This is a genomic window from Streptomyces sp. NPDC006733, assembly GCF_040636125.1.
GTDB lineage: Bacteria > Actinomycetota > Actinomycetes > Streptomycetales > Streptomycetaceae > Actinacidiphila.
Map to the genome: position 1 here is coordinate 1 of NZ_JBEYJD010000036.1, position 55,891 is coordinate 55,891.

The window sequence follows — 55,891 nt, forward strand, 5'->3', positions numbered from 1 at the left end:
TTACATTCCGAACCCGGAAGCTAAGCCTTTCAGCGCCGATGGTACTGCAGGGGGGACCCTGTGGGAGAGTAGGACGCCGCCGAACAATCATTCAGAGGCCTGGCCTCGGATCTTCGGATCCGGGGCCAGGCCTTTTTGTCGTCTGGGGTAGGGTCGGGTGGAATCATCGGCACGTACATACAGGAGGGGCCCCCGGTGGAGGTCCAGGAGTCACGGGTGCAAACGGATCGGATCTTCACGATCCCCAACATCCTGAGTATGGCCCGCCTGGCGGGTGTGCCGGTGTTCCTGTGGCTGATCCTGTGGCCCGAGTTCGGGGGGCCGAAGGCCGACGGCTGGGCCCTGCTGGTGCTCGCCCTCAGCGGTATCAGCGACTATCTCGACGGCAAACTCGCACGCCGGTGGAACCAGGTCAGCAATCTCGGCCGGCTCCTGGACCCGGCCGCGGACCGGCTCTTCATCGTCTCCACCCTGGTCGGCCTCACGTGGAGGGACATCCTCCCCTTGTGGTTGCCGTTGCTGCTGTTGGCTCGGGAGGTGATGATGGGGGTAATGCTCCTGATCCTCCGGAGGCACGGATACGGGCCGCCGCAGGTGAACTTCGTGGGCAAGGCCGCCACCTTCAACCTGATGTACGCCTTCCCGCTGTTGTTGCTGAGTGACGGCAGCGGATGGCTCGCCACGCTGGCCGCGATTTGCGGATGGGCGTTCGCCGGATGGGGTACAACTCTGTACTGGTGGGCAGGGATCCTCTATGTAGTGCAGGTCCGCAGATTGGTGCGGATGGACGCCAAGGCTGATTGAGCCGCAAGGAGGACTTTTCCGACATGAAGGCCGTCGTGATGGCCGGCGGTGAAGGCACACGCCTTCGCCCTATGACCTCGAGTATGCCCAAGCCCCTGCTGCCGGTCGCGAACCGCCCGATCATGCAGCACGTGCTCACGCTGCTCAAGCGGCACGGTCTCACCGAGACCGTGGTGACCGTGCAGTTCCTCGCCTCCCTCGTCAAGAATTACTTCGGCGACGGCGAAGAGCTGGGCATGGAGCTCACCTATGCCAACGAGGAAAAGCCACTCGGGACAGCCGGGAGTGTGAAGAACGCCGAAGAGGCGCTCAAGGACGACTCCTTCCTTGTGATTTCGGGCGACGCCCTCACCGACTTCGACCTCACCGAGCTCATCGAATTCCACAAGGAGAAGGGCGCGCTCGTCACCGTATGCCTGACGCGGGTGCCCAATCCGCTGGAGTTCGGCATCACGATCGTGGACGACGAGGGCAAGGTCGAGCGCTTCCTCGAGAAGCCCACCTGGGGCCAGGTCTTCTCCGACACCGTCAATACGGGTATCTACGTCATGGAGCCCGAGGTCTTCGACTACGTGGCCGCGGACACGTCCGTCGACTGGTCGAGTGATGTCTTCCCGCAGCTGATGAAGGAAGGCAAGCCCGTCTACGGCTTCATCGCCGAGGGCTACTGGGAGGACGTCGGCACGCACGAGAGCTACATCAAGGCCCAGGCGGACGTCCTCGAGGGCAAGGTCGACGTCGACCTCGACGGGTTCGAGATCTCGCCGGGTGTCTGGGTGGCCGAGGGCGCCGAGGTCAGCCCCGACGCGGTACTGCGCGGCCCGCTGTACATCGGGGACTACGCGAAGGTCGAGGCCGGCGCGGAGATCCGCGAGCACACGGTCATCGGCTCCAACGTGGTCGTCAAGTCCGGCGCGTTCCTGCACAAGGCCGTGATCCACGACAACGTCTACGTCGGCCAGGGGACCAACCTGCGCGGCTGCGTCGTCGGCAAGAACACCGACATCATGCGGGCCGCCCGGATCGACGACGGTGCGGTGATCGGCGACGAGTGCCTGATCGGCGAGGAGTCGATCATCGCGGGCAACGTCCGCGTCTACCCGTTCAAGACCATCGAGGCCGGCGCGTTCGTCAACACCTCGGTCATCTGGGAGTCGCGGGGCCAGGCGCATCTGTTCGGCGCGCGCGGCGTCTCGGGGATCCTGAACGTGGAGATCACCCCGGAGCTCGTCGTGCGACTGGCGGGCGCCTACGCCACCACGCTGAAGAAGGGGTCCACGGTCACCACGGCCCGTGACCACTCGCGCGGTGCGCGAGCGCTGAAGCGCGCGGTGATCTCGGCCCTGCAGACCAGTGCCATCGACGTCCGGGACCTGGAGAACGTCCCGCTGCCGGTGGCCCGCCAGCAGACGGCGCGCGGCAGCGCCGGCGGCATCATGATCCGCACGACCCCCGGCACCCCGGACTCCGTCGACATCATGTTCTTCGACGAGCGCGGCGCCGACCTGTCGGCCGGCGGGCAGCGCAAGCTGGACAGGGTCTTCGCCCGCCAGGAGTACCGGCGTGCCTTCCCGGGCGAGATCGGCGACCTGCGCTTCCCGTCGAGCGTCTTCGACTCCTACACCGGCTCGCTGCTGCGGGAGATCGACACCTCCGGTGTCGCGGAGTCCGGCATCAAGGTCGTCGTGGACGCGGCGAACGGCAGCGCCGGCCTGGTGCTGCCGAGCCTGCTCGGACGGTTGGGCGTCGACGCCTTCACCATCAACCCGGGTCTGAACGAGGCCCGGCCGACGGAGACCGCGGAGGAGCGCCGGTCCGGGCTGGTACGGCTGGGCGAGATCGTCGCCTCGGCCCGTGCCGCCTTCGGTGTGCGGTTCGACCCGGTCGGTGAGCGGCTGTCGCTGGTGGACGAGCGCGGGAAGATCGTCGAGGACGACCGGGCGCTGCTGGTGATGCTGGACCTGGTCGCGGCCGAGCGGCGCAGCGGACGGGTGGGCCTGCCGGTCACCACGACCCGTATCGCCGAGCAGGTGGCGGCGTACCACGGCACGCAGGTGGCGTGGACGACGACGTCGCCCGACGACCTCACCCGGGTCGGCCGGGAGGAGAGCACGATCTTCGGCGGCGACGGCCGGGGCGGCTTCATCATCCCCGAGTTCAGCAGCGTCTTCGACGGGTCGGCGGCCTTCGTGCGGCTGATCGGGCTGGTGGCGCGCACGCAGCTCACCCTCAGCCAGATCGACGCGCGGATCCCGCACGCCCATGTGCTGCGGCGTGACGTGGCGACGCCGTGGGCGGTCAAGGGGCTCGTGATGCGCAGCGTGGTCGAGGCCGCGGGCGACCGTTCGGTGGACACCACCGACGGGGTCCGGGTCGTGGAGACCGACGGCCGCTGGGTGATGGTCCTGCCGGACCCGGCGGAAGCGGTCACCCACCTGTGGGCGGAAGGTCCGGACGACGCCTCCGCGCAGGCGCTGCTCGACGAGTGGTCGACGATCGTGGAGGGCGCGGGTCGCTGATTCCGGGTCCGAACGGCGCGCCGTGAGGGGGCCGTTCGAGTGGAGCGGCCCCGACGTGCAACGATGAGCGGCATGCCGCAGCAGCACCAGGATGGGAGCACCCCCGGCCCCAAGGCCCCGCCACGCCGCCCCGACGCCTCGATGTCGCTGCTGACCAACGTGATGGATCACAGCCTCGACGACGGCTACGCGGAGGCGGCGGAGCGTCGCGGCGTGGTGGGCAGCTCACGGCTGCCCACCACGCTGCGGGCCAAGCTGGGACTGGCCGTGGGGTTGGTGCTCGCCGCCCTGGTCGTCACGCTGGGGGCCGCGCAGGCGAACGTCGCGGCGCCCACGCTGGCGCTGGAGCGGCAGAAGCTGATCGAGCGCATCCAGAGCGGTACGGGTGACGCGGACGGTCTGCAGAAGACCGTGGACCGGCTGCGGGACGAGGTCGACGCGAAGCAGCGCGCCGCCCTGGGCGACCAGGGCGGCGGCAGCACCGCGCTGGTGGCGCTGGAGGCGGGCGCCACGCCCGTGAAGGGTCCCGGTATCAAGCTGGTCGTCGACGACGCCAAGGAGGCGTCGACGGGGAACGGCGGCGGGCCCCGCGAGAGCAATGGTTTCTCCGACACCGGGCGGGTGCGCGACCGCGACATGCAGCGGGTCGTCAACGGGCTGTGGGCGTCGGGGGCCGAGGCGATCTCCGTCAACGGCCAGCGCCTGACGGCGCTGTCGGCGATCCGTGCCGCCGGTGACGCCATACTGGTCGACAACAAGCCGCTGGCGCCCCCGTACACCGTGCTGGCCATCGGGGACGGGCAGCGGCTGAGCACGGCCTTCCAGGAGAGCGCGGACGGGCAGTACCTGCACGTCCTGCAGGAGAGCTACGGAATCCGCACGAGCATCGCCGCGGAGGACGAGGTGCGGTTGCCGGCCGCCCCCAGCCTGACCGTGCGCTACGCCAAGCCGGTGCCCGGCAACACGAAGGCGGACGCCTCCGGGAGCGCCGCCGAAACAGGGAAGGGTACGAAGTGATCGCCGTACTGGGCCTCGTCGTGGGAGTCGTGGTCGGACTCGTGGTCCGACCCGTCGTGCCGACAGTGGTCGAGCCCTATCTCCCGATCGCCGTGGTCGCCGCGCTGGACGCCGTCTTCGGCGGTCTGCGCGCGATGCTCGACGGGATCTTCGACGACAAGGTGTTCGTCGTCTCCTTCCTCTCCAACGTGGTGGTGGCCGCGCTGATCGTCTTCCTCGGCGACAAGCTGGGGGTCGGCGCGCAGCTGTCCACCGGGGTGGTCGTGGTCCTGGGCATCCGCATCTTCTCCAACGCGGCCGCCATCCGCCGCCATGTCTTCCGGGCGTGATCACCGGATGAGCGACGAAGAACTCCCCGAGCGCCCCGCGACGCCCGGACGCCCCGAGCCCGGACGCCCCGAGCCCGAGCGCCCCGCCGCGCCCGGGCCGGACGACGTGCCCGTGCCGCCCGGCAGGACCCTGCCGCCCGAGGTGCCCGCCGCCGACCCCGCACCGGAGCCGGGGCCCGCCCACCACGCGGCCGCCGGCGAGACGGGCCGGCAGCGGCTGCTGGCGGGGCTGTGGCCGCCGCGGCTGTCGCGGGCGCAGCTCATCGTCGCGCTGCTGCTGTTCGTGCTGGGGCTCGGCCTGGCCATCCAGGTGCGCTCCACGAGCGACAGCGGGGCCCTGCGCGGCGCCCGCCAGGAGGACCTGGTGCGCATCCTGACCGAGCTGGACAACCGCACGCAGCGGCTGCAGGACGAGAAGCGCCGCCTGGAGACCCAGCGCTCGGAGCTGGAGACCAGCTCCAACCAGGCCGAGGAGGCGCGCAAGCAGACCGAGCAGAAGGCCCAGCAGCTCGGTGTGCTGGCCGGTACGGTCGCCGCGCAGGGTCCGGGCATCAACCTGACGATCGCGGACCCCCAGGGCGGCCTGGAGGCGGACAAGCTGCTGGACACCCTGCAGGAGCTGCGGGCGGCCGGGGCCGAGGCGATCCAGATCAACGATGTCCGTGTTGTCGCCGACACGTACTTCACCCAGGGTGCCGACGGCATCGAGATCGACGGCCACAAGGTCGCCCAGCCCTACCGGTTCAAGGTCATCGGAAATCCACAGGACCTGGAGCCGGCGCTCAACATTCCCGGCGGAGTGGTGCAGACTTTGAAGAAGGAGCAGGCCACGGCGGAGGTCGTCCGTTCTGAGAAGATCGTTGTGGATGCCTTGCGGCCATCGAAGCAGCCTGACTACGCTCGGTCGTCATCGCAGTGACGCAGGGGGTCGGCGCATGCTCAGGGTGGTCCGTGGTGGAAACTGTGTGTAGCGAGGGTTCGTCCTGCCCCACGGGCGGGTCTGTTTCGGTCAAGGGGAAGCGCCCGTGAAGTTGTTTGGGAAGTTGTTCGGCAAGAGCGCGCGGCAGGCAAAGGCCGGGGATCCGGCCACCGCGCGTCATCGTGCCCCGCGCCACGGGCAGGAGGACGGCCCCGCCGGGGACCGTCCCTTGTTCCGCGATGAGCCTGTCGGGGGACGTGGCGACATTTCGGGCGGACAAGGTGTGGCGTCTGTTGACCCTGCCGCGTCCGGCCGCATAGGTTTCGGGGAACCATCAACCTCAAGTACGGGTGGAGGGTTTCCCTCCGGCGCGTACGCATCGAACGTCCCCGCGGGCGATCCGCGGCAGGAGGCTCAGTCCATGACGGCCTTGCCGGTATGCACCAGGTGCGGGCACACCAATGCGGAGGCGAGCCGCTTCTGCTCCAACTGCGGCGCGCCGCTGCGGGCCGGGGTGCCGTCGGAGCGGCCGTCGGAGACCACGTCCACCATCTCGATCTCCGGGCTCGAGGCCTACGAGGCCGAGGCGACGGGTCAGACCATGACGCCGTCGCTGTCCCCGGAGGCCCAGGCGGCCGTGGACGCGCTGCCGATCGGCTCCGCCCTGCTGGTGGTGCGCCGCGGCCCGAACTCGGGCAGCCGCTTCCTGCTGGACGGCGAACTGACCACGGCGGGCCGCCACCCGCAGAGCGACATCTTCCTCGACGACGTCACGGTCTCGCGCCGGCACGTGGAGTTCCGCCGTGCGGGCGACGGCGGGTTCACGGTCTCCGACGTGGGCAGCCTCAACGGTACGTACGTCAACAGGGAGCGGATCGACGCCGTGTCCCTGGCCAATGGTGACGAGGTCCAGATCGGCAAGTACCGGCTGGTCTTCTACGCGAGCCAGCGCGGCGTCTGACGCCTCGGTCCGGGGGGACCCCCACGACGTCGTCCGGGGGGACCCCCACGAACTCCGTCCGGGGGGACCCCCCACAGGGAAGGTCCATGCTCAGAACACCGTCAGGCGGGGCCGGCCACGGCACTGCCACCGCCGATGGCCGGCTGCTCAGCATCGGGGCCGTGCTCACCCACTTGCAGGACGAGTTCCCCGAGGTCACCATCTCCAAGATCCGTTTCCTGGAGGCGGAGGGCCTGGTGGAGCCCCAGCGCACTCCTTCGGGCTACCGGAAGTTCGCGATGCGCGACGTGGAGCGCCTCGGCCACGTCCTGCGGATGCAGCGGGACCACTACCTGCCGCTGCGCGTGATCCGGGAGCACCTGGACGCGCTCGACCGCGGCGAGCAGATCCCGCTGCCGGGGCCGGGCGAGTCCCGCGAGCTCGCGGAGGACCCGGCCGCCGCCGAGGGCTCCGGAGAGCTGCGGATCGGCCGTGAGGCGCTGCTGGCGGCCACCGGGGCGGAACCGGGCGACCTGGAGCAGTGGGAGTCCTACGGCCTGGTGGAGGCCGGCCGTGACGGCGGCTACGACGCCGAAGCGGTGAACATCGGGAAGCTGATCGTCGACATGGGCCGCTTCGGGCTCGAGCCGCGCCACCTGCGCGCGGTGAAGGCCGCCGCCGAGCGGGAGGTGGGCCTGGTGGAGCAGGTGGTCGCCCCGCTGCGGCGGCACCGCAACCCGCAGACCCGGACGCACGCCGAGACGACCGCCCGGGAACTGGCGGCGCTCTCGGTCCGTCTGCACGCCGCCATGGTCCAGTCCGCCCTTCGCCTGCGACTCTTCTGAGCAGCTGCGCGATACCTGTCAAGTCCGCCGTGCGGGATGCCCGACTACCCAAACCGGCCGGGCACGTCCTAGGGTTGCTGTGTGAACGAGCTCGACGTCGTGGGTGTCCGGGTCGAAATGCCCTCCAATCAACCGATCGTGCTCCTGCGCGAAGTAGGAGGCGACCGGTATCTGCCCATCTGGATCGGGCCTGGAGAGGCAACGGCCATCGCTTTCGCGCAGCAGGGCATGACGCCTGCGCGCCCGCTGACCCATGATCTGTTCAAGGATGTGCTCGAAGCGGTGGGCCAGACGCTCACCGAGGTGCGCATCACGGATCTCCGCGAGGGTGTCTTCTACGCCGAGCTGGTCTTCGCCAGCGGCGTCGAGGTCAGTGCCCGCCCCTCCGACGCCATAGCGCTGGCCCTGCGCACCGGGACGCCGATCTACGGCAGCGACGGGGTGCTGGACGACGCCGGGATCGCCATCCCGGACGAGCAGGAGGACGAGGTCGAGAAGTTCCGGGAGTTCCTGGACCAGATCTCGCCGGAGGACTTCGGCACGAGCAACCAGTAACGGGCGTTTTTGGCCCATCCGGCTAGCCGTTCCCCGTTCCGGGGCACGCGAAACCACTCTTGGGGTTGATATCACTCGGCGTGCCGAGTGTGGCGATCGTTGACGCACCCCGGGTGACTGCCTACCTTCGAGGAGGGAAAGTTCCGCTGGCACGTGCACGTGCACATCGGGACGCGAAGGGACGGAGGGCGGCGTGAGAAGCACCGGCGACGGTATGGCCACGGGCGGCCCGTATCCCACCCGCGGGGCCCTGGCCCGACAGCCCGAACCGGCCGGCGACGCGGCGGCCGGCGCGCCCGAGCCCGAGGCCGAGACGGTCGGGTACCGGGGACCGACGGCGTGCGCGGCGACCGGCATCACGTACCGCCAGTTGGACTACTGGGCGCGCACCGGCCTGGTCGAGCCGAGCGTGCGGGCGTCGTACGGTTCCGGCGCGCAGCGCCTGTACGGCTTCCGGGACGTGGTGGTCCTCAAGATCGTCAAGCGGCTGCTGGACACCGGGGTCTCCCTGCAGAACATCCGCACCGCGGTACGCCACCTGCGCACCACCGCACCCGCCGAGCTCACCCGGATGACCCTGATGAGCGACGGCGCCACCGTGTACGAGTGCACCTCGCCCGACGAGGTGGTCGACCTGCTCCAGGGCGGCCAGGGCGTCTTCGGGATCGCCGTGGGCGTGGTCTGGCGGGACGTGGAGAGCTCCCTGTCGCAGCTGCACGGCGAGCGGGTGGACACCGGCGAGACGCTGGCCGGCCACAACCCCTCGGACGAGCTGGCACGGCGCCGGAACCGGGCTGGATGATCCGCTCGCCGTACGCCCGTACGGTGGATGTCAGTGCCGTGCGGGAGCATCGGTGACGTGAGAACCGCTCCGACCATCCTGCATCTGGACATGGACGCGTTCTACGCCGCGGTGGAACAGGCCTCCAAGCCGAGCCTGCGGGGCAAGCCGGTCGTGGTCGGCGGTCTCGGGCCGCGCGGCGTCGTCGCGACCGCGTCCTACGAGGCACGCGTGCACGGCGTCCACTCCGCGATGGCGATGGCGCACGCACGGCGCCTCGCGCCCAACGCCGCCTACCTGATCCCCCGCTTCGAGCTGTACCGGCGGGTCAGCGAGAGGGTGATGGGGATCCTGGGGGAGCTGTCGCCGCTGGTCGAGCCGCTCAGCCTGGATGAGGCCTTCGTGGACCTGGAGGCGGGCACGGCGCCCGGGGCGCCCCGCGAGGTGGCGGAGCGGGTGCGGGCCCGGATCAGGGCGGAGACGGGGCTGACGGCCTCGGTGGGCCTGGCGGGCTCCAAGCTGCTCGCCAAGATCGCCTCCGAGCAGGGCAAGCCCGACGGGCTGATGGTGGTCGAGCCCGGCACCGAGCGGCAGCTGCTGGACCCGATGCCGGTCCGGGTGCTGCCGGGCGTCGGGCCCGCGACGGGCGAGCACCTGCGCCGCGCCGGGATCGGCACGGTCGGGGAGGTGGCACTGGCCGGCGAGTCGGAGCTGGTGCAGCTGCTGGGCAAGGCGCACGGCGCGTCGATCTACGCCATGGCGCTGGGCCTGGACAGCCGCCCCGTGGTCGCGGACCGCGACGCGAAGTCCGTCTCGGTGGAGGACACCTTCGACGTGGACCTCACCGACCGCTTCCGGGTGCGCTCGGAGCTGGACCGGCTGGCGGACCGCTGCGTGCGGCGGCTGCGGGAGGCCGGACGGTCCGGCCGGACGGTGGTGATCAAGGTGCGCAGCTACGACTTCAGCACCCTGACCCGGTCCGAGACGCTGCGGGCGCCCACCGACGACCCCGGAGTGGTGCGGGAGACCGCACGGCGGCTGCTGGAGGCAGTGGACACGGCGAACGGCGTCCGGCTGCTGGGCGTGGGCGTCACCGGCCTCGCCGACTTCACCCAGGAGGACCTGTTCGCGCAGGCCGCCGAGCTGGAGGCGGAGCAGGTGGCGGAGGCCGCCGCGGTGCGCGCCGCGGAGGAGCTCGCGGAGCGGGAGGCGGCGGATCCGGCCGCCCCGCCGGCCCCGGCGGCGGAGCCGGCGCGGACCGTGCGGTGGATGCCGGGGCAGGACGTGCACCACGCGGAACTGGGCGCCGGGTGGGTGCAGGGCAGCGGCGTCGGGCGGGTGACCGTGCGCTTCGAGCGGCCGACGGACGCCGTGCCGGGCCGGGTGCGGACGTTCGCGGTGGAGGACCCGGCCCTGGAAGCGGCCGACCCGCTTCCGCTGGTGCCCTGACCTGACTCAGTCGTCGCCGGCCAGCCGCCCGAAGTCGCGGTCGCCGCCGTGCGGCGCCTCGGACTGCGCGGTCGGCACGTCCATGCCGTAGTGGTGGTAGAGCTGGATCTCCTGCTCGGGGGAGAGGTGGCGGCCGACCCCGAAATCGGGGGCGTCCTTGATGAGGGCCTTGGGGAAGGGCACCCGCAGCTGCCCGTCCACCACCTCGCTCGGCTCCAGCGGCACGAACGCGTCGCGGCTGAAGAGCCCGGTGCGCACCGCCGCCCACTCGGGCTCGCCGGTGGCGTCGTCGAGGTACACCTCGTCGACGGTGCCGATCTTCGCTCCGTCGCTGTCCAGGGCCCGGCGGCCGATGAGGCTGCGCGGATCGATGTCGGTCTGCAACGGTCCCTCCAACAGATCGGTGCTGATCGCCTGCTCCCACCAAAAGCCACATCGGGGGCGGTGTCGACTCGAGGGATCCGCGAGGAATCCACCCCTGACCCCGCTGGTAGGCTGAATGGCGGCTGCAGACCCCATGCGGGAGAGTCCTCCGAGATCGTGTCGGAGGCGCCGAAGGAGCAAATCCTCCCCGGAATCTCTCAGGCAACCGGTACCGCATGGATGAGGTCACTCTGGAAAGCAGAGTGGGCGCCGGGCATGACCCATGCCCGGGGCGCGCTCTCACCGACGGTGAAAGTCGTGCTTTAGCGGGCACGGCGAAGCTCTCAGGTTGTGATGACAGAGGGGGAGGCCGTTCGGGTGCCCGCGCCGCGGCACCCCTCGCAGGTCGTGTCAGACCAGGAGGCCTCCGTAGATGACTGCCCACCGCATCCCACTCACCGAGCTCGAGAGCGGCATCCCGTTCGAACAGCGCCACATCGGCCCCGACGCCGGTGCCCAGGCCAAGATGCTGGCTCACGTCGGTTACGGCTCCCTGGACGAACTCACCGCCGCCGCCGTGCCGGACACCATCAAGAGCGTCGAGTCGCTGCGGCTGCCCGCGGGACGCACCGAGGCCGCGGTACTGGCCGAACTGCGGGACCTCGCCGACCGCAACCAGGTGCTGGCCCCGATGATCGGCCTGGGCTACTACGGGACGTTCACCCCGCCCGTGATCCTGCGCAACGTGATGGAGAACCCGTCCTGGTACACGGCGTACACGCCGTACCAGCCGGAGATCTCGCAGGGCCGCCTCGAGGCGCTGCTGAACTTCCAGACGGTCGTCGCCGACCTCACCGGGCTGCCGACCTCCGGCGCCTCGCTGCTGGACGAGGGCACCGCCGCCGCCGAGGCGATGTCGCTGGCCCGCCGGGTCGGCAAGGTCAAGCAGGGCGTCTTCCTGGTCGACGCCGACTGCTTCCCGCAGACCGTCGCGGTCATCGAGACCCGCGCGGAGCCGACCGGCGTCGAGGTCGTGGTCGCCGACCTGACCGACGGCATCCCGGACGAGATCGCCGAGCGCGGCGTCTTCGGTGTGCTCCTGCAGTACCCCGGCGCCTCCGGCGCGGTCCGCGACCTGCGGCCGGTCATCGAGCGGGCGCACGCGCTGGGCGCGATCGTGACGGTCTCCGCCGACCTGCTCGCCCTGACGCTGCTCACCTCGCCCGGCGAGCTCGGCGCGGACATCGCGGTGGGCACCACCCAGCGCTTCGGCGTCCCGATGGCCTTCGGCGGCCCGCACGCCGGCTACATGGCCGTCCGGGAGAAGTTCGCCCGCAGCCTGCCGGGACGCCTGGTGGGCGTCTCCGTGGACGCGGACGGCAACAAGGCGTACCGGCTGGCCCTGCAGACCCGCGAGCAGCACATCCGCCGTGAGAAGGCCACCAGCAACATCTGCACCGCCCAGGTGCTGCTCGCCGTCATGGCGGGCATGTACGCGGTCTACCACGGCCCGGACGGCCTGGCCCAGATCGCCCGGCGCACCCACCGCTACGCCGCCATCCTCGCCGAGGGCCTGCGGGCCGGCGGCGTCGAGGTCGTGCACGGCGGGTACTTCGACACCGTGACCGCCCGGGTGCCCGGCCGCGCCGCCGAGGTCGCCGCCGCGGCCCGCGCCGCGGGCGTCAACCTGTGGGAGCGCGACGCCGACCTGCTCGGGATCTCCTGCGACGAGACCACCGGGCGCGAGCAGCTCGCCGCCGTCTGGGGCGCCTTCGGGGTGACCGGTGACGTCGAGGCGCTCGACGCCGCCGTCCCGGACGCCCTGCCCGCCGGCCTGCTGCGCGAGGACACGTACCTGGCGCACCCGGTGTTCCACCAGCACCGCTCCGAGACCGCGATGCTGCGCTACCTGCGCCGGCTCTCGGACCGCGACTACGCGCTCGACCGCGGCATGATCCCGCTGGGCTCGTGCACGATGAAGCTCAACGCCACCACCGAGATGGAACCGGTCACCTGGCCCGAGTTCGCCGAGCTGCACCCGTTCGCGCCGGTGGAGCAGGCCGCGGGCTACCTGACGCTGATCCACCAGTTGGAGGAGCAGCTCGCCGAGGTCACCGGCTACGACAAGGTCTCCATCCAGCCCAACGCCGGCTCCCAGGGCGAGTTGGCCGGGCTGCTCGCGGTGCGCGCCTACCACCGCTCCAACGGCGACACGCAGCGCACGGTCTGCCTCATCCCGTCCTCCGCGCACGGCACCAACGCCGCGAGCGCGGTGATGGCCGGTATGAAGGTCGTCGTGGTCAAGACCCGTGACGACGGCGACGTGGACGTCGAGGACCTGCACGCCAAGATCGACCTGCACCGGGCCGAGCTGGCCGTGCTGATGGTCACCTACCCGTCCACGCACGGGGTGTTCGAGGACAACATCACCGACATCTGCGCGACGGTGCACGAGGCCGGCGGCCAGGTGTACGTCGACGGCGCCAACCTCAACGCGCTGGTGGGCCTGGCCCGGCCCGGCAAGTTCGGTGCGGACGTCTCCCACCTGAACCTGCACAAGACCTTCTGCATCCCGCACGGCGGCGGCGGTCCCGGCGTCGGCCCGGTCGCGGTCCGCGCGCACCTGGCCCCGTTCCTGCCCAACCACCCGCTGCAGCCGACCGCGGGGCCCGCCACGGGCGTCGGCCCGATCTCGGCGGCGCCGTGGGGCTCGGCCGGCATCCTGCCGATCTCCTGGGCGTATGTGCGCCTGATGGGCGGCGAGGGGCTGCGGCGCGCCACCCAGGTCGCGGTGCTCGGTGCGAACTACGTGGCCAAGCGGCTGGAGCCGCACTACCCGGTGCTCTACACGGGTCCCAACGGCCTGGTCGCGCACGAGTGCATCGTCGACCTGCGGCCGCTGACCAAGGAGACGGGCGTCTCGGTGGACGACATCGCCAAGCGCCTGATCGACTACGGCTTCCACGCGCCGACGATGTCGTTCCCGGTCGCCGGCACGCTGATGATCGAGCCGACGGAGAGCGAGGACCTGGCGGAGCTGGACCGGTTCTGCGACGCGATGATCGCGATCCGCCGCGAGGTCGACAAGGTCGGTGCCGGCGAGTGGCCGGTGGAGGACAACCCGCTGCGCAACGCGCCGCACACCGCGGCTTCGCTGGGCGGGGAGTGGAACCGCCCGTACACCCGCGACGAGGCGGTGTTCCCGGCCGGCGTCTCGGCCGCGGACAAGTACTGGCCGCCGGTGCGGCGCATCGACGGCGCCTTCGGCGACCGGAACCTGGTGTGCTCGTGCCCGCCGCTCGACGAGTACGACGCGTAGCCCCCGCGTCCAGGCTGTCCCCCGGCCTCCGGCCGGGGGTGCCCCCGAACAGCCGGTGATCCTGTCCGGGCCCCGTCGATGTCGGCGGGGTCCGGTGGTTTCAGGCTGCCGTGGCGATCTGCTCGGTACCCAGCGGCCGGTGCGGAGCGATGATCTGCCCGTCGGGCAGCAGCTCGCCGGTGTCCTCGAAGAGCAGGACGCCGTTGCACAGCAGGCTCCAGCCCTGCTCCGGGTGGTGGGCCACGATGAGCGCGGCCTCCCGGTCGGAACACTCGGCGGTGGGGCACTGCGGCTGGTGCTGGCACATGGAAGGTGTCTTTCGCTGCGGTAGAGGAGTCGTACGGCTCGTTCGGCTGGATACCGGTGATGCCTGGTTCATAACCGCCCCCGTTCTTCGGTCGATCCCAGTGTTGCTCCACGACGCGGAATCCGCAGGGATTTCGCTCGAGCTGTCCTTGATAGGTCAGGACGCGTCACCCGACCGGGCGGTTGCCCTCACAGCCCGTGTCTTTTCGGGTGGTCGGCATGACCTGTTCGGGTCAGGCCGTCACGGTGTGTACAGGACGACGCCCCCGTGGCCCAGGGGGCACGGGGGCGTCGAGGGCCGTCGGACGACGCGTCAGACGGCAGACCTCAGCAGGGGTTCGGGGGCCAGGCGGGGAGTGAGGACCGGCACCAGGTCGGTCAGCCGGTGCAGCCGGTGGGCGGCGATGCCGGGCGGCGCCGGCGCGAGCGGCACCAGCAGGTCGGCCGTGGCGGGCTGGGCGGAGCCCGCCTCCGCCGAGATGTCGCTGTGCAGCCACAGCGCCAGCATGTACAGCCCCGGCACGGACAGCAGATGCGGCTGGTAGGCGGTCGACAGGGCTTCCGCCTGGCGCAGGGCGCGTTCGGTGGAGGCCAGGTAGGGGCCCTCGGAGAAGTGCGAGAACGCCCAGCCGTCGGGGGTGCGCACGGTCTCGCCCGCCGCCGCCACCCGGTCGCCGGCGCGGACGTGGAAACGCCAGCCCGTCAGCCGGGCCTGCGGCAGGCCGCGGCCCGCGGCCGGCTCGAAGACGTGGACGGGCAGGGGGTGCTCGGGGATGAGGGGTCCCTCGGCCGAGCGCAGCGCCGGCGTACGCGCCTCAAGAACGGCGGTGGGCGAACTGAGGGCGGCGAGGACACTCCGAAGTGCGGGCGCGGGTACGGGGGGTACGTGCAGCGGCATGATGGGTTGCCTCTCAGTCGGAGACACGGTGATGCGAGCGGGGTCCGGACGTCACTGTCGGCGGAGCGGTGAGGGGGTTCCTGCGCAGGCACGTCCGGTGGATCGCGGAGTCTCTGCCTTGTGGGCGAAGTTTATACGACCCGTGTTCACGGGATGTTTCGGCTAGCTGTCGCCGGCATTGCGGGCAAGAAGGTAATAGGCCTTCCTCGCCAGATATTTCCTCCGCATTTGCGCCGGAGCGCGCTCCCGCGAACTGCACATTCCCTGCCGCTGCGGACGGCTGGATCTCGTCGGTGTTTGTCACGAGGGGTACCCCCGTCACAGGTTAGTTCGACCATGCCGGGGGAATGTGCCCGAGTGTCTATCCGGCAGCTTAGCTTCCGCGCGGCCCCGCCGGACCGTTATCGATCTTATGGGGTGGGCATCATCGTCACACGGCCCACTCGAGGAGGGACGCTCCGATGGGGGAGAAAGTTGTAGCCACCGGGGTCGACCTGTTCGACCGGCAGCGTTACCGGATGAAGCTGCGCCAGTGTCTCATGGGTCTGGAGAGGCTCCTGGACGAGAAGAAGTTCGACCGTCCGCGGAATCTCATGGGGCTCGAGCTGGAGTTGAATCTCGCGGATTCTGCTGGTCTGCCGGTGATGATGAATGAAGAGGTGCTCGAGCGCATCGCCAGCACTGATTTCCAGACCGAGCTGGCGCAGTTCAATATCGAAGTGAACATCGCCCCGCACCATCTTTCCGGGCGGGTGCTCGACCGGCTCGCGGAAGAGCTGCGCATCGGGTTGGGATACGCGGACCGCAAGGCCCGCGAAGTCGGCGCGCACATCGTCATGGTGGGTATTCTGCCGACGCTCAGCGCCCAGGACCTGGTGGGGGCGAACCTGTCCCGCGCGGACCGGTACACGCTGCTCAACGACCGGATCCTGGCCGCCCGCGGCGAGGACATCACCCTGGACATCTCGGGGGTGGAGCACCTGCTCTACACCTCGGGTTCCATCGCCCCCGAGGCGGCCTGCACGTCGATGCAGATGCACCTGCAGGTGACGCCCGGGCGGTTCGCGGCGGTCTGGAACGCGGCGCAGGCGCTGAGCGGGCCGCAGGTCGCGGTGGGCGCCAACTCGCCGTTCCTGTTCGGCCGGGAGCTGTGGCGCGAGACCAGGCCCCCGCTGTTCCAGCAGGCCACCGACACCCGCTCGCAGGAGCTGCGCGCCCAGGGCGTACGCCCGCTCACATGGTTCGGGGAGCGCTGGATCGACTCGGTGTACGACCTGTTCGAGGAGAACCTGCGCTACTTCCCCCCGCTGCTGCCGATCTGCGACGACGAGGACCCGCTGGCGGCCCTCGACGCGGGGACCGTTCCGCAGCTGAAGGAACTCACCCTGCAGAACGGCACCGTGTACCGCTGGAACCGCCCGGTGTACGGAGTGGTGGACGGTGTCCCGCACCTGCGGGTGGAGAACCGGGTGCTGCCCGCGGGGCCCACCGTCGTCGACGTCATCGCCAACACGGCGTTCTACTACGGGCTGGTGCGGGCGCTCGCGGAGGCGCCCCGCCAGGTCTGGCAGCGGCTGCCGTTCGGCGCCGCCGCGGCGAACTTCGACGCCGCCTGCCGGCACGGGATCGGCGCCGTCATGCACTGGCCGCGGCCGGGCCGGGGCGGCGGGCTGATGGAGCTGCCCGCCACCGAACTGGTGCTGGAGGAGCTGCTGCCGCTGGCGTCGGCCGGGCTCGACGCCTGGGGCATCGAGCCCGCCGACCGCGACCACTACCTCGGCATCATCGAGGCCCGCTGCCGGCTGCGCACCAACGGCGCCGAGTGGCAGTCCACGGTGTTCCACCGGGCGATGGAGCGCGGCCTGGACCGGCGGGCCGCGCTCGTCGCGATGACGCTGCGCTACAGCGAGCTGATGCACTCCGGCGAGCCGGTGCACACCTGGCCGGTGAGCTGACCGGGGCCGGCGCGCCCCTGGCGGCGGAGGGCGTCGCCGTCCTCCGCCGCGTCAGCTCGCCGCCTCAGCTCGTGGCGGCCGCCGCGCTCGCCGCGGCCGCCACCACCGCCTTGAACAGCACCGCCTGGATCTGCGCCGGGTCGGTCACCCGGTACGCCGCCCCGCCGGTGGCCCGGGCGAGCCGGTCGCACGCCGCCTTGTCGGCGTCCGGGCCCACGGCGATGACGATGAGCGGGACGGGACGGGCGGGGTTGCCGAGCGCCTTGAGCCTGGTGGTCACGGCGTCGAGCGAGATGCTTCCCGGGTCCTCGTTCGCGCCGTCGGTGAGGACGACGACCGTGTTGAACTTGCCCGCCGCGAACGTCCTGCGGGCGTCCTCGTACACCGCCAGCGCGGTGTCGTAGAGGCCGGTCGCGCCGCCCTCGACCGGCTGCAGCGCGCCGAACGCGGCGGTCAGCCGGTCCCGCTGGGTGCCGCCCTGGGCGGTGCGCACGCCCAGCCGCGCCGTCTCGACGACCTTCTGGTAGTCGCGGGAGCCGTCGAGCCGGGTGGAGAACCGCCACAGCCCCACCTCGTCCTCGGGCGTGAACTGCGTCAGCGCCTGCAGCAGCGACCCCTTGGTGACGTCCAGCCGGGTCCTGCCCTCGGCGCCGGGGACCGGCGCGGCCATCGACCCGGAGACGTCGACGACCGTGGTGATCCGCGCGCTCTGCACGGTGATCTGCCACATGACGCGCAGCTGCTGCAGGTCCTGCCCGGTGGGAGCGGGGACCGGCTCCGCGCCGACCGGCTGCGGCGCCTCGCCGCCGGCGCCGCGCACCAGCGCCGGGTCGGCGGGTCCGGTCGGCGGCCGGAAGCCGCGGCCGGACAGCAGCCGCAGGCTCTCGTCGCTGCCCAGCAGTGACATGAAGCGCGACACCGCCCGGGACTGGTCGGTGGAGAGCGTGTCGTTGTCCAGCGCCGCGAAGGGGTAGTCCAGGTCGACGGAGCCGTCCTTGGGATAGAACAGCTTCAGCCCGGGGCCACCGTCGCCCGCGGTGTTGCGGACGAACGCGGCCTGCTCCGAGATCACCAGCGCCTGGTTGCGCTGCGGGTTGGCCAGTTCGGCGGTGCTGCTGTCCTTGGGCAGCGTGGCCACGATCTGCGCGTCGCCCGGGGCGGTGTACTGCGCGAGCATCTTCGCCGCGGCGGCCGACTCGGTGTCCACGTCTCCGCCCCTGCGGCCGATCGACTGCGTGATCATCGTGAACCCCAGCAGCCCGGTCGCGCTGCGCGCGGGATCCGCGGTGCCGAGCCGGAAGTTGCTCTTCTCCCCGGCGGCCGTGGTCAAATCGGCCCAGGTGTACGCCTTGGAGGGCCAGCCCAGGCCCTTGGCCTGGGTCTCGAGCGTGCCGACGACGACGGGGGAGCGGGCGATGCTGGTCATCGAGGTGAGCGGGGTGCCGCGGCCGCCCAGGGTCACCTGGTCGAGCCACACGCTGGAGTCCGGGATCCAGACCTGGAAGCCCGGATCGGCCGGGGCCTTGCCGAGGGCGTCCGCCACGTCGGCCGAGGCGCGGGCGGTCACGGCGACGTCGAGGCAGCGCCCGTCGGTCCGTACGCCGGTGGTCCTGGCCTGCCGGGCGATGGTGGTGAGCGCGGGAGCGATGTCGGGCGAGGCGGCGACGCCGATCTTGACCACACCCTGCCCGCAGTTGCCGCTCAGCGGACCGCTGCGCAGCACGACGAAGGTACCGGCGCCCAGCGCCAGTACGAAGGTGGTGGCGACCGCTATCGTGCGGCGGCGTACCCGTGGGCGCGGCGCTCCGCCGGCCTCCCGGGGATCATCTGGAATGCGGTGACGTCCCATGGCTGCTGCGTCTCTCCTGAGGGGGGCTCCGGCCTGTCGCGCGCGATCTTCGTATCTTTTTTCGAGACCCTAGCCAAGCGGGAACGGCACCGAGGCGGGATGACGTAAATGGAGGTTGGGGTGCACACAGAGTCATACGGGGCGCAGGACGAGGCCGGGCTCGCCCGGCGGACCCTGCGCAGCGAGGCGCTGCTCGTCCTGGCCCTGTCCCTCGGAGCCAGCGGCGTCGGCGCGCTCATCAGCTTCGTCGGGTCGCTGACCCGGCCCGGTGCGCTGAAAGACCAGGCGGCCACCCTCGTGGGGTCGCAGGCGCCCGGCCGGCCCTGGCTCGACCTGGCCTGGCAGCTGTTCGGCATCGCCACCGCGCTGGTTCCCGTCGCCCTGGTCGCGCACCTGCTGGCGCGGGAGCGGGTGGGCATACGCTCCATCGGCTTCGACCTGACCGAACCCCGCCGCGACCTGGGGCGCGGCACGCTGATCGCGGCGGCCGTCGGCGGCACGGGGCTGCTGTTCTACCTCGGCGTGCGCGCGGCCGGCTTCAACCTCACGGTGGTGCCGGAGTCGCTGCCCGACGTGTGGTGGAAGATCCCGGTCCTGATCGCCTCCGCCGTGCAGAACGCGGTGCTGGAGGAGGTGATCGTCGTCGGCTACCTGCTGCGCAGGCTGGGCCAGTTGGGCTGGTCCCCGGCCGCCGCGCTGGCGGCGAGCGCGGTGCTGCGCGGCTCGTACCACCTGTACCAGGGCGTCGGCGGCATGGTCGGCAACATGGTGATGGGCGTGCTGTTCGTCCTGCTCTACCGCCGCTGGGGCCGGGTCGGCCCGCTCGTCGCCGCGCACGCCCTGATCGACACGGTGGCCTTCGTCGGCTACGCGCTGCTGGCCGGCAGGGTCGGCTGGCTGCCGACGGGCTGAGCAGGCGCGGCTCGCGGCTGCGAGCACGGCCGAGCCCGCCGTCGAGCCCGCCGTCGAGCCCGCCGTCGAGCCCGCGGTGGGGAGTGCGCCGCGGTGCGGACGGTCGCGGTCACGGCGCCGCGTGCAGCTCGCCGTCGAGGACGGTCACCGCCGTGCCGGTGAGCCGGACCCGGTCGCCGCGCAGCTCGGTGCGGACGAGGCCGGTGCGGGCGGAGGCCTGCAGGCCGGTCAGCTCCGTGCGGCCGAGCCGGGCGGACCAGAACGGGGCCAGGGCGGTGTGGGCGCTGCCGGTGACCGGGTCCTCGTCGATGCCGACGGCCGGGAAGAACCCGCGCGAGACGAAGTCGTAGCCGCGGGACGGGTCCTCGGCCGCGGCGGTGGCGATGATCCCGCGCGGTCCGAGCGCCGCGAGGGCGGCGAAGTCCGGGGTGAGGGCGCGCACGGTCGCCTCGTCCGCCAGCTCGACCAGCAGGTCGCCTACGTCCGGGCCGGTGTCGTACCCGGTCAGCGGCACGGCGCCCAGCGCGCGCGCCACGGCGGCCGGCGGGGTGGTGGCGGTGAGCGGGGCGGTCGGGAAGTCCATGGTGAGCGCGCCGCCCGCGGCCGGCCGCACGCCCAGGACGCCGCTGCGGGTGGCGAAGCGCACCTGCGACGTGGCGGCTCCCGTGGAGAACAGCACGTGCGCGGTGGCGAGCGTGGCGTGCCCGCACATCGCGACCTCGGTCGCCGGGGTGAACCAGCGCAGCGCCCAGTCGGCGTCCGCCCCGCCCATCTCGTCCGCCCCGTCCGCACGGTCCGCCGTGCCGCCTTCGAGGCGGTGCGCGAAGGCGGTCTCGGAGAGGTTGACCTCGGAGGCGACCTGCTGCATCCAGCCCGCGTCGGGGAACGCGGCGCCGTCCAGGAGCAGCACCCCGGCCGGATTGCCGGCGAAGGGCCGGTCGGTGAACGCGTCGACGATTCGGATCCGCATGGGGCGACGGTAGGCGGCGGGCAGACGTGCGGGCCAGAGCCAATCGAGGGGAGGTGGCCCGGGGAGGGTTGCTGAACGAACGCTTCCGATATATCGTTGAAGCATCGCGACCGATCAACGATGGAAGGAGCGTAACCATGCGTTCCCAAGGACATGACCACGAGCACCACCGCGGACCCGGCCACCATGGCTGGGGAGAGCGGGGAGAACAGCGACGAGGGGCCTTCGGGCCGTTCGGGCCGCCCTTCGGGGGTGGCCCCTTCGGCGGCGGCCCCGGCGGGCGCGGGCGAGGCGGGCCACGCGGCCGGGCGAGGCGCGGCGACGTCCGCGCGTCGATCCTGGCGCTGCTCAAGGACCGGCCGATGCACGGCTACGAGATGATCCAGGAGATCGCCGAGCGCAGCGGCGGCGCGTGGAAGCCGAGCCCCGGCTCGGTGTACCCGACGCTGCAGTTGCTGGAGGACGAAGGCCTGATCACCAGCGCGAGCGAGGGCGGCAAGAAGCTGTTCACGCTCACCGACGCGGGCCGGACCGAATCCGAGGCGGGGCCCGAGGCCCCGTGGGAAGAGGCCGGCCGGGGCGTCGACTGGGATGCCATGAACGAGATCCGGAAGGCCGGCGGCGGGCTCGTCGAGGCCTTCAAGCAGGTCTGGTCCACCGGCACGCCCGACCAGCGCGAGAAGGCGCTGGTCGTGGTCAACGACGCCCGTAAGAAGCTCTACCTCATCCTCGCCGAGGAGGACTGAGAGCGGAGCCGTGAAGAAGAGCGGTGACGAGCCGGCCCGGGGCGCTACGCCCCGGGCCGGCTCGACGCGCGGACGACGAGGCGGGTCGGCACGATCCACGGCTCGGCCGGCTCCGACGGGTCCGCGTCGAGCAGGCCGCGCAGCGCCTTGACGGCCGCCGAGCCCAGCGCGTGCCGGTCCTGGGCGACGGTCGTCAGGGCGGGGCGGACCAGCGTGGCGGCGTCGATGTCGTCGAAGCCGACGATCGCGAGGTCGTCGGGGACCGACAGCCCGGCGGCGGCCGCCGCGTGCAGGGCGCCGATCGCCATCTGGTCGCCGGCCGCGAAGACCGCGGTGGGCGGCCGCTGTGCGGCGAGCAGGGTGCGGACCGCCTCCTCGCCGCTGTTGAGGAAGAAGTCCCCGGTGACCACGTACTCCGGCGGGACGTCCAGCCCGAGCCGGGCGCACGTCTGGCGGAAGCCCGCCAGCCGCTGGGCGGCCGGCGGCAGGTGCAGCGGGCCGGTGACGGTGGCTATCCGGCGGTGCCCCTGCGCGAACAGGTGCTCCACCGCCGTGGCCGCGCCGGCGGCGTTGTCCGAGGTGACCCGGACCGTGCGGGGGCCGCTGAGCGCGACGTCGATCCCGGAGCACGGGACGTCGGAGGCGGCCAGCGCCCGCAGGGCGCGGTTGTCGGCGGGGGTGCCGAGCACGACCACGCCCTCGAGGTTGTGGCGCCGCACCGCCTGCAGGTAGGTGGTGTCGGCGTCGTCGGGACCCGAGGTCGTCAGCAGCATCAGGTGGTAGTCGGCCTCGGAGAGCGCGTTGCGCACCGAACTCAGCAGCCCCTGCAGGAAGGGGTGCTGGAAGCCGAGGGTCTCGTAGCCGGTGTCCCAGACCAGGCCGATGGTGTCGGAGCGGCGCCGCACCAGGGTGCGGGCGGGTTCGTTCGGGGCGTACCCGAGTTCGCTGGCCAGCCGCCGGATGCGGTCGCGCGTCGCCTCGCTCACCTCGGCGCGGTCGTTGAGCGCGCGGGAGACCGTAGCGGTCGACACGCCGCTGCGGAGGGCCAGTTCGCGGATGTTCACGGCGATTGCACCTGTTCCTGGAGTGGTGAGGGTGTGTGCTGCACACAGTCTTGACGATGTGTCATGGCGGGGACAGACTTCCGGCGCACCGGAAACGTTTACGTGATGCGGCTCCGTGTACGGGGCCCGACAGGAACGGGATGCTGCGATGCCACGCGCGATGACGATGAAGTCACCCAGATCACGCTTCAGAGCCCTGGTCACCCTGGCCACCGCCGCGGCCTGCGTCGCCGCGGTCGGCGCGGTGCCGGCCCCCGCCAAGAGCCCGGTGGGCTACACCGACGCCCGGGCGCCGATCGATCTGCGCGTCAAGGACCTCCTGAAGCGGATGACGCTGGCGGAGAAGATCGGGCAGATGGACCAGATCGCGGTCGCCCGGGTCCAGGGCGACTGCGAGTGGAGCGGCGGCGCCCTCAACGAGACGTGCCTGAAGTCGGTGCTGGGCGACTACGCGGCCGGCTCGATCCTCTCCGGCGGCGGCATGGGGCCCGCGGTCAACACGCCCGCCGAGTGGGCGAAGATGGTCAACGCCGTGCAGAAGTACGCCGTCGACAACACGCGGCTGCACATCCCGGTGCTCTACGGGGTGGACGCCGTGCACGGCCACAACAACGTGCTCGGCGCCACCGTCTTCCCGCACCAGATCGGCCTGGGCGCCACCTGGGACCCGGCCACCGTGCGGGCGGCGGGCGCCTCCACGGCGCGCTCGGTCGCCGCCACCGGCATCGACTGGAACTTCGCGCCCGTCGCGGACCTCGCCCGCGACCAGCGCTGGGGCCGCTACTACGAGACCTTCGCCGAGGACCCGCTGCTGGCCGGCACGCTGGCCGCCGCGAGCGTCACCGGCATCGAGTCGGCGAACGGCGCCAAGCACGTCGTCGCCAGCGTCAAGCACTTCGGCGGCTACTCCGAGCCGGCCAACGGCCACGACCGGGTGCCCGCCGACGTCTCCATGCGCTACCTCCAGGACACCCTGCTGCCGTCGTACAAGCAGGCCCTGCAGGCCGGCGCGAAGACGGTGATGATCAACTCGGGTGCCATCAACGGCGTCCCCGCGACCTCCTCGAAGTACCTGCTGACCAAGGTGCTGCGCCAGCAGTGGGGCTTCAAGGGCGTCACCGTCAGCGACTGGGAGGACGTCCGGGCGCTGCAGACGAAGTACAAGCTCGCCGCCGACTACCCCGAGGCGATCGCGCTCGCGGTCAACGCCGGCCTGGACATGGCCATGGAGCCGTACTTCGCCAAGGAGTGGAGCACCGGCCTGAAGACCGCGGTCGACCGCGGCCTGGTGTCGGTCAAGCGCATCGACGAGTCGGCGGGCCGGATCCTGCGGATGAAGTTCGAGCTGGGCCTGTTCGAGCACCCCTACGTCGACGCCTCCAAGGCCGACGCCGCGGTGCTGGGCGTGGACAAGGACCTGGCGCGCAAGGCGGCCGCCGAGTCGCAGGTGCTGCTGCGCAACGAGGGCGGGGTGCTGCCGATCCCGCCGTCGGCGAAGAAGATCGTCGTCGCGGGTTCCTACGCCGACGACATCAACGACCAGGTGGGCGGCTGGACCATCGGCTGGCAGGGCGTCCCCGAGGGCGTGCGGCTACCGGGCACGACCGTGCTGGCGGGCATCAAGGAGGCGGCGCCCGCGGGCACCGAGGTGGTGCGGGCCACGACCGCCGACGACGCGGTGGCGCAGGCGAAGGACGCCGATCTGACCGTCGTGGTCATCGGTGAGAAGGCCGCGGCCGAGGGAGCGGCGGACAGCCCGCGGCCGGAGATCTCGGCGGACCAGCAGGCGCTGGTGAAGGCGCTGAAGGCGGCGGGCAAGCCGGTCGTCACCGTCGTCGTCGCGGGCCGGCCGCTCGTGCTCGGCGACGCGGACGGCACCCAGGGGCTGCTGATGTCCTGGCTGCCGGGCAGCGAGGGCGGGCACGGCGTGGCCGACGTGCTGTTCGGCGCGGTCAACCCCAGCGGCCGGCTGCCGGTCTCGTGGCCGAAGCACCTGGGCAACGAGCCGCTGTACTACCAGCAGCTGCCGGGCACCAACGGCGGCCCGGAGTCCTCGTACGACGCGGCCTACCCGTTCGGCGCCGGGCTCTCGTACACCTCGTACGCCTTCGGCGCGATCACGGCCGACAAGGCGGCGGTACGGGCCGGCGACGCGGTCGGGCTCCAGGTGACCGTCTCCAACACCGGCGGCAAGGCGGGCGACCTGGTGGTGCCGGTGTACGTGTCACGGCCCACCAGCGACGTGCTGACGCCGGCGACCCGGCTGGTCGCCTTCACCAAGGTGCACCTGGCGGCGGGGGAGACCCGTACGGTGCGGCTGCGGGTGCTGCCGGGGACCCTGGCGGTGACGCCGGGCGACCTGGACGGCGCGGGCGCGCAGCGGGTCGAGCGCGGCGCGTACACCTTCTCGGCGGGTGACAAGAGCGCGGCGGTGACCGTGCGCTGAACCGGCCGGGGCGGGGCGGCGGACCGGGGCGACAGTCCCGGCCGCCGCCCCGCACTCGTGCCCGGACCCGTTCCAGGGGGAGCGTGCGGCTATTCGACGAGGCCGGCCAGCTTGCGCAGCGACTCGTTGAGGGCGGCGGTCGCCGAGTCCTTGAGCTTGCCCGCCATCATGGCGACGGCGGCGCCGGCGAAGCTGCTGTCGATCCGCACCTCGGTGGCGTCGCCGTCGGGGACCAGGGCGTAGCGCATGCTGAGGTTGACGCCCATCGGGCCCTTGCCCGCGATGGCCAGCACCCGCTCGGGCTCCAGGGCCTCGATGGTCCAGTTGACCTCGGCCGGGAAGCCCATCATCTTCATGTTCTCCTGGTAGGTGGCACCGGCCGCCAGCGGCGACGGGCCTCCGTTCGGGAAGCTGGTGTGGGTGGCGCTCCACTGGCCGTAGGACGCGAAGTCGGTCAGCTGCCTCCAGACCTTCTCGGCCGGGGCCGCGATGCGCGCCTGTGCGGAGACTTCGGCCATGCGATCACTCCTTGTGCGAAGCGCTGCGGCTCGCGCGCAGCGGCGGTGTCGCGGAACGTAGCCGCAGCCGCCCCAACATTCAATACTGATGAGGCATCAGAACTGACGGACCGTCAGGATGTTGTGCGCGCTGAATGCCGCCGCGGGCGCCCCCGAGGGACGAAGATCGGAGCCACGGGGGTCGCGCGAGCCATCAGGAGGAGACATGGACGAGGAACTGCCGGACCGGTTGCGCGCCGTGCCGGTGCTGGCCGGGCCCCTGCCGCCGTTCGACCCGGACGGCGCGGACCCCGCCCCCGGGCGCCAGTTCGCCCGCTGGCTGGACGAGGCGGTGGACGACGGAGTGCCCGAGCCCCACGTCATGACGCTCAGCACCGCCGACCGCGAGGGGCGCCCCTCCGCACGGGTCCTGATGCTGCGCGGCCTCGGCGCCGACGCGTGCACGTTCGTCTTCGCGTCCGCCGCGGGCAGCCACAAGGGGCACGACCTCGCCGCGAACCCGCACGCCGCGCTGAGCTGGTACTGGCCGCTCCAGGGCCGGCAGATCCGCGCCGCCGGCGCCGTCGAGGTGCTGGACGCCGACGTGGCGCGCGAGGACTTCCTCAGGCGCCGCGAGGCCTCCCGGATCGCGGGGTTCACCGGCCGGATGAGCGCCCCGCTGACCGACGCCGAGACGTACGACGCGGAGCGGCGGCGGGCCGCGGACGTGGTGGCGGCCGACCCCCGGGCCGTTCCCGCCGGCCACACCGTCTACCGGTTGCGGGCCGACGAGATGGAGTTCTTCCAGGGCGGCGAAGGCGCCTTCCATGTGCGGCTGCACTACGTTCGGCAGGGCGGGGAGTGGCGGCGCGGACTGCTCTGGCCGTGAGCGGGATGACGGATGTCAGCCGCTAACTGGACGAGAGCCCTGTCGCGAGCTGACATCATGGCCCGATGCATGCGTCTGTGGGGAGGAACGCGGGGCTGGGGCTCGCCCTGGCGTCGGCGTTCGCGTTCGGTGGTTCGGGGGTGGCGGCGAAGCCGTTGATCGAGGCGGGTCTCGACCCCCTCGACGTGGTCTGGCTGCGGGTGATGGGAGCGGCGCTCATCATGCTGCCGGTCGCGCTGCGCCACCGCGCCCTGCTGCGGCAGCGCCCCGGGCTGCTGGCCGGCTTCGGCCTGCTGGCCATCGCGGGCGTGCAGACGTTCTACTTCGCCGCGATATCCCGGATCCCGGTGGGCGTCGCGATCCTCGTCGAGTTCCTCGGGCCCGCCCTGCTGCTGGGCTGGGTGCGCTTCGTGCAGCGCCGCCCGGTGAGCCGCGCGGCGGCGATCGGGGTGGTGCTGGCGGTCGGCGGCATGGCCGCGGTGGTCGAGGTGTGGGCGGGGCTGGCCTTCGACGCCTTCGGCCTGCTGCTCGCCTTCGGCGCGGCCTGCTGCCAGGTCAGCTACTTCGTCCTGGCCGACCACGGCTCGGAGGGCGAGGACGCCCCCGACCCGATCGGCGTCATCGCCTTCGGCCTGCTGATCGGCGCCGCGGTGATGACGGTGGTCGCGCGGCCGTGGGGGATGGCCTGGGAGGTGCTGGGCCGGCAGGCCGCGCTCGGCGACAAGCAGGTGCCCGCGGTGCTGCTCGTCGGCTGGATCGTCCTGGTGGCGACGGTGGTCGCCTACCTGACCGGGGTGCTGGCCGTACGCAAGCTGACCCCGCAGGTCGCCGGGGTGGTCGCGTGCCTGGAGGCGGTCGTGGGGACCGTGTTCGCCTGGATCCTGCTCGGCGAGCACCTGGGCGTGCCGCAGATCATCGGCGGGACGCTGGTGCTGGCGGGCGCGTTCGTCGCCCAGACCACCACCCGCAGCGGCGGCAGCGCCCCGGTGGTCGAGCCGCTGCCGCAACCCGACCTGGTCTGACGTGGTCCGACCTGATCCGGCGTGGTCCGACCCGCTGTGACGTGGTGTGACCCGTGGTCCGGCCCGGTCCGGCGTCCGGCCTGGTCCGGCGTCCGGCCCGGTCCGAGGACGCGCCGGCCGTCCGCGGAGCGCGCGACGCCCGGATCCCGCCCCTCGGAACCGGCTTGTCGCACCGCGCCCGCGCCTCGTAGGCTGCGGATCATGCACCTCACCGTTCTGCCGCCGCCCGCCGCCTAAGCGGGCTGCCACCCCTCGGACGACCTCGGCTCGGGCCCGTACCCGAGCAGGTCGCGGCTGCCCGCACACGGGACCACGCGACCACCTCAAGTCCTCCGCGGGAGAACACTCGTGCCGTCTGTCCATGGCCACACCCCTGCCCCGTCCGTCGGACGGGGCCTGCTCTACGTCACCTTCGCCGCCACCGCCTGGGGGACCGCGGGCGGCGCCGCCGCCCTGCTCTTCGCGAGCAGCGGCCTCGGCCCCCTCGCCCTGACCTTCTGGCGCGCCGCCGGCGGGTTCGCGCTGCTGCTGATCGTCCGGCTGGTCCGCCACCGGCGCGGCGCCGACCGTCCCGCTGTCCGCAAGGAGCCCCGGCGGCGCGCGGTGCCGCGGGTCCTGGCCACCGGGATCGGCCTGACGGTCTTCCAGGCCGCCTACTTCGGCGCCGTCCACCTGACGGGACTGGCCGTCGCCACCGTCGTCACCCTGGGCGCGGGGCCGGTCATCATCGCCGTCGTCGCCCGGCTGACCATGGGCGAACGGCTCGGCCGCGGCGGCGCGGTGGCGGTCTGCGGCGCGCTGGCCGGGCTCGCGGTGCTCGTCCTGGGCAACGGCGGCGCTTCCGCCGCCCCGGCCGGGGTCGCCCTCGCGCTGCTGTCCGCGACCGGTTACGCCGCCATCACCCTGCTGACCCGCTGGATGGGCCGCGACGGCGACGGCGGCGACCCGTTCACGACCTCCCTGTGGTCCTTCGCGGTGTGCGCAGCGGTCCTGCTCCCGCTCGCCCTGGCGGAAGGGCTGTGGCCGAGCGGCGCGGAGCCGGTCCGCACCGCGTGGCTGCTGGTCTACCTGGCGTCCGTGCCGACGGCGCTCGCCTACGGGCTGTACTTCGCGGGCGCCGCGGTGGTCCGGTCGGCGACGGTCTCCGTCGTCGCGCTGATCGAACCGGTCTCCGCGGCGGTGCTGGCCGTCGCCGTCCTCGGCGAGCAGCTGACCGGGGCGACCGTCCTGGGCACCGTCATCCTGCTCGGCGCCGTGACGGGGCTGGGCCTGGAGGAGGCCCGGCTGGCCTCGGCCGGCCGCCGGGCGGCGGCGGCCGGCACGAGTTAGACCCCGCCGGTGGCGCCGGCCGCTCCGGCCGCGTCCGCCGCGCCGATCCCACCGGCCGCGCCGATCCCACCAGCCGCGTCGGCCGCCAGCCGGCGCAGCTGGTGGGCGCGGGCCGCCGCGTCGTGCGGGGCGGCCCGCTCCGCGAGGCGCTCGGCGTCCCGCTGCTGCATCTGCCGGGGCTTGTTGCCGCCGTACTTGAACTTCGCGCGGACCTCGGCCACCTCCAGCCGGATGCCGCGGATCCCGGGCAGCATCCGGCCGAACGGGGCCTGGCCGGGCGCGACGCGCGCGTAGTCGCCGGCCGGCTGGAAGTGCGCGAGCTGGCGGTGCAGCACGGCGGCCTTCTGCTCCTCGTCGTCGATGACGTGCGCCGTGCACAGCAGTTGGACGGCGGCGTAGAAGCTCGTCGGGGTGCCGTGCTCGGCGGGCGCGCCCTCGGGCGCGTGCCAGGGGCCGGGGATGAACGTGTAGTCGTCGACGACGCTCAGCGTCACCCGCGGGTTCGCCTCCAGGGCGGACCACAGCGGGTTGGGGCGGGCGAGGTGGGTGAACACCTCGTTGCGCCCGGCGTCGTAGGCGAAGTGCAGCGGCTGCACATGCGGCGGCTCGCCCGGCAGGCCGTTGACGGCCAGCTGGCCGAAGTCGTGCGCGGCCAGCCAGGTCTGCCACTCGGCGTCGTCCCGCGCCGCGTCCCAGGGGTGGATCAGCATGCCGGGCCCCTCAGGCGAGGTAGGCGGGCAGGGTGACGGCCGGGTCGAGGTCGTCGGCCGGAACGGGCGTGCCGTACGTCTTCGACACCGGCACGATCCCGGTCCAGTACGGCAGGCCGGCGTCCTCCGGCTCGTCGTTCGGGCCGCCGGTGCGCACCTTCGCCGATACCTCCAGCAGGTCGAGCCGGATCACGGTGGTCGCGGCCAGCTCCTTGGCGTTGGCCCGGCGCGAGTCGTCCGCGCGGCCGGCCACCACCTGCTCGACCAGTGCGTCCAGCGCCTCGGCGCGCTCGGCCGGGTCCGTGACCTGGTACGCGGTCCCGTGCACGACCACCGAGCGGTAGTTCATCGAGTGGTGGAACGCGGACCGCGCCAGCACGAGGGCGTCGAGGTGCGTGACGGTCAGGCAGACGGCCAGCCCCGGGTCCTTCGCGCCGCGCAGCGGCCGCGATCCGGTCGAACCGTGGACGTAGAGCCGCTCGCCGACCCGGCCGTAGAGGGTGGGCAGGACGACCGGGGCGCCGTCGCGGATGAACCCCAGGTGGCAGAGGTAGCCCTCGTCGAGGATCGCGTGCACGGTCTGACGGTCGTAGGCGGCGCGCTCCCGTATCCGGGTGGGGACGGTGCGCTCCGTCGCCTCGTACGAAGCGGCGGGGGCGGCGGCGGTGTCGGCCATGGCGGAATCCTTTGAACTAGTGCATAATCGGCTTTGTGCTAGGAGAGTATCGAATCATGGGCCGGGGCGCATCGGGTATCGCGGCCGACATCGAGCGGGCGGTGGGCGAGGGCGCGCTCAAGCCCGGCGCGGCGCTGCCGCCGCTGCGCGAGCTGGCTCAGGACCTGGACGTGAACCCGAACACGGTGGCCGCCGCCTACCGGCTGCTGCGCGACCGCGGGGTGATCGAGACGGCCGGGCGCCGCGGCAGCCGGGTGCGCCCGCGGCCCGCCACCACCTCGCGCGACCAGATCCGCATCGAGGTGCCGCCGGGCACGCGGGACATCTCCGACGGCAATCCGGACGTGACGCTGCTGCCGCCGCTCGGGCCCGCGTTCGCGGCGGCGGTCGCCCACAACGCCCAACGCCCGGCCCTCTACGGCGGACCGGCCGTCGACGCGCGGCTGGCCGCGCTCGCCCGCGCGGCCTTCGACCGCGACGGCGTGCCGGACGGCCCCGTCGGACTCACCTCCGGCTCGCTCGACGCCATCGAGCGCGTGCTCTCGGCCCATCTGCGGCCGGGTGACGCCGTGGCGGTCGAGGACCCGGGCTGGGGGAGCGTGCTGGACCTGGTGCCCGCGCTCGGGCTGCGCGCGGTCCCGGTCGGGGTCGACGACCAGGGCCCGGTCGTCGCGGACGTCGCACGGGCGCTGCTGGCCGGGGCGCGCGCCCTGGTGGTCACCGACCGCGGCCAGAACCCGACCGGGGCGGTGATCTCGGCGGACCGGGCCCGGGAGCTGCGCGAGGTGCTGGCGCGCCACCCGGAGGTGCTGGTGGTGGACGACGACCACGTGCACGGGCTGGTCGACCTGCCGCTGCACTGCCTGTCGGGCGTCACCACGCACTGGGCGCTGGTGCGCTCCACGGCCAAGGCGTACGGCCCGGACCTGCGGCTGGCGGTCTTCACCGGCGACAAGGTCACCGTCGACCGCGTACAGGGCCGCTACCGGCTGGGCGCCGGATGGGTCAGCCACCTGCTGCAGCGTGCCGTGGTGCACCTGTGGGAGTCGGGGGCGGTCGACCCGCGGGCGGTGGGGCGCTCCTACGGCCGGCGGCGCGACGCCCTGGTGCGGGCCCTCGCGGAACGCGGCATCGCCGCCCACGGGCGCAGCGGCATGAACGTCTGGGTGCCGGTCCCCGACGAGACCGGCGCCGTGGCCGGGCTGCTGCAGGCGGGCTGGGCCGCCGCGCCCGGCGCCCGCTTCCGCCTCGCGTCCGCGCCGGGTGTGCGGCTCACCGTCTCCGCCCTCGCCGACGCCGACATCGTGCCGCTCGCCGACGCGGTCGCACGGGTGGTGGGCGCGTCGGGCGGCGGGCGCTACGGCTGAGGCGCCCCGGAGGGGCGGCCGGTCCGCGGGCGGCGGGGGCGCAGCTGGGTGAGGGCGGCGCCCGCGAGGACGACGACCGCGCCGACCGGCTCGTTCCAGCCCAGCCGCTCGTGTAGCAGCAGGACCCCGGCGGCGGTCGCGACGACCGGGATCAGATAGGTCACCATCACGGCGATCGTCGGCCCCTTCTCGGCGACCAGGGCGTACTGGAGCAGGAACGCGATCCCGGTGCCGAGGGCGCCGAGCGCGACGACGGACAGCACGGGCAGGATCGGGAACGACTCCGGCACGGAGGTGAAGAACGGGGTGATCAGCGCGAGCTGGGCCGAGCCGAGCAGCAGCTGGCTGCTGGAGAGCGCCAGGTTGGAGGTGCCGGTCGCCGCCAGGGTGCGGCGCACGTACGCCCAGCCGACCGCGTAACTGGCCGCGGCGATCAGGGCCATGGCGGTGCCCGCCGGGTCCTGGCCGGAGAAGCCCTGCCAGGCGCCGAGGACGGTCAGCACGCCGAGGAAGCCGAGGCCGACACCGGCGAACCGCTGCCGCGTCGGCTTGTCCTCGGAGAGCGCGACGACCGAGACCACCATGCTCCACAGCGGGGTGGTGGCGTTGCAGATCCCCGCGAGCGTGGAGGGGATGGTCAGCTCGGCGTAGGCGAAGAGCGAGAACGGCAGGGCGTTGAGCAGCAGGGCGGCGACCGTCAGATGCAGCCAGGTGCGCCTGCCGCGCGGCAGCCGGTCGCGCTTGACGAGCAGGGTGGCCACCAGCACGGCCGTGCCGAAGACCATCCGGCCCAGGGTGACCTGCAGCGGCGCGAACGCCTCGGTGCCGACCTTGATGAACAGGAAGCTGAAGCCCCAGATGAGGCCCAGCAGGGCGAAGCGGATCCGCCAGTCCACCACGCGGCGGAGGGCCGGTGCCGGTGCCGGCTCCGGTATCGGGTCGGCGGCGGGGGAGGCAGGCCGGAGACCGGCGGGAACGCTCATGGGCCCACGATGCCCGATGTGACTCCGTAGAACAAGCGAGATTACGTACGCTGGAACGCGTAGAATCTCTTACATGTTGAACCTGGAGCGCCTGCGGATCCTGCAGGCCATCGCCACATACGGCTCGGTCAGCGCCGCCGCCGACGTCCTGCACGTGACGACGTCGGCCGTCTCCCAGCAGATGGCCAAGCTGGAGCGCGAGACCGGGCAGCAGATGCTGGCCAAGAACGGCCGCGGGGTCCGGCTCACCGACGCCGGACGGCTGCTCGCCGGGCACGCGGAGCGCATCCTGTCACTGGTCGAGCTGGCCCACTCGGACCTGGAGGCGCACCGGGGCGCGGCCGTCGGCGAGATCGTCCTGGGCGCGTTCCCGACCGCCGCCCGGGGGCTGCTGCCGGCGGCCCTCGCGACGCTGCGCCGGGACCACCCGCAACTGCGTCCCCGCATGCAGGAGATGGAGCCGGCCGACTCCGTGGCCCGGGTGGTGCGCGGTGACATGGACCTGGCCGTCGTCCTGGACTGGTACAACCGGCCGCTGTCGCTGCCGCCCGGCCTCGCCAAGGCGCCGCTGCTGGACGACATCGCCGACGTCGCGATGCCGGCGGACCACCCGCTCGCCGGCCGGGAGCAGATCGAGCTGGAGGACTTCGCGGACGACGACTGGGTCTCCTGGCCGGACGGCGAGTTCTGCCACGACTGGCTCATGTTCACCCTGCGCGGCAAGGGCATCGAGCCGCGCCTGTCGCACTCGGCCGAGGAACACCACACCCAGCTCGCCCTGGTCGCGGCCGGCCTCGGTGTCGCGGTCGCCCCCCGGCTGGGCCGCGGCCCGGTGCCCGGCGGCGTGAGCGTCGTCCCCGTCCGCCACACCATGCACCGCCACGTCTACGCGGTCTGGCGCGAGGACGCCGACCGCCGCCCGGCCATCCGTGCAGCGGTGGAAGCCCTGCAGTCCGCCGCCACATCGGCCCTCACCCCGAAGACGGCCTGACGCCCGCGCGGCGGTACGGCTCCGGCGCGGGCTGGTGGCGCGGCATGGATGACCCCGGTCAGGCCGGTGTGCGGGTGCACGTCTGCCGGACGGTCGGAACCGTGCGGGGAAGCACCGGGGTCAATCGTTGAGCGCACAACCAAGTGTGCGCACTGAGACGTCAGGTGCGCACGGGAATCGCCGTACTGGGTCCGTCCTGACGGGTGTCGACCGGTTTCGCCGCCCGGATTGCCCGCAGTTGCGAGGATTGTCAGCGCGGTGCGGCGAGCTGGGCGAGGCCCTCGGTGGCGATGCGCTCGAAGAGCTTGTGGTCGGCGGCGAAGTCCGAGTTCTCGATCGGCCAGTGGAGGACGATCTCGTCGATGCCCGCCTCCGCGTGCCGGCCGGCGAAGTCGGTGAAGGCGTCGAAGGAGTCCAGCGGGCGGTCCGGGGTGAACCCGGTGAGCATGATCCTGTCCAGTTCGGCGGGATCCCGGTGGATCGCCTCGCAGGCCGCGCCGAGCTTGGCGATCTGGCCGCGGACGGCCTCCAGCGACTGCTCGGGAGTGCCCGTCTCGAAGAGCTTGGGATCGCCGGTGGTGACCCAGGCCTGCCCGTGGCGCGCGGCCAGCTTCAGCCCGCGCGGCCCGGTCGCGGCCACCGCGAACGGCAGCCGGGGGCGCTGCACGCACCCGGGGATGTTGCGGACCTCGTGCGCGGAGTAGAACTCGCCCTCGTACGACACCACGTCGTTGCTGAGCAGCCGGTCGAGCAGCGGCACGAACTCCCCGAAGCGGTCCGCCCGCTCGCGCGGCGTCCAGGCGTCCTGGCCCAGCGCGGTGGCGTCGAACCCCGACCCGCCCGCGCCGATGCCCAGCGTGACGCGCCCGCCGCTGACGTCGTCGAGGGTGATGAGGTCCTTCGCCAGCGTCACCGGGTGCCGGAAGTTGGGTGACGTGACGAGCGTCCCGAGGCGCATGCGCTCGGTGGCCGCCGCGGCCGCGGTGAGGGTGGGGATCGCGCCGAACCAGGGGCCGTCCCGGAAGGTCCGCCAGGAGAGGTGGTCGTAGGTGTAGGCGGTGTGGAAGCCGAGCTCCTCGGCCCGCCGCCATACGTCCCGGCCCTCGGACCAGCGGTACACGGGAAGGATCACTGTACTCAGTCGCATGATCCCGAGCCTACGGTGCCGCGGGCGCCGCGCTGCTCGCCGCGGGGCCGGCGAGCAGGGCGGTCATCGTTTCCGCGGCTCGGACGGCCGCGTCCGCGCAGCAGTTGTTGAACAGGACGTGGACCTCCTCGGCCCGGTCCGCCAGGGCGCGGATGTCCGGGAGCCAGAACGTCAGCTCCTCGGTCGTGTAGCGGTGGCGGAAGCGGTCCTCCTTCGAGCCGGTGCCCCAGGCGCGGTTGCGGCCGTGGAAGCGCACCACCGCGAGGCGGCCGGTGGTGGCCGGGGTGACCGGGGGGATGGAGGTGGGGAGCGACTGTGCCATGTCCACGGCAACGGCAGCGGTGTCCAATTCGGCCAGCAGGCCGAAGGTGGCGTCGGCGTGCTCGTCGCGCCACCAGTCGGGGTGCCGGAACTCCACGGCCACGGGCCATCCCGCGGTGCGCTCGCGGCACTGGCGCAGGAACGACGCCGCCTGCTCGCCCGGGGCCAGCCACGGAGGGAACTGGAAGAGCAGGGTGCCCAGGCGGCCCGCCTGGCGCAGGGGTTCGAGGGCGCCGCTGAACCGGGTCCACACCTCGTCGAGCAGCCCGGGGTCCGGCTCCGGTCGGCTGCTCCTGCGGGGCAGGGCCGGCCGCAGGTCGGCGGGGAGCGACTCCGGCCGGGTGGGGTGCCCGGTGAGCAGCGAGAAGGCCTTCACATCGAACCGGAAAGCCTCCGGCGTCCGTTCGACCCACAGGAGGCTGTTGCGGGTGCTGGGCAGCGCGTAGTAGGTGGCGTCCACCTCCACCAGGGGGAAGCGGGAGGTGTAGTACCGCAGCCGGGCCTCCGCCGTGCGGTGGCCCGGTGGGTACCAGCCGCTGGACAGGAGTTGCTTGTCCGTCCAGGAACACGCTCCGACGCGAATCTCACCCATGGCCCCCGCCTGCCCCGGCCCGGTGCGCCGATTCCCTCGCGGACGATCGCCCTACGGGTGGCCGGGGGCGTTCGCGAGGCGGTCGAGCCATTCGGTCAGCAGGACCGTCTCGGCGACGCTGAGCGTGCGGTCGGGCGAACGGCGCAGCAAGGCGCTGAGCCGGCTCGCGGTCGATTGCAGCTGTGTGTCGTCCGGGCCGCTCGCGGAGGTGTCCGGGGCGGGGCGGGGGGTGAGCGCGTCCGGGGTGAGGACGGAGGCGTGGACGGCGTCCCGGACGCGGTGCGAGGTGCTGCGGTCGGTGAAGGTCGAGGGCCGGGCGACGAGCATCAGGGCGACGCCGACGTTGGCCGACATGACGATCTGCGCGGCCAGTTCCGGGGCGAGGCGCAGCTTGCCCAGTGCCGCCGCCCGCTCCAGGTCCCGGGTGAGGATCTGGTGGGACTCCAGCGCCGCGGCCGGGGTGGTGCGCATGGCGGGGGAGTTCATCAGCCGGTACAGGTTCGGGTTCCGCAGGGCGAACTCGACGTGGCTGTCCCAGCCGTCGCGCAGGTCCTGGACGGGGTCGTCGCCGGCGGCGTGCTGCCGCTTCGCCGCCAGGTACCGGTCGAAGCCGTGGTCGACGACGGCCGACAGCAGGCCCTCCTTGTCCCCGAAGTACCGGTAGAGGGCCGGGGCCCCCACCTGCGCGGCCTCGCACACCGCCCGCGTGGACACGTCCCCGTCCGGGGACTCGGCGACCAGGTCGGCCGCCACCTGGAGGATGCGCGCTCGGGTGTTCACGACCGGGACGCTATCAAGGATGGCGTAGCGCCGCTACGTAGGGCGGAGCGCGGTCCGGTCGGGGCCATGGGTCCTCCGGTCGCCGGGGCGGGCGGGTGCTCCGGTCAGACGATGCCGCCGTTGGCCCGCAGGACCTGGCCCGGTCGCGTCCTCGTGACCCGGCAACAGCAACGCCAACAGCCTGACCGTATCGACGCTACCCCGCACCGTAGCGACGTTACGCCGTGTCCCGCGTAAGCCGTGGCCAAGGCCGTCCGCCGCCCACCTGCTGTGATACCCGCCGACAGTCGGGTAGGCATCCCCGTATGCCCGAAGAGGAAAGCAACAGCACCCGCCGCTGCCTGGTCACCGGAGCCACCGGATACATCGGCGGCCGGCTCGTGCCCGAGCTGCTCGACGCCGGATACACCGTCCGCTGCCTGGCCCGCACGCCCGAGAAGCTCCGCGACTACCCGTGGGTCGACCGCGTCGAGACGGTGCGCGGCGACGTCACCGACGCGGACTCGCTGCGCCCCGCCCTGGAGGGCGTGCACACCGCGTACTACCTGGTGCACGCGCTGGGCACCGGGCGCGGCTTCGAGGAGACCGACCGCCGTGCCGCCCGGCTCTTCGCCGAGCAGGCGCGCGCCGCCGGGGTGCGGCGCATCGTCTACCTGGGCGGTCTGACGCCGAGCGGGGTCCCGGAGTCGGAGCTCTCCCCGCACCTGCGGTCCCGCGCCGAGGTGGGGCACATCCTGCTCGACTCGGGGGTGCCCACCGCGGTCCTGCGGGCCGCGGTGATCATCGGATCCGGTTCGGCCTCGTTCGAGATGCTGCGCTACCTCACCGAGCGGCTGCCGCTGATGATCACCCCGAGCTGGGTCAGGACCCGCATCCAGCCGATCGCCGTGCGTGACGTGCTGCGCTGCCTCGTCGGCGCCGCCGACCTGCCGCCCGACGTGAGCCGGGCCTTCGACATCGGGGGCCCGGACGTCCTCACCTACCGCGGGATGATGCGCCATTACGCGGCCGTCGCCGGGCTCCCGCGGCGGGTGATCCTCCCCGTGCCCGTCCTGACGCCGACCCTGTCGAGCCACTGGATCGGGCTGGTCACCCCGGTGCCGCGCTCCATCGCCCGCCCGCTCACCGAGTCGCTGCGGCACGAGGTGGTCTGCGCGGAGAACGACCTGGTGCGCTACGTGCCCGACCCGCCCACCGGCCGGATCGGGTTCGACGAGTCGGTGCGCCTGGCGCTCAAGCGGCTGCGGGACGCCGACGTCCCGACCCGCTGGTCGTCCGCCGCGGTGCCCGGCGCCCCCAGCGACCCGCTGCCCACGGACCCCGACTGGGCCGGCGGCAGCCTGTACACCGACCGGCGCGAACGCACGGTGGACGCCCCGCCGGCGGCCCTGTGGCGGGTGATCGAGGGCATCGGCGGCGCCAACGGCTGGTACTCCTTCCCGCTCGCCTGGGCCGTGCGGGGCTGGCTGGACCGGCTGGTCGGCGGCGTCGGACTGCGCCGGGGCCGCCGGGACGCCGCGAGGCTGCGGGTGGGGGACTCGCTGGACTTCTGGCGGGTCGAGGTGATCGAACCGGGCAGCCTGCTGCGGCTGCGCGCCGAGATGCGGCTGCCCGGCCTCGCCTGGCTGGAGCTGTCGGTGGACCGCGACGACGCGGGCGCCACCCTCTTCCGCCAGCGCGCGCTGTTCCATCCGCAGGGGCTGGGCGGCCAGCTCTACTGGTGGAGCGTGGCGCCGTTCCACTCGGTGGTCTTCGGCGGTATGGCCCGCAACATCGCGCGGGCGGCGGAACGGGAGCCCGCCACGCCACCCGCCGCCCGGTGACGGCCCCCGCCCACCGGTGGGGCCGCCGGCGACCCGCTGATGCCGCCCCCGGGGCGGCGCGGTCAGATCTTGCTGAAGTCCCAGGAGGCCATCCGCTCCGGCGTCAGCCGCAGCCAGGCGTGGCGGCCGTCGTGCGGCATGGTGTCGAGCCCGAAGTTCTTGGCCGGGAAGAGCCGCTCGGGGGTCTCCAGTTCCGGGACGGGCTCGCCGGTGCGCGGCGCCTCGCCGACGAACTCGACGGTGCCGGAGAGCTCGACGCCGCGCAGCTCCCCGTACTCGACGCCGTCGTCGACCACGACGGAGACACGCGGATCGCGCAGCAGGTCGGTCCAGCGCTGGCTGCGGACGATGGAGTAGAGCCACAGCGACGTGCCGTCCCAGACGAACCACAGGGCGCCGACGTGCGGCCGGCCGTCCTTGGAGACGGTCGCCACGCGGCAGGTGCGCTGCTCCGCGAGAAAGGCGTCGACCTCGTGCGGGGTCATCATGATCCTGCGGCCCCGCCGCTGAGTGGCGGCCATGAGTCGAGCACCTCCTTGAATCTGACTATGTGTCAGAAATAATGGGGGACGGCGGCGCGGCCGTCCAGTGGTGCACGAGTGTGCCGCATGCGCCGCGCCCTCTTCCCGGCGGTGCCCCCTTCCTGGCTGACGGTTCGTCAGCTACGGTCGCTGCGTGGTCATCCGAAGCGGTCCGTCGTACGAGGGGGCAGTCATGGCGCCGAGCGACCGGCTGAGGGAGCTGCTGGACCCGGCGGTCACCGCCGTGCTGACCGTCGAGTGCCAGCGCGGCGTCGTCGGGCCCGACAGCGCGCTGCCGGAGCTCGCCGCCGAGGCGCGGGACTCCGGGGCGCTGGGCAACGTGGCCCGGCTGGTCGGCGGCGCCCACGAGGTGGGCGCCGCCGTCCTGCACGCCATCGCCGAGCGCCGCCCGGACGGGCGCGGTGCCAACCGCAACGCGCGGCTCTTCCGCGCCGCCGGGCGGCTGCCCGTGCAGCAGTTGGCCGGCACGCCCGCCGTGCGGCTCGCCGACGGGATACCGCTCGCCGACAGCGACCTGGTCGTACGGCGGCTGCACGGCCTGTCGCCGATCGCCGGGACCGACGTGGACGCGCTGCTGCGCAACCTGGGCTGCCGCACCCTGGTCGTCACCGGGGTCTCCGCGAACATCGCGATCCCCAACGCCGTCTTCGACGCCGTCAACCTCGGCTACCAGGTGGTGGTTCCCGCCGATGCCATCGCGGGGGTGCCCCGCGAGTACACCGAGGCCGTCGTCCGCCACACCCTCGCGCTCGTCTCGACGGTCAGCGCCACCGACGACATCCTGGCCTGCTGGAAGCGGCCGGAGCCGCCCTCCGGAGAGCGGTAGCCGCCACGGTCGCGGCGCGGCGGCCCCGCCCGCGGCGGTCAGCCCAGCTGCAACGATCCGCCCGCGACGTCGACCTTGGCGGCGGGCAGCGGCTTGGTCGCCGGGCCCGCGCTGACGCTGCCGTCCGCGATGCTGAACTTGCTGCCGTGGCACGGGCAGTTGATGGTGCCGTCCGCCACCTCGCTGACCGCGCAGCCCTGGTGGGTGCAGATCGCCGAGAACGCCTTGAAGTCACCGGCGGTCGGCTGGGTGACGACGACTTTCTTGTCCGCGAAGATCTTCCCGCCGCCCACCGGGATGTCCGCGGTCTTGGCCAGCGCCTCGCCGCCGCCCCCGGCCGGGTCGGAGGCGGCCGGCGCCGAGGAGTCGCCCGGCGCCGAGGCCGCCGGGGTCGTGCCCGCCGGGGTGTCACTGGCCTTCGGATCCGATCCGCCGCACGCGCTCAGGGCGGCGATGAGACCCACGCCGCCCGCCGCGGCGACCATCGTGCGGCGGGTGGGAGCTGCGGGAATACCGGAGGTGTCGGTCATGTGGCACTTCCTGTCGGTCGACAATCCGGGTGGCGGGGAGGAGCCACCCGGAGGGCGTGATGCCGCGCCCGTCCCGTCATACGCAGGGATCCGGCGGTGCGTTCAACGCCGCGCGGGAATTCCGGCTGATGGCCCAACCGGCCGCCCGCCGGGCCGACCCGCCGGCGACCTGCCCGGCCGCTTGCGGGACGGCCCCCCGCCCGCCCGTCCGCCCGCGGATCCCGCCGCCCTGCGCAGCGCCAGTAGCCTGGTGCGATGCTCACAGAAGTAACGGGGATCCGGTACGTGACCCCCCTGCGCGAGGGCGGCTCGGTGCCGGGAGTGGTCGAGGCCGACGACCTCGGGACGTACGTCGTGAAGTTCACCGGCGCCGCACAGGGCCGCAAGGCGCTGGTCGCCGAGATCGTGGCGGGCGAGCTGGCCCGCCGGCTCGGGCTGCGCGTCCCGGAACTCGTCCGGTTCCAGTTCGACCCGGTGATCGGGCTCGGCGAGCCCGACGCCGAGATCCAGGACCTGCTCAAGTCCAGCGGCGGCCTCAACCTCGGGATGGACTTCCTGCCGGGCTCGCTCGGGTTCGACCCGCTGGCCTTCGGGATCGACCCGGTCGAGGCGGGCCGCATCGTCTGGTTCGACGCCCTGATCGGCAACGTGGACCGGTCCTGGCGCAACCCCAACCTGCTCATCTGGCACAAGGACCTGTGGCTCATCGACCACGGGGCCTCACTGATCTGGCACCACAACTGGAAGACCGCCGAGCAGGCGTCGGCGAAGCCGTACGACGCCGCCGACCACGCGCTGTCCCGCTTCTCGCCCGACCCGGCCGCCGCCGCGGCCGAGCTGGCGCCCCGGGTCACCGAGGAGCTGCTGTGCGAGGTCACCGCGCTGGTGCCCGACGAGTGGCTGGCCGACGAGCCCGGCTTCGAGGGCCCCGACGAGGTGCGCAGGGCGTACGAGCGGGTGCTGCTCGCCCGCGCGCTCGACGTCCACGAGCGGATCGTCCTCGTGGCCGGGCCGAAACCCCAGCAGGACGCGCCGGAATGGCTGCGCCCCTGGGTGGACGGGAAGGCCGCGAAGTGAGCGGGTACCGCGGCAGTGGCCGTGACGTGTTCGAGTACGCGCTGGTACGCGTCGTCCCGCGGATCGAGCGCGGCGAGATGATCAACGCGGGGGTGCTGGTCTACTGCCGCGCCCGGTCCTTCGTCGGCGCCCGGATCCACCTGGACGAGGCGCGGCTGCGCTGTCTGGACGAGAAGGCGGACGTCGAAGGGGTGCGCGCCGCGCTGCGCGGCTACGAGGGCGTCTGCGAGGGCGGGGAGCGGGCCGGACAGGCGGCCGGGGACGATCCGGGACGGCGTTTCCGCTGGCTCACGGCACCGCGCAGCACGGTGGTGCAGCCCGGCCCGATCCACACCGGGCTGACCGCGGACCCCGAGGCCGAGGTGGACCGGCTGCTCGGCCTCCTGGTGCGCTGACGGGCGCACCGGCAGGGAAGGCGCTTTCGGGTGCGGTGCCGGGTGTGCTGCCGGGTGCGCTGAAACACACTCGGGAGGGGTTCCGTTGACAGCCGGTCACTGGGCTCCTACGGTTTCGACAACTAACCTACTAAGCGGTTGCTCATGTGCCGAGTCCGTGCGGGATTCCGCGTGGCGCCGTATCTGAGGGCAAGGGAGACTGCATGTCCACGACCGAGCAGCGCGTCGCGATCGTGACCGGGGCCGCGCGCGGCATCGGCGCCGCCACCGCCAAGCGGCTGGCGGCCGAGGGCCGCGCCGTCGCCGTACTCGACCTCGACGAGAACGCCTGCAAGGAGACCGTCGCGCAGATCACGGCGGACGGCGGCAAGGCGCTCGCGGTCGGCTGCGACGTGTCGGACGAGGCGCAGGTCGAGGCGGCGGTCGCCCGGGTCGCGGAGGAGCTGGGCGCGCCGACCATCCTGGTGAACAACGCGGGGGTGCTCCGCGACAACCTGCTGTTCAAGATGAGCGCGACCGACTGGGACACCGTCATGAACGTGCACCTGCGGGGTGCCTTCCTGATGTCCCGCGCGGTGCAGAAGCACATGGTGGCGGCCAAGTTCGGCCGGATCGTCAACCTGTCGTCGAGCTCCGCGCTCGGCAACCGCGGCCAGGTCAACTACTCGGCCGCCAAGGCCGGCCTCCAGGGCTTCACCAAGACGCTGGCCTTCGAGCTCGGCAAGTTCGGCGTCACCGCCAACGCCGTGGCACCCGGCTTCATCGTGACCGACATGACGGCCGCCACGGCCGAGCGGATCGGCATGGGCTTCGAGGAGTTCCAGGCCGCCGCCGCGACCCAGATCCCCGTCCAGCGGGTCGGCAACCCGGACGACATCGCCAACGCGATCGCCTTCTTCACCGGTGAGCAGGCCGGCTTCGTCTCCGGCCAGGTCCTGTACGTGGCCGGCGGCCCGCTCAACTGACGCGCATCGGAGACCTGAGCACCATGACACGTGAGATTCGCACCGACACCGGCAAGGTCGCCCTCGTCACCGGCGCCAGCCGCGGCATCGGCTACGGCATCGCCGAGGCCCTCGTGGCCCGCGGCGACCGGGTCTGCATCACCGGCCGCAACGAGGACGCCCTCAAGGAGGCCGTCGAGAAGCTCGGCGCCGACCGGGTGATCGGCGTGGCCGGCAAGGCCCACGACGAGGCCCACCAGGCCGTCGCCGTCGAGCGCACCATGGAGGCGTTCGGCCGCGTCGACTACCTGGCGAACAACGCCGGCACCAACCCGGTCTTCGGCCCGATCGCGGAGCTCGACCTGAACGTCGCGCGCAAGGTCTTCGAGACCAACGTGATCTCCGCGCTCGGCTTCGCGCAGCAGACCTGGAAGGCCTGGCAGAAGGAGAACGGCGGGGCGATCGTCAACATCGCCTCGGTCGCCGGCCTCGCACCGTCGCCCTTCATCGGCGCCTACGGCATCAGCAAGGCCGCCATGGTCAACCTGACGCTGCAGCTCGCCTCGGAGATGGCGCCGGGGGTGCGGGTGAACTCCATCGCCCCCGCGGTCGTCAAGACCAAGTTCGCCGCGGCGCTCTACGAGGGCCGCGAGGAGGAGGCCGCGGCGGGCTATCCGCTCAAGCGGCTCGGGGTGCCGGAGGACATCGGCGCCGCCGCCGCGTTCCTGCTGTCCGAGGGGGCGGGCTGGATCACCGGCCAGACCCTCGTCGCGGACGGCGGGCTCTTCCTGCACGCGGGCGTCGCCTGAGCTTCGCCGGCGAGCCGGGTCCGGGCCTCGGCCCGGGCCCGGCTCTCGCCGTTCCACCCCCGGCGGGGCGCCGTTCCCGGTCCCGGGGAGCGCGTTGTCAGTGGCTCCCGGTACGTTCGCAGTTCCAGCAACGGATCGTGTACCGGAGGTTCCTGACGTGCCCAGCATGCTGCCCGACTCCTGGCAGGACGTCCTCGGCGAGGAGTTGGACAAGCCGTACTTCCAGCAGCTCACCGAGTTCGTCGAGACCGAGCGGGCCACGCACAAGATCTTCCCGCCCCGGGACGAGGTCTTCGCGGCTCTGGACGCCACGCCGTTCGACCGGGTGAAGGTGCTGGTCCTCGGCCAGGACCCGTACCACGGCGAGGGCCAGGGGCACGGGCTGTGCTTCTCGGTGCGGCCGGGCGTCAGGACCCCGCCGTCGCTGCGCAACATCTTCAAGGAGATGAAGGAGGAGCTCGGCCACCCGGTGCCGGACAACGGCTACTTGATGCCGTGGGCCGAGCAGGGTGTCCTGCTGCTCAACGCGGTGCTGACGGTGCGGGAGGGCGAGGCCAACTCGCACAAGGGCAAGGGCTGGGAGAAGTTCACCGACGCGGTGATCAAGGCAGTCTCCGACCGGTCGGACCCGGCGGTGTTCGTGCTGTGGGGCAACTACGCGAAGAAGAAGCTCCCGCTGATCGACACGGAGCGGCATGCGGTGATCCAGGGCGCGCACCCCTCGCCGCTGTCCGCGAAGCTCTTCCTCGGCAGCCGCCCCTTCACGCAGATCGACGACGCGGTCAAGGCGCAGGGCCACGACCCGATCGACTGGCGGGTGCCGAACCTCGGCGCCGGCGCCTGACCGGGCTCGCCACCGGACGGGGCTCCGTACCGGACGGGGCTCCCCGTTCGACCACGCTCCGCGCCTGACCCGGTTTCGCGGACCCGGCGGCTAGCGTCGTCAGGGATCGGCGGGAACGGGACGCACGCGGGGCGCAGGAGGCGGCAGTGACGGAGCGGGACGAGGGCTGGTGGTCCGGCCAGGACGCGGTCATGACGCGGATCGGCCAGGTCATGATGCTGCTGCACGGCGGCGACCGCGAAGAGGCCAGGGCCCGCTTCGGCCGGCTGTGGGAGGAGATCGGCGAGGACGGCGATCCCCTCCACCGCTGCACGCTGGCGCACTTCATGGCCGACACCCAGGACGATCCCGAGGACGAACTGGAGTGGGACCTCAGAGCCCTTCGGGCGGCGGACGGCTGCGGCGACGAACGGGCCGGCCGCCGTCCGTCGCCCGCCGTGCGGGGGTTCTACCCGTCACTGCACCTGAACCTCGCCGCCGACTACCTCAAGGTCGGCGAGCGGGAGCTGGCGCGCAACCACCTGGTCCGCGCGAGGGACGCCTCCGGGGTGCTCGGAGACGACGCGTACGGCGACGGCCTGCGGGCCGCGATCGGGCGGATGGAGCTGCGGATGGACGGCTCCGGTCACCGGCCGTAGGCCTCGTGGCAGATCCGGGACGCGTCGCTGTCCTTGGCCCAGCCGCCGTAGGTCTCGCCCAGCGCGCAGACCCCCGCTCCGCCCGGCAGCGACGCCGGAGGGCGGGGGGCCGCGGTGGCCTTCGCGGCCGGTGCGGCGTCGCGGCCGGACGGGGCCGCGGGCGGGTGCGCCCGCCGGTGGTGCCGGGCGCGTTCGGTCGGCGCGGAGGCGGCGGTCGGCGGCCCGGCGTCCGGCTCCGCCGTCACGGTCGCGAGCGACTGCAGGTCCGGCTCCTGGACGTCCGTCCGGTCCCGCGTGAGGGGGAGGGCAGGCAACGGCGGCGCCGTCGAGGGCCCGGGGTCGGGCTGCGGGGGCACCGAGGTACACCCGGTGACGGCCGAGGCCGCCGCAATGAGCATGACTGCTGCAAATCGACGCATTCGGGCAACTCTGCCGGTCGGCGGCGCCCCTGGGTATTCCCCGCAGGGGTGACGCGCAGTGACACCGCTGACGGGCGGCCCGCGCCGCCCCCGTATGCTGCCTGAGCGGATCGGACCCTCCGTCGCGGCGAGAACGGCGCACCCGTGCGCAGCGGCGCCGGCGGGCGGGGTCCCGCGACATGGCAGCGGCAGAACGGGAGAGGCACATGGGATCCGGCAACGCCCCGCTGAAGATCGGGGTGATCGGCCTCGGTGACATCGCCCAGAAGGCGTACCTCCCGGTGCTCGCCTCACTGCCGGGGATCGACGTGCATCTGCACACCCGCACCCCCGCCACCCTGGACCGGGTCGGCGACGCCCTGCGGCTGCCGCACCGGCACACCTCCCTGGACGCCCTGATCGGGCAGGGGCTCGACGCGGCCTTCGTGCACGCGCCCACCGACCGGCACGTCGAGATCACCGAAGCGCTGATCGAGGCCGGCGTCCCGGCCTATGTCGACAAGCCGTTCGCGCCCGACCTCGCCGGGGCGCGCCACCTCGTCGACCTCGCCGAGCGGCGCCGGGTCAGCCTGATGGCCGGCTTCAACCGCCGCTACGCGCCGGGCTACACCCAGTGCGCGGACCACCCGCGCGACCTGATCCTGATGCAGAAGAACCGGGTCGGGCTCGCCGAGGCGCCCCGCCCCGTGGTCTTCGACGACTTCATCCACGTCGTCGACACCCTGCGCTACCTCGCGCCCGGTCCCGTCGAGCACACCGACGTCCGCGCCAAGGTCCGCGACGGACTGCTGCACCACGTCGTGCTGCAGCTGTCCGGCGCCGGGTTCACCGCCATCGGCACGATGAACCGGATGAGCGGCTCCACCGAGGAGATCCTCGAAGTGAGCGGCGACGACACCAAGCGGCAGGTCCTCAACCTCGCCGAGGTCATCGACCACAAGGGCCAGCCCACGCTGCGCCGCCGCGGCGACTGGGTCCCGGTCGCCCGCCAGCGCGGCATCGAGCAGATCATCCTGGCCTTCCTGGACGCGGTGCGCAGCGGCAAGCTGCTCGACGCCCAGGACGCGCTGCGCACCCACGAGCTGTGCGAGCGGATCGTCACCTCGATCGGCGAGCAGACCGCCTGACGCGCAGCGAGACCTCGTAGCCCGCGGCCACCACGACGAGCGCCAGCGCGAGGTGCGGCACCCAGTCGCCGAACCGGACGTACGGGCTGCGGCCCTGCGACAGCGGCACCTGGTACACCGCCGCCGTGCCGGCGCTGGTGCCCAGCCACGAGCCCACCGGCCGCCCCTGGCCGTCGTAGACCGCGCTCACGCCGGTCAGGGTGGCGTGCATCATCGGACGCCAGGTCTCCGCCGCCCGCAGCGCGGCCAGCGAGGCGTGCTGCGGCGGCGCCCAGCTGCCCTGGAACGACGAGGTGGACGACTCCGCGACCAGCAGCTGCGCCCCGCTGTCGACCAGCTTCCGGCTCATGTCGGGGAAGGCCGACTCGAAGCACACCAGCGGCCCGAAGCGCAGCTGCCCGGTGGTCATGACCACCGGGTGGTCGCCGCGCCGCCGGTCCTCGCCCGCCGCCTTGCCGACCGAGGTGGCCCAGCCGAGCATCGAGCGGAACGGGATGTACTCGCCGAACGGCACCAGGCGCATCTTGTCGTAGCTCTCGCCGGTGACCCCGCCCGCGCCCACCAGCACCGACGTCTTGGAGATGCCGCGCCCGTCGGCCCGCTGCGCGTCCACGTTCACCAGGACGTCCGCGTCGACCTCCCGGGCGAGCGCGGCGAGCCGGTCGGCGAGGTCCGGCCGGGACGACAGGTCGAAGCCGACGCTGCTCTCGCCCCACACGACCAGGTCCACCCGCTGCCCCGCGAGCGTGCGGGTCAGCTGCTCCTCGCGGTCGAACCGCTCCTGGGCGCCCTCGATCACCCCCGGCTGCACCACCGCGATCCGCACCGAACCGGTCCGCTCCGGCACCGGCGCGCCCAGCCACACGGCGGTCGTGCCGACCGCGGCGGCGGCGAGCGCGGCTGCGGCCGGGGCGCGGACCGCGGGCACCGCGATCAGCACGGCCACCGCCGTGTTCACCAGCACGACCAGCGCGCTGATCAGCCAGACCCCGCCGATCGAGGCCAGCCGCAGGGCCGGCGCGACCTGCCACTGGCTGGCCCCCAGCAGCCCCCACGGGCCGCCCAGGTACTGCCAGGAGCGCACCAGCTCGACCATCAGCCAGCCGCACGGGGCCAGCACCAGGGCGGCGGCCACGTGCCGCGCGTCGGGGCGGCCGCCCAGCGTCCGGCGCAGCAGCCATCCCCACGGCGCCCAGAAGGCCCCCAGCAGCAGGGCCAGGACGACGATGAAGACGTTCAGGCTCGGGAAGAGCCAGTGGTGCACCGCGAGCATGAAGCCCGCCCCGCCCAGCCAGCCGTCGAGCGCGGCGCGGCGCCCGGTCGGCGCCGAGCGCGCGAGCAGGATCCACGGCACCAGCGCCACGTAGGCCAGCCACCACAGGGACAGCGCGGGAAACGCCAGCGCGGGCAGGGCGCCGGCCGCGGCCGCGGCCAGGCCGCGCACCCAGGGTGAGGTCAGGCGGGATACCTGCCGGTCGGCTGTCACCGTCATACCCGCTCCCTTGTGAGTGTTCCGCCCCAGTGTCGAGGGTGCGGGCGCCCGTGCACAGCGGGCGACGTTCCGGTGACCCGGCGTGTCCCGGCGTTCCGGTCCACGGCAGGCGGCTGCCCGGCACCGCTCAGGGCATGCGGTTCCAGGAGACGAGGACCGGCCGCCCGTGCTCGCTGCCGATCCGGCTGACGGTGCCGGTGGCCAGCTGGAACAGGGCGCCGTCCGCCGCCGGCAGCCCCAGCCGGCGGGCGGTCAGCACCCGCAGGAAGTGCGCGTGGGCGACCAGCACGATGTCGCCGTCGCCGTCGCCGCCGAGGTCGCGGAAGGCCGCGTCCACCCGGGCCAGCACCCGGTCGGCGCGGTCGCCGACCTCCTCGGGCGACTCGCCGGGGTGCCCGGGAGCGGCGGCCACGCCGTCGGTCCACAGGTTCCACTCCGGTCGCGTGCGGTGGATCTCGTCCGTGGTGACGCCCTCGTAGCCGCCGTAGTCCCACTCGTGCAGGTCCGGGTCCACGGTGGTGGGCGCGAGGCCCGCGAGGCCCGCGAGTTCGGCGGTGCGCACCGCGCGGGCGAGCGGGCTGGTCAGGACGAGCGCGACGGTGAACTCCGCCAGCAGGGGCGCCAGGCCGCGCGCCTGCTCCTCGCCCCGGGCGGTGAGCGGCATGTCGGTGTAGCTGGTGTGCTGCCCCGACACGCTCCACTCGGTCTCGCCGTGCCGGACCAGGATCAGTTCACCCATGGCGGGTCCCTCTTCTCTTGACGTGCTCAACACCCGCCGACGCTACGCCCAGCGGCCGCGAACAGCCGCGCACCCCCCTGCGCCGCCGTGTCAGCCGCCGTGCCGGCCGTCGTGCCGGCTCCCGGGTCAGCTTTCGGCGGGGGTCAGCTCGACGGCCGGCTCCGCGGCCGCGGCGCTCTCCGGCTGGCCGTACCAGGCGACGGCGACCGCGCCCGTCACGGCCAGGACGAAGCCGGCGATGGCGACCCAGCCGAAGCCGTCGCGGGAGGTGTCACCGAGCCAGAGCACGCCGAGGATGCCCGGCACCACGGTCTCGCCGACCACCAGCGCGGCCGTGGCGCCGTTGATCGAACCGATCTGCAGGGCCACCGTGTGCAGGTACATGCCGCCGATGCCGGCGACCAGGATCGCGTACAGGGCGGGGTCCGCCAGCAGCGTCGGGAGGTCGAACGGGTCTACGCCGTCCAGCACCCGCACGCCCACGCCCAGGGCGCCGAAGCCCAGGCCCGACAGCAGCCCGGCCAGGATCGCGCCGCGCGCGCCGAGGCGGCGCACCAGCAGGCTGCCGGCTCCGATGATCGTCACGGCGGCCGCCAGCAGCCACCAGTGGGTGGCGCGCGGGGTGTGGCCGCTGCCCTCGGGGCCCGCGGCCGTGGCCAGCAGCACCAGCGCGGAGCAGACGACGCCGATGGAGATCCACTCGGGGCGGCTCAGCCGGATGCCGAGCAGGCGGATGCTCAGCACCGCGGTGATGACCAGGTTGGCGCTGATGACGGTCTGGGAGAGGAAGAGCGGCAGCAGCCGGGCGGCGAGCGCCCCCAGCCCGAAGCCGATGAAGTCCAGCACCGTGCCGAGGATGAACTCCCAGGTCACGGCGGCCTTGGCGGTGGACGACAGGCTCGGGCCGCCGTGCTCGGTGGTGCCGGTGGTGGAGGCGGCGGCCGCTTCGGCGCGGGCGGATCTGCGGGATCCCACGGCCTGCAGGACCGACCCCGTGCCGTAGCAGGCCGATGCCGCGACGGCTGTCAGAAGGCCGATGTACACCAAGAGCTCCGTTCCCGTACCGCTTCGTACCGCCGTGCCGTGCCGTGGAGATCCTCGCCCCGGTCTACTGGACGCGCTCCCGGAGGAGAAAGTTCCGTAAACCGGGCGCCGAGTCCTGGCCTCGCGCGGAGGCCGCCGCGCCGAGCCCCCGCCCGGTGATCTCCTGTCGCCCGGATGCCGATCACATCGTAGGGTCATCGGAAATGGCTGGTAGCGGCCGGGCGAGCGGGTTGTGGATCATGCGGGGGAACGGATGTCACTGGGTCGCCGGGCTGTACTCACCGCCGTGGCGGGCGGACTCCTGGCGGGGTGCGCCGACGCGGCCGGCCCCGCCGGGCGGCCGCGGGACCCGTCGCCAGGCCGCGGCCCCGCCGCGACACCCCGCCCGGCCCCGCTGACGTCCGCGCTGCCGTCGACCGCCCCGCCGATGTCCGCCCCGCCCGCGCGGGTGACGCGGGCCGCGATCGTCGCCCGCTACGGGCGGACCGCCCCGGCCGGCTGGGGATTCACCGCTCCCGGGGTGGTCACCGAGCTGCCGGCCGCCGCCGGGCGGGCGGTGGCGCTGACCTTCGACGCGTGCGGGGGTCCGGGCGGCGGGGGCTACGACCGGCAGCTGATCGACCTGCTGCGGGCCCGCGAGGTGCCCGCGACGCTCTTCCTCAACGCGCGCTGGATCGACGCGAACCGCGCGCGCTTCGACCGGCTCGCGGCCGACCCGCTGTTCGAGATCGCCAACCACGGGACGCGGCACCGGCCGCTGTCGGTGGCGGGCCGCTCCGCGTACGGCATCGCCGGGACGCGCGACGCGGGGGAGGTCTACGACGAGGTCGCGGGCAACCACGACAAGCTCACCGCGCTGCTCGGCCGTCCGCCGCGCTTCTTCCGCTCCGGCACCGCGTACCTCGACGACGTGGCGGCGCGCATCGTCACCGACCTGGGGGAGCGGTTCGCCGGGTTCGGCGTCAACGCCGACGCCGGAGCGACGTTCACCCCCGCCCAGGTGTGCCGCGCCGCGCTGACGGCGACCGCCGGATCGGTCGTCATCGGCCATATGAACCACCCCGCGGGCGGTACCGCCGAGGGCATGGCCCGCGCCCTGCCCGCGCTGCTCGCGTCCGGTCACCGGTTCGTCCGGCTCTCCGACGCGGTGCACTGAAGCCCCCCGACCTGCTCGTAAGGCGCCGGCCTGCCCGTACCGCCGACCCGCCCGGACCGTCCGCCATGCTCCGACACCGGATACTTGAACTTTCAGACTCTTTACTTGAAGTTTCAACCGAGTCGGCGTACCGTCGGAACAGTCCCGCCGGCCACGGTGCCGACCGATGCCAGACCAGGAGCGTCACCATGCCTGTACGCCGTCTCAACCACGCAGTGCTCTACATCCGCGACGTCCCGCGTGCCGTCGAGTTCTACACGGACGTGTTCGGCTTCAAGGTCGACGTGGAGATCCCCGGGCGGGCCGCCTTCCTCAGTGCCCGCGAGACCCTCAACGACCACGACCTCGGCCTGTTCGCGCTCGGCGCGGACGCCCCCGGCCCCGAGCAGGGCCGCGTGGGCCTGTACCACCTGGCCTGGGAGGTCGGCACGCTCGGCGAGCTCGCCGAGACCGCAGCCAAGCTGACGGAGCGCGGCTCGCTGGTCGGCGCGACCAACCACGGGGTGTCGAAGTCCCTGTACGCCAAGGACCCCGACGGCAACGAGTTCGAGGTCATGTGGCGGGTGCCGCGCGAGGACTGGCCGGTCGGCGGTGAGCCGCAGCTGCGGGCGCTGGACCTCCAGGAGTCGCTGGACCGCTGGGGCCCGGACCTGAAGACCGGCGCGGCCGCCGGCTCGGCGACCTGACGCGCCTGACGCGCCCGGTGTGCCGGACGGTCGCCTCCGCCGGCCCCTGGAAGCGGTGGTTTCCGGTCGACAGCGGTGGGCCGGGAACGCGCAACGCTCGACCTCCTCCCAGCTCACGCCGGTGCGGGCGCACGCGCCACGCCCGGGTGTCCGCATGCTGGACGGTCGATCCGGTGTGATCGCCGGGCGCGCTGAGCTGCCCGTATCGCACAATGAGCCATCGGGCGATCACACACCGCGACCGGAAGTGATCGTCCGACGTGCGACCGCGAAACGTTCCCGAAATACTCCTGTCCGTTATCCGCGACCAACGGAGAAGGAGTGTTCGGAATGCGATACACCCTAGGCGTGATCGGAGTGGGGGCCGCTCTGGCCCTCAGCTGTGCGGCGGGCACCGGTGGGACCGCCCGGGCCGAGTCCGCCCGGCCGCTGAGCCTGTACGCGCCCTCGTCGCTGGTGCTGACCGTCGGCAAGGGCGAGGACCCCGCGACCGCCACGATCCAGCGCGCCGCCCTGCTGCGCTGCAGCCCCACCGCCGGCGGCGACCATCCCGATCCGCGGACCGCGTGCACCGAACTGGCCCTGGCGGGCGGCAACTTCGAGGCGCTGTTAGCTTCCGACCCCGACCGGATCTGTCCCAGGATCTGGGATCCCGTGGTGGTCACCGCGGACGGTGTCTGGCAGGGCAAGCGGATCTCGTACACGCACACCTACGCCAACCCCTGCCTCAAGGGGGGCGGAACCGGGCCGGTGTTCGCCTTCTGAGCCGGGGGTGAACGTCCGCGCCGGGGTGGGTCGCGGAGGTTGTGAGACCGGCCACTCGGCTCAAACCCGACAGGCTGTGTTCATCTTGCGCCGGTAACGTGCCCGAACAGACCACGTATCTCGGAGGGTAAGACATGCGTCCGTTCCTGGCCGGCACTGATCGGATCGCCGCGCGCTGTGCGCCGCCGCTCCACGCACCGGCCGGGGACGGGGGCGCTGCATGACGCTGGCCGAGGCACCCGGGCTGACGCTCGACACCGTGATCGACCCGGCGGAGCCGACGGCGCGGACGCGCGCGGTCTTCTCCGCGAACGGCCCGGCACCCGAGCGCACGCTGCTCGACATCCTGGCCGAGACCACCCGCAGGCACCCGAACGGCGCAGCCGTCGACGACGGTTCCACGGCGCTGAACTACCGCGCGCTGGCGGCCGAGGCCGAGGCGCTGCGGCTGCGGCTCGCCGCGGCGGGCATCGGCGCCGGCGACCGGGTCGGCGTCCGGGTGCCGTCCGGCACCAACGACCTGTACATCTCGATCCTCGCGGTGCTCGCGGCGGGCGCCGCCTACGTGCCGGTGGACGCCGAGGACCCCGACGAGCGGGCCGAGTTGGTCTTCTCCGAGGCGGGCGTGAGCGCCGTCATCGGCGCGCACCGCGAGATCCGCCTCTGCGGCACCCCGCACGGCGAGGTGGGCCGGCGGCCGGGACCCGACGACGACGCCTGGATCATCTTCACCTCCGGCTCGACCGGCAAGCCGAAGGGCGTCGCCGTCACCCACCGCAGCGCCGCGGCGTTCGTGGACGCCGAGGCCGGGCTCTTCCTCACCGAGGAGCCCATCGGCCCCGGCGACCGGGTGCTGGCCGGGCTGTCGGTCGCCTTCGACGCCTCCTGCGAGGAGATGTGGCTCGCCTGGCGGTACGGCGCCTGCCTCGTCGCCGCGCCCCGCTCCCTGGTGCGCACCGGGCTCGATCTGGGCCCCTGGCTGGTCGAGCAGCGCATCACCGTCGTGTCGACGGTGCCCACCCTGGCGGCGCTGTGGCCGTCCGAGGCGCTCGACGACGTCCGGCTGCTGATCTTCGGCGGCGAGGCCTGCCCGCCCGAACTCGCCGAGCGGATGGCGGTCGAGGGCCGCGAGGTGTGGAACACCTACGGTCCGACCGAGGCCACCGTGGTGGCCTGCGCCGCGCAGCTCACCGGCGAGGGGCCGGTCAGGATCGGACTGCCGCTGGACGGCTGGGACCTGGCGGTCGTGGACTCCCGCGGCGACATCGTGTCGCTGGGCGAGGTCGGCGAACTCGTCATCGGCGGGGTCGGGCTGGCCCGCTACCTGGACGCGGACAAGGACGCCGAGAAGTACGCGCCGCTGCCCGCGCTGGGCTGGGAGCGCGCCTACCGCAGCGGCGACCTGGTCCGCGCCGACGCCGAGGGGCTGGTGTTCGTCGGCCGGGCCGACGAGCAGATCAAGCTGGGCGGGCGCCGGATCGAACTCGGCGAGGTCGACGCGGCGCTGCAGGCGCTGCCGAACGTCGCGGGCGCGGCGGCCGCCGTCCGCACCACCCGGGGCGGCAACCAGATCCTCGTCGGCTACGTGGTCGGCGTGGAGCGGGACGCGGCCGACGCCACCCCGCCCGACGCGGCCGGCGACACTCCTCCCGACGCGGCCGGGACGACCGCCGACGGCGGGGCGTTCGACCCCGTCGACGCGCTGCGCCGGCTGCGCGAGGCGCTGCCCGCCTCGCTCGTGCCGCTCATCGCGGTCGTCGACACCCTGCCCACCCGCACCTCGGGCAAGGTCGACCGGGCCGCGCTGCCGTGGCCGCTGCCCTCGCTGGACACCTCCGGGCAGGAGAGCCCGCTGGAGGGCACCGAGGCGTGGCTGGCGGAGCAGTGGGCCGAGATCCTGGGCACCTGTGTGGGCTCCGCCGACGCGGAGTTCTTCGCGATCGGCGGCAGCAGCCTGGGCGCCGCCCGGCTGGTCGCCCTCATCCGCGCGCGCTTCCCCAACGTCTCCGTCAGCGACATCTACCAGAACCCGGCGCTGGGCGCGCTGGCCCGGGTGCTGGAGGCGTCGGACGACCGCGAGAGCGCGGTGCGCACCGTACGGCCCACCCCGCGGCGCGCCGCCGCGGTGCAACTGGCGCTGATGGTTCCGCTGCTGACGATCCCGGGGCTGCGCTGGGCGGTGGGGATCGCCGCGCTGAACAACGTGCTGGCCCGGTACGCGGACCTCGCGTGGGCGCCGACCGTGTCCTGGTGGTGGGTGGCGCTGGGGTGGCTGCTGTGCTTCAGCTCGGCCGGCCGGGTGGCCGTCGCGGCCGGCGGCGCGCGGCTGCTGCTGCGCGGCGTGCGCCCCGGCACCCACCCGCGCGGCGGCAGCGTCCACCTGCGGCTGTGGACCGCGGAGCGGCTGGCCGAGCGGGTCGGCGCGAACCGCCTGACCGGCACCTGGATCACCCACTACGCCCGCGCGCTCGGCGCGCGGATCGGCGCGGACGCGGACCTGCACTCGCTGCCGCCCGTCACCGGGATGCTGCGGCTCGGCAAGGGCTGCGCCGTCGAGCCGGAGGTGGACCTCTCGGGCCACTGGCTCGACGGGGACCTGCTGCACATCGGCAAGATCCGCATCGGCGCGGGGGCCACGGTCGGCGCGCGCAGCACCCTGTTCCCCGGCGCCCGCGTCGGCAAGCGCGCCGAGATCGCGCCGGGCTCCGGAGTGACCGGGGCGGTGCCGGCCGGGCAGCGCTGGTCGGGCGTTCCGGCCGCGCGCTCCGGCAAGGCCGCGCACCGCTGGCCGGCCGCCCGCCCGCCGCGCACCACCGGATGGTCGCTGGTCTACGGCCTCACCTCCACCGCGCTGGGCCTGCTGCCCGCGCTGGCGGCGCTGCCGGGCCTGCTGACGCTGCTGGCCTTCGTCCGCGGCGAGTCCGCCCCCGGCGACGTGCTGGCCGCCGCGCTGATCGCCGTACCGCTCGCCACCGCGGTGTCGCTGGCCGCGTACGCGCTGCTGGTGCTGGTCCTGGTCAGGGCGCTGGGCACCGGGCTGCGCGAGGGGTACCACGCCGTGCACAGCACCGTCGCCTGGCGGGCCTGGGCGACCGAGCGGCTGATGAGCGCCGCCCGCGTCGTGCTCTTCCCGCTCTACGCGAGCCTGTTCACCCCGGTGTGGCTGCGCGCCCTGGGGATGAAGGTCGGCCGGCGCGTCGAGGCGTCGACGGTCCTGGCGCTGCCCGCGATGACCACCGTCGGCGACGGCGCGTTCCTCGCCGACGACACGATGGTCGCCACGTACGAGCTGGGCGGCGGGTGGATGCGCATCGCCGCCGCCCGGGTCGGCAAGCGGGCGTTCCTGGGCAACTCCGGGATGACCGCGCCCGGCCGCTCGGTGCCGAAGAACGGCCTGGTCGGCGTGTTGTCCTCGACGCCCAAGGGCGCCAAGGCGGGCAGCTCCTGGCTGGGCATGCCGCCGATGAAGCTGCCCCGGGCCGCGGAGGCCGGCGACCAGAGCCGCACCTACGACCCGCCGCGCGCCCTGATGGCGGCGCGTGCGGCCGTCGAACTGTGCCGGGTGGTGCCGGTCATGTGCACCGTCGCCCTCGCGGTCCTTGTCGTGGGCGCGTTCGAGGCGCTGGCCCGCTCCGCCGGGTTCGCCGTCGCGGCCCTGTGCGGCGGCCTGCTGCTGCTCGCGGCCGGGCTGCTGGCCTGCGCGGTCGCGGCCGCGGCCAAGTGGCTGCTGGTCGGCAGGTTCCGT

General features: G+C 73.1%; 52 protein-coding genes, 1 rRNA gene and 1 riboswitch (1 of these 54 cut by a window edge). Of the genes, 34 read left to right on the forward strand and 19 right to left on the reverse strand.

The window, feature by feature from the left end:
• The 11 genes from rrf to ABZ721_RS28450 form a co-directional block, all read left to right on the forward strand.
• Positions 1–85, forward strand: a 5S ribosomal RNA gene (rrf, locus tag ABZ721_RS28400); the annotation flags it as partial.
• A gap of 110 nt (positions 86–195) precedes the next feature.
• A complete protein-coding gene (locus ABZ721_RS28405) occupies positions 196–804 on the forward strand; it encodes a CDP-alcohol phosphatidyltransferase family protein (protein ID WP_358791580.1) in 609 nt (202 codons plus the stop codon).
• 23 nt (positions 805–827) lie between these two features.
• Positions 828–3,323, forward strand: coding sequence for a mannose-1-phosphate guanyltransferase (locus ABZ721_RS28410; RefSeq protein ID WP_358791581.1), 2,496 nt, complete (start codon positions 828–830; stop codon positions 3,321–3,323).
• Positions 3,324–3,386: 63 nt separating this feature from the next.
• Positions 3,387–4,340, forward strand: coding sequence for a DUF881 domain-containing protein (locus ABZ721_RS28415; RefSeq protein ID WP_358791582.1), 954 nt, complete (start codon positions 3,387–3,389; stop codon positions 4,338–4,340).
• A complete protein-coding gene (locus ABZ721_RS28420) occupies positions 4,337–4,669 on the forward strand; it encodes a small basic family protein (protein WP_030364457.1) in 333 nt (110 codons plus the stop codon). The genes ABZ721_RS28415 and ABZ721_RS28420 overlap by 4 nt, the downstream gene beginning before the upstream one ends.
• A 7-nt stretch (positions 4,670–4,676) precedes the next feature.
• Positions 4,677–5,588, forward strand: coding sequence for a DUF881 domain-containing protein (locus ABZ721_RS28425; protein WP_358791583.1), 912 nt, complete (start codon positions 4,677–4,679; stop codon positions 5,586–5,588).
• Positions 5,589–6,009: 421 nt separating this feature from the next.
• Positions 6,010–6,549, forward strand: a complete 540-nt coding sequence (locus tag ABZ721_RS28430; RefSeq protein ID WP_358791584.1) for an FHA domain-containing protein — start codon at positions 6,010–6,012, stop codon at positions 6,547–6,549.
• Between the two features lie 86 nt (positions 6,550–6,635).
• The gene (locus tag ABZ721_RS28435; protein WP_358791585.1) at positions 6,636–7,373 is read left to right on the forward strand and encodes a MerR family transcriptional regulator; all 738 of its coding nucleotides are present in this window, start codon (positions 6,636–6,638) and stop codon (positions 7,371–7,373) included.
• Positions 7,374–7,454: 81 nt separating this feature from the next.
• Positions 7,455–7,928 (forward strand): bifunctional nuclease family protein, encoded by a 474-nt coding sequence (locus tag ABZ721_RS28440; protein ID WP_031518684.1) that lies wholly within the window; start codon positions 7,455–7,457, stop codon positions 7,926–7,928.
• 193 nt (positions 7,929–8,121) lie between these two features.
• The gene (locus tag ABZ721_RS28445) at positions 8,122–8,730 is read left to right on the forward strand and encodes a MerR family transcriptional regulator (protein ID WP_358791586.1); all 609 of its coding nucleotides are present in this window, start codon (positions 8,122–8,124) and stop codon (positions 8,728–8,730) included.
• 57 nt (positions 8,731–8,787) lie between these two features.
• Complete coding sequence (locus ABZ721_RS28450) at positions 8,788–10,158, forward strand: DNA polymerase IV (protein WP_358791587.1); 1,371 nt, start codon at positions 8,788–8,790, stop codon at positions 10,156–10,158.
• Positions 10,159–10,164: 6 nt separating this feature from the next.
• Here the strand turns inward: ABZ721_RS28450 and ABZ721_RS28455 are convergent, their stop codons facing one another.
• The gene (locus ABZ721_RS28455; protein WP_358791588.1) at positions 10,165–10,542 is read right to left on the reverse strand and encodes a PRC-barrel domain-containing protein; all 378 of its coding nucleotides are present in this window, start codon (positions 10,540–10,542) and stop codon (positions 10,165–10,167) included.
• A gap of 126 nt (positions 10,543–10,668) precedes the next feature.
• Positions 10,669–10,766: riboswitch (glycine riboswitch) on the forward strand.
• 188 nt (positions 10,767–10,954) lie between these two features.
• Here ABZ721_RS28455 and gcvP point away from each other — a divergent pair.
• Positions 10,955–13,840: an aminomethyl-transferring glycine dehydrogenase gene (gene gcvP, locus ABZ721_RS28460; RefSeq protein WP_358791589.1), complete on the forward strand. Its 2,886-nt coding sequence runs from the start codon at positions 10,955–10,957 to the stop codon at positions 13,838–13,840.
• A 100-nt stretch (positions 13,841–13,940) separates the two neighbouring features.
• Here the strand turns inward: gcvP and ABZ721_RS28465 are convergent, their stop codons facing one another.
• Together ABZ721_RS28465 and ABZ721_RS28470 are read right to left on the reverse strand one after the other, a co-directional pair.
• Positions 13,941–14,147, reverse strand: coding sequence for a DUF5999 family protein (locus ABZ721_RS28465; RefSeq protein WP_250974685.1), 207 nt, complete (start codon positions 14,145–14,147; stop codon positions 13,941–13,943).
• A 312-nt stretch (positions 14,148–14,459) separates the two neighbouring features.
• A complete protein-coding gene (locus tag ABZ721_RS28470) occupies positions 14,460–15,044 on the reverse strand; it encodes a hypothetical protein (RefSeq protein WP_358791590.1) in 585 nt (194 codons plus the stop codon).
• 461 nt (positions 15,045–15,505) lie between these two features.
• Between ABZ721_RS28470 and ABZ721_RS28475 the strand changes: the two genes are divergently transcribed.
• Positions 15,506–16,999 (forward strand): glutamate--cysteine ligase, encoded by a 1,494-nt coding sequence (locus ABZ721_RS28475; RefSeq protein WP_358791591.1) that lies wholly within the window; start codon positions 15,506–15,508, stop codon positions 16,997–16,999.
• 64 nt (positions 17,000–17,063) lie between these two features.
• Here ABZ721_RS28475 and ABZ721_RS28480 read toward each other — a convergent pair whose 3' ends face one another.
• A complete protein-coding gene (locus tag ABZ721_RS28480) occupies positions 17,064–18,848 on the reverse strand; it encodes a VWA domain-containing protein (protein WP_358791592.1) in 1,785 nt (594 codons plus the stop codon).
• Between the two features lie 108 nt (positions 18,849–18,956).
• Between ABZ721_RS28480 and ABZ721_RS28485 the strand changes: the two genes are divergently transcribed.
• Complete coding sequence (locus tag ABZ721_RS28485; protein ID WP_358791593.1) at positions 18,957–19,760, forward strand: type II CAAX endopeptidase family protein; 804 nt, start codon at positions 18,957–18,959, stop codon at positions 19,758–19,760.
• Between the two features lie 109 nt (positions 19,761–19,869).
• Here the strand turns inward: ABZ721_RS28485 and ABZ721_RS28490 are convergent, their stop codons facing one another.
• On the reverse strand, positions 19,870–20,730 hold the full coding sequence (locus ABZ721_RS28490) for a PhzF family phenazine biosynthesis protein (protein WP_358791594.1): 861 nt from the start codon (positions 20,728–20,730) through the stop codon (positions 19,870–19,872).
• A gap of 137 nt (positions 20,731–20,867) precedes the next feature.
• On the opposite strand from ABZ721_RS28490, the gene ABZ721_RS28495 reads away from it, so the two are divergent.
• Positions 20,868–21,476: a PadR family transcriptional regulator gene (locus ABZ721_RS28495; RefSeq protein WP_358791595.1), complete on the forward strand. Its 609-nt coding sequence runs from the start codon at positions 20,868–20,870 to the stop codon at positions 21,474–21,476.
• Positions 21,477–21,520: 44 nt separating this feature from the next.
• Here the strand turns inward: ABZ721_RS28495 and ABZ721_RS28500 are convergent, their stop codons facing one another.
• Positions 21,521–22,540, reverse strand: coding sequence for a LacI family DNA-binding transcriptional regulator (locus ABZ721_RS28500; RefSeq protein WP_358791596.1), 1,020 nt, complete (start codon positions 22,538–22,540; stop codon positions 21,521–21,523).
• Positions 22,541–22,700: 160 nt separating this feature from the next.
• Between ABZ721_RS28500 and ABZ721_RS28505 the strand changes: the two genes are divergently transcribed.
• Entirely contained in the window at positions 22,701–24,986 is a 2,286-nt protein-coding gene (locus ABZ721_RS28505; protein WP_358791597.1) for a glycoside hydrolase family 3 N-terminal domain-containing protein, read from the forward strand.
• 89 nt (positions 24,987–25,075) lie between these two features.
• Here ABZ721_RS28505 and ABZ721_RS28510 read toward each other — a convergent pair whose 3' ends face one another.
• Positions 25,076–25,504: an SRPBCC family protein gene (locus ABZ721_RS28510; protein ID WP_358791598.1), complete on the reverse strand. Its 429-nt coding sequence runs from the start codon at positions 25,502–25,504 to the stop codon at positions 25,076–25,078.
• 205 nt (positions 25,505–25,709) lie between these two features.
• Between ABZ721_RS28510 and ABZ721_RS28515 the strand changes: the two genes are divergently transcribed.
• The 3 genes from ABZ721_RS28515 to ABZ721_RS28525 all read left to right on the forward strand — a co-directional run bounded on the left by ABZ721_RS28515 (position 25,710) and on the right by ABZ721_RS28525 (position 28,723).
• Complete coding sequence (locus tag ABZ721_RS28515; RefSeq protein WP_358791599.1) at positions 25,710–26,372, forward strand: pyridoxal 5'-phosphate synthase; 663 nt, start codon at positions 25,710–25,712, stop codon at positions 26,370–26,372.
• 65 nt (positions 26,373–26,437) lie between these two features.
• Complete coding sequence (locus tag ABZ721_RS28520) at positions 26,438–27,394, forward strand: EamA family transporter (RefSeq protein WP_358791600.1); 957 nt, start codon at positions 26,438–26,440, stop codon at positions 27,392–27,394.
• Between the two features lie 348 nt (positions 27,395–27,742).
• Entirely contained in the window at positions 27,743–28,723 is a 981-nt protein-coding gene (locus ABZ721_RS28525; RefSeq protein ID WP_358791601.1) for an EamA family transporter, read from the forward strand.
• Here ABZ721_RS28525 and ABZ721_RS28530 read toward each other — a convergent pair.
• Both ABZ721_RS28530 and ABZ721_RS28535 read right to left on the reverse strand, forming a co-directional pair.
• Complete coding sequence (locus ABZ721_RS28530) at positions 28,720–29,433, reverse strand: FMN-binding negative transcriptional regulator (RefSeq protein ID WP_358791602.1); 714 nt, start codon at positions 29,431–29,433, stop codon at positions 28,720–28,722. The two genes, ABZ721_RS28525 and ABZ721_RS28530, sit on opposite strands and share 4 nt — an antisense overlap.
• Positions 29,434–29,443: 10 nt before the next feature.
• On the reverse strand, positions 29,444–30,109 hold the full coding sequence (locus tag ABZ721_RS28535; RefSeq protein WP_358791603.1) for a pyridoxamine 5'-phosphate oxidase family protein: 666 nt from the start codon (positions 30,107–30,109) through the stop codon (positions 29,444–29,446).
• 35 nt (positions 30,110–30,144) lie between these two features.
• Between ABZ721_RS28535 and ABZ721_RS28540 the strand changes: the two genes are divergently transcribed.
• The gene (locus tag ABZ721_RS28540) at positions 30,145–31,476 is read left to right on the forward strand and encodes an aminotransferase class I/II-fold pyridoxal phosphate-dependent enzyme (RefSeq protein ID WP_358791604.1); all 1,332 of its coding nucleotides are present in this window, start codon (positions 30,145–30,147) and stop codon (positions 31,474–31,476) included.
• Here the strand turns inward: ABZ721_RS28540 and ABZ721_RS28545 are convergent.
• A complete protein-coding gene (locus ABZ721_RS28545) occupies positions 31,467–32,459 on the reverse strand; it encodes a DMT family transporter (RefSeq protein ID WP_358791605.1) in 993 nt (330 codons plus the stop codon). The two genes, ABZ721_RS28540 and ABZ721_RS28545, sit on opposite strands and share 10 nt — an antisense overlap.
• A 73-nt stretch (positions 32,460–32,532) precedes the next feature.
• On the opposite strand from ABZ721_RS28545, the gene ABZ721_RS28550 reads away from it, so the two are divergent.
• Positions 32,533–33,450 (forward strand): LysR family transcriptional regulator, encoded by a 918-nt coding sequence (locus tag ABZ721_RS28550; protein ID WP_358791606.1) that lies wholly within the window; start codon positions 32,533–32,535, stop codon positions 33,448–33,450.
• A 250-nt stretch (positions 33,451–33,700) separates the two neighbouring features.
• Here the strand turns inward: ABZ721_RS28550 and ABZ721_RS28555 are convergent, their stop codons facing one another.
• Genes ABZ721_RS28555 through ABZ721_RS28565 form a run of 3 tightly spaced genes read right to left on the reverse strand, consistent with a single transcriptional unit; the run spans position 33,701 to position 36,290 of the window.
• On the reverse strand, positions 33,701–34,597 hold the full coding sequence (locus tag ABZ721_RS28555; protein WP_358791607.1) for an LLM class flavin-dependent oxidoreductase: 897 nt from the start codon (positions 34,595–34,597) through the stop codon (positions 33,701–33,703).
• 10 nt (positions 34,598–34,607) lie between these two features.
• Complete coding sequence (locus ABZ721_RS28560) at positions 34,608–35,510, reverse strand: DUF72 domain-containing protein (protein WP_358791608.1); 903 nt, start codon at positions 35,508–35,510, stop codon at positions 34,608–34,610.
• A gap of 51 nt (positions 35,511–35,561) precedes the next feature.
• Entirely contained in the window at positions 35,562–36,290 is a 729-nt protein-coding gene (locus ABZ721_RS28565) for a TetR/AcrR family transcriptional regulator (protein ID WP_358791609.1), read from the reverse strand.
• 305 nt (positions 36,291–36,595) lie between these two features.
• Here ABZ721_RS28565 and ABZ721_RS28570 point away from each other — a divergent pair, with 305 nt between their 5' ends.
• Positions 36,596–38,113, forward strand: coding sequence for an SDR family oxidoreductase (locus ABZ721_RS28570; RefSeq protein ID WP_358791610.1), 1,518 nt, complete (start codon positions 36,596–36,598; stop codon positions 38,111–38,113).
• 62 nt (positions 38,114–38,175) lie between these two features.
• Here the strand turns inward: ABZ721_RS28570 and ABZ721_RS28575 are convergent, their stop codons facing one another.
• The gene (locus tag ABZ721_RS28575; protein WP_358791611.1) at positions 38,176–38,634 is read right to left on the reverse strand and encodes a pyridoxamine 5'-phosphate oxidase family protein; all 459 of its coding nucleotides are present in this window, start codon (positions 38,632–38,634) and stop codon (positions 38,176–38,178) included.
• 193 nt (positions 38,635–38,827) lie between these two features.
• On the opposite strand from ABZ721_RS28575, the gene ABZ721_RS28580 reads away from it, so the two are divergent.
• Positions 38,828–39,481: an isochorismatase family cysteine hydrolase gene (locus tag ABZ721_RS28580; RefSeq protein WP_358791612.1), complete on the forward strand. Its 654-nt coding sequence runs from the start codon at positions 38,828–38,830 to the stop codon at positions 39,479–39,481.
• 38 nt (positions 39,482–39,519) lie between these two features.
• On the opposite strand, the gene ABZ721_RS28585 is transcribed toward ABZ721_RS28580, so the two are convergent.
• Positions 39,520–40,011, reverse strand: a complete 492-nt coding sequence (locus tag ABZ721_RS28585) for a Rieske 2Fe-2S domain-containing protein (protein WP_358791613.1) — start codon at positions 40,009–40,011, stop codon at positions 39,520–39,522.
• A 255-nt stretch (positions 40,012–40,266) separates the two neighbouring features.
• Here ABZ721_RS28585 and ABZ721_RS28590 point away from each other — a divergent pair, with 255 nt between their 5' ends.
• From ABZ721_RS28590 to ABZ721_RS28615, 6 genes are all read left to right on the forward strand, one after another.
• A complete protein-coding gene (locus tag ABZ721_RS28590) occupies positions 40,267–41,088 on the forward strand; it encodes a HipA family kinase (protein ID WP_358791614.1) in 822 nt (273 codons plus the stop codon).
• On the forward strand, positions 41,049–41,483 hold the full coding sequence (locus ABZ721_RS28595; RefSeq protein WP_358791615.1) for a DUF3037 domain-containing protein: 435 nt from the start codon (positions 41,049–41,051) through the stop codon (positions 41,481–41,483). The genes ABZ721_RS28590 and ABZ721_RS28595 overlap by 40 nt, the downstream gene beginning before the upstream one ends.
• A 203-nt stretch (positions 41,484–41,686) precedes the next feature.
• Positions 41,687–42,448, forward strand: coding sequence for a 3-oxoacyl-ACP reductase FabG (gene fabG, locus ABZ721_RS28600; RefSeq protein ID WP_358791616.1), 762 nt, complete (start codon positions 41,687–41,689; stop codon positions 42,446–42,448).
• 23 nt (positions 42,449–42,471) lie between these two features.
• On the forward strand, positions 42,472–43,236 hold the full coding sequence (locus ABZ721_RS28605; RefSeq protein WP_358791617.1) for an SDR family oxidoreductase: 765 nt from the start codon (positions 42,472–42,474) through the stop codon (positions 43,234–43,236).
• A gap of 157 nt (positions 43,237–43,393) precedes the next feature.
• Positions 43,394–44,080: a uracil-DNA glycosylase gene (gene ung / locus ABZ721_RS28610; RefSeq protein WP_358791618.1), complete on the forward strand. Its 687-nt coding sequence runs from the start codon at positions 43,394–43,396 to the stop codon at positions 44,078–44,080.
• Positions 44,081–44,271: 191 nt separating this feature from the next.
• A complete protein-coding gene (locus ABZ721_RS28615; protein ID WP_358791667.1) occupies positions 44,272–44,718 on the forward strand; it encodes a hypothetical protein in 447 nt (148 codons plus the stop codon).
• Here the strand turns inward: ABZ721_RS28615 and ABZ721_RS28620 are convergent.
• Positions 44,706–45,032 carry a hypothetical protein gene (locus ABZ721_RS28620; protein WP_358791619.1) on the reverse strand — a complete coding sequence of 109 codons (327 nt, stop codon included), beginning with the start codon at positions 45,030–45,032 and terminating at the stop codon, positions 44,706–44,708. The two genes, ABZ721_RS28615 and ABZ721_RS28620, sit on opposite strands and share 13 nt — an antisense overlap.
• 332 nt (positions 45,033–45,364) lie before the next feature.
• On the opposite strand from ABZ721_RS28620, the gene ABZ721_RS28625 reads away from it, so the two are divergent.
• Complete coding sequence (locus tag ABZ721_RS28625) at positions 45,365–46,264, forward strand: Gfo/Idh/MocA family oxidoreductase (RefSeq protein WP_358791668.1); 900 nt, start codon at positions 45,365–45,367, stop codon at positions 46,262–46,264.
• Here ABZ721_RS28625 and lnt read toward each other — a convergent pair.
• The 3 genes from lnt to ABZ721_RS28640 all read right to left on the reverse strand — a co-directional run bounded on the left by lnt (position 46,236) and on the right by ABZ721_RS28640 (position 49,539).
• The gene (lnt, locus tag ABZ721_RS28630) at positions 46,236–47,756 is read right to left on the reverse strand and encodes an apolipoprotein N-acyltransferase (protein ID WP_358791620.1); all 1,521 of its coding nucleotides are present in this window, start codon (positions 47,754–47,756) and stop codon (positions 46,236–46,238) included. The two genes, ABZ721_RS28625 and lnt, sit on opposite strands and share 29 nt — an antisense overlap.
• Positions 47,757–47,883: 127 nt before the next feature.
• On the reverse strand, positions 47,884–48,495 hold the full coding sequence (locus ABZ721_RS28635; protein WP_358791621.1) for a histidine phosphatase family protein: 612 nt from the start codon (positions 48,493–48,495) through the stop codon (positions 47,884–47,886).
• A gap of 126 nt (positions 48,496–48,621) precedes the next feature.
• A complete protein-coding gene (locus ABZ721_RS28640) occupies positions 48,622–49,539 on the reverse strand; it encodes a hypothetical protein (RefSeq protein ID WP_358791622.1) in 918 nt (305 codons plus the stop codon).
• Between the two features lie 286 nt (positions 49,540–49,825).
• Here ABZ721_RS28640 and ABZ721_RS28645 point away from each other — a divergent pair, with 286 nt between their 5' ends.
• The 4 genes from ABZ721_RS28645 to ABZ721_RS28660 all read left to right on the forward strand — a co-directional run.
• Positions 49,826–50,695: a polysaccharide deacetylase family protein gene (locus tag ABZ721_RS28645; RefSeq protein WP_358791623.1), complete on the forward strand. Its 870-nt coding sequence runs from the start codon at positions 49,826–49,828 to the stop codon at positions 50,693–50,695.
• A 188-nt stretch (positions 50,696–50,883) separates the two neighbouring features.
• A complete protein-coding gene (locus ABZ721_RS28650) occupies positions 50,884–51,381 on the forward strand; it encodes a VOC family protein (protein WP_358791624.1) in 498 nt (165 codons plus the stop codon).
• A 330-nt stretch (positions 51,382–51,711) separates the two neighbouring features.
• On the forward strand, positions 51,712–52,146 hold the full coding sequence (locus tag ABZ721_RS28655) for a subtilase-type protease inhibitor (RefSeq protein ID WP_358791625.1): 435 nt from the start codon (positions 51,712–51,714) through the stop codon (positions 52,144–52,146).
• Positions 52,147–52,366: 220 nt separating this feature from the next.
• A protein-coding gene (locus tag ABZ721_RS28660; protein WP_358791626.1) for a Pls/PosA family non-ribosomal peptide synthetase crosses the window boundary here: on the forward strand, positions 52,367–55,891 show its 5' portion. It continues 480 nt past the right edge of the window; 3,525 of the gene's 4,005 nt are visible here — the first part of the coding sequence; its start codon is at positions 52,367–52,369; its stop codon lies beyond the right edge, outside the window.

Excerpts from the sequence above, each read along its gene's own strand:
- ABZ721_RS28410 (WP_358791581.1), top strand. The coding sequence starts at position 828 with ATGAAGGCCGTCGTGATGGCCGGCGGTGAAGGCACACGCCTTCGCCCT.
- ABZ721_RS28415 (WP_358791582.1), top strand. The coding sequence starts at position 3,387 with ATGAGCGGCATGCCGCAGCAGCACCAGGATGGGAGCACCCCCGGCCCC.
- ABZ721_RS28425 (WP_358791583.1), top strand. The coding sequence starts at position 4,677 with ATGAGCGACGAAGAACTCCCCGAGCGCCCCGCGACGCCCGGACGCCCC.
- ABZ721_RS28430 (WP_358791584.1), top strand. The coding sequence starts at position 6,010 with ATGACGGCCTTGCCGGTATGCACCAGGTGCGGGCACACCAATGCGGAG.
- ABZ721_RS28435 (WP_358791585.1), top strand. The coding sequence starts at position 6,636 with ATGCTCAGAACACCGTCAGGCGGGGCCGGCCACGGCACTGCCACCGCC.
- gcvP (WP_358791589.1), top strand. The coding sequence starts at position 10,955 with ATGACTGCCCACCGCATCCCACTCACCGAGCTCGAGAGCGGCATCCCG.
- ABZ721_RS28465 (WP_250974685.1), bottom strand. The coding sequence starts at position 14,147 with ATGTGCCAGCACCAGCCGCAGTGCCCCACCGCCGAGTGTTCCGACCGG.
- ABZ721_RS28470 (WP_358791590.1), bottom strand. The coding sequence starts at position 15,044 with ATGCCGCTGCACGTACCCCCCGTACCCGCGCCCGCACTTCGGAGTGTC.
- ABZ721_RS28475 (WP_358791591.1), top strand. The coding sequence starts at position 15,506 with ATGGGGGAGAAAGTTGTAGCCACCGGGGTCGACCTGTTCGACCGGCAG.
- ABZ721_RS28480 (WP_358791592.1), bottom strand. The coding sequence starts at position 18,848 with ATGGGACGTCACCGCATTCCAGATGATCCCCGGGAGGCCGGCGGAGCG.
- ABZ721_RS28485 (WP_358791593.1), top strand. The coding sequence starts at position 18,957 with ATGGAGGTTGGGGTGCACACAGAGTCATACGGGGCGCAGGACGAGGCC.
- ABZ721_RS28490 (WP_358791594.1), bottom strand. The coding sequence starts at position 20,730 with ATGCGGATCCGAATCGTCGACGCGTTCACCGACCGGCCCTTCGCCGGC.
- ABZ721_RS28495 (WP_358791595.1), top strand. The coding sequence starts at position 20,868 with ATGCGTTCCCAAGGACATGACCACGAGCACCACCGCGGACCCGGCCAC.
- ABZ721_RS28505 (WP_358791597.1), top strand. The coding sequence starts at position 22,701 with ATGACGATGAAGTCACCCAGATCACGCTTCAGAGCCCTGGTCACCCTG.
- ABZ721_RS28510 (WP_358791598.1), bottom strand. The coding sequence starts at position 25,504 with ATGGCCGAAGTCTCCGCACAGGCGCGCATCGCGGCCCCGGCCGAGAAG.
- ABZ721_RS28515 (WP_358791599.1), top strand. The coding sequence starts at position 25,710 with ATGGACGAGGAACTGCCGGACCGGTTGCGCGCCGTGCCGGTGCTGGCC.
- ABZ721_RS28520 (WP_358791600.1), top strand. The coding sequence starts at position 26,438 with ATGCATGCGTCTGTGGGGAGGAACGCGGGGCTGGGGCTCGCCCTGGCG.
- ABZ721_RS28530 (WP_358791602.1), bottom strand. The coding sequence starts at position 29,433 with ATGCTGATCCACCCCTGGGACGCGGCGCGGGACGACGCCGAGTGGCAG.
- ABZ721_RS28535 (WP_358791603.1), bottom strand. The coding sequence starts at position 30,109 with ATGGCCGACACCGCCGCCGCCCCCGCCGCTTCGTACGAGGCGACGGAG.
- ABZ721_RS28545 (WP_358791605.1), bottom strand. The coding sequence starts at position 32,459 with ATGAGCGTTCCCGCCGGTCTCCGGCCTGCCTCCCCCGCCGCCGACCCG.
- ABZ721_RS28550 (WP_358791606.1), top strand. The coding sequence starts at position 32,533 with ATGTTGAACCTGGAGCGCCTGCGGATCCTGCAGGCCATCGCCACATAC.
- ABZ721_RS28555 (WP_358791607.1), bottom strand. The coding sequence starts at position 34,597 with ATGCGACTGAGTACAGTGATCCTTCCCGTGTACCGCTGGTCCGAGGGC.
- ABZ721_RS28560 (WP_358791608.1), bottom strand. The coding sequence starts at position 35,510 with ATGGGTGAGATTCGCGTCGGAGCGTGTTCCTGGACGGACAAGCAACTC.
- ABZ721_RS28570 (WP_358791610.1), top strand. The coding sequence starts at position 36,596 with ATGCCCGAAGAGGAAAGCAACAGCACCCGCCGCTGCCTGGTCACCGGA.
- ABZ721_RS28575 (WP_358791611.1), bottom strand. The coding sequence starts at position 38,634 with ATGGCCGCCACTCAGCGGCGGGGCCGCAGGATCATGATGACCCCGCAC.
- ABZ721_RS28580 (WP_358791612.1), top strand. The coding sequence starts at position 38,828 with ATGGCGCCGAGCGACCGGCTGAGGGAGCTGCTGGACCCGGCGGTCACC.
- ABZ721_RS28585 (WP_358791613.1), bottom strand. The coding sequence starts at position 40,011 with ATGACCGACACCTCCGGTATTCCCGCAGCTCCCACCCGCCGCACGATG.
- ABZ721_RS28590 (WP_358791614.1), top strand. The coding sequence starts at position 40,267 with ATGCTCACAGAAGTAACGGGGATCCGGTACGTGACCCCCCTGCGCGAG.
- ABZ721_RS28595 (WP_358791615.1), top strand. The coding sequence starts at position 41,049 with ATGGCTGCGCCCCTGGGTGGACGGGAAGGCCGCGAAGTGAGCGGGTAC.
- fabG (WP_358791616.1), top strand. The coding sequence starts at position 41,687 with ATGTCCACGACCGAGCAGCGCGTCGCGATCGTGACCGGGGCCGCGCGC.
- ABZ721_RS28605 (WP_358791617.1), top strand. The coding sequence starts at position 42,472 with ATGACACGTGAGATTCGCACCGACACCGGCAAGGTCGCCCTCGTCACC.
- ABZ721_RS28615 (WP_358791667.1), top strand. The coding sequence starts at position 44,272 with ATGACGCGGATCGGCCAGGTCATGATGCTGCTGCACGGCGGCGACCGC.
- lnt (WP_358791620.1), bottom strand. The coding sequence starts at position 47,756 with ATGACGGTGACAGCCGACCGGCAGGTATCCCGCCTGACCTCACCCTGG.
- ABZ721_RS28635 (WP_358791621.1), bottom strand. The coding sequence starts at position 48,495 with ATGGGTGAACTGATCCTGGTCCGGCACGGCGAGACCGAGTGGAGCGTG.
- ABZ721_RS28650 (WP_358791624.1), top strand. The coding sequence starts at position 50,884 with ATGCCTGTACGCCGTCTCAACCACGCAGTGCTCTACATCCGCGACGTC.
- ABZ721_RS28655 (WP_358791625.1), top strand. The coding sequence starts at position 51,712 with ATGCGATACACCCTAGGCGTGATCGGAGTGGGGGCCGCTCTGGCCCTC.